Here is a 41013-nt window from a genome sequence, read left to right as displayed (position 1 = left end):
GGGGGCAGGGAGCAGGGGGAAAGAATTAAAAACCATTAATTTGTATCAAGATTTTCGTGAATTGGTATGAGCTCATGCCGAAGTCTACGCGAAGCGTCTCCTTCAGGAGAGGGAGGAGCAACGAAATGAGGGTTTTGCTCTCCTCTCCAATGCCGGCTACTGTGGGCGATCGCATGATTTATAAGGAAATAATCTGGATTTCTGTGACTCGGTGCATTGGTTTGGTTGGCTTTTCAGTGGTGATCAGTTGATCAGCTTTAATTTGTAGAGCAGCTGCCACATGAATTGCGTCCATCGCAGCTAAACCGTAAGTACAGGCAATTTGGTGAGCATTTTGGATAACTTTCTCAAAGTCAGTTGCCCAGTGGATGACAGCACTAAAAAAGGTTTCGTAAAATTCTGTTTCGTCTTGTTGCTTGTTATAGCTGGCTTTAGGCAAGACTTCTAACTGAACGAAGCGACTTGAAGCGAACTCCCGCTGATCATCGTTAAGAATTTGATTTGCTCTGATACTAACTGAATGAATGCCCTGAAAAGCGGTGATGAGTACACCAGAGTCTATGTATGTCTTCTTAAGACTCACAAAGTCCACCTCGACGTGCAGCCAGTTCAAGTGCAATTTCGTCTTCGTTGAGCAGTTGTAATCCAGACGCGATCGCTCGTTGTCGAATTTCCCACAATTTTTTGGCTAAGGGCGTTTGTGGCACAAAATCAGATTCGGGGGATCTTGTTTCTGACTCAGATTTAAGTAGTTCAACAAACTCTAAAACTTTTTGTTGCTTTTCTGGTGTGAGTTCTCGCCAGTGTTCAAGTAGTTCTTCTTCTTTACCCATAAACACCTCACTCTTGAATGATGCTTATATTTTAGTGGCATCAATCCTTATTGCTTGGGTTTCATTACCTCAAACCAACCTACGATATCGGTGATCGCTCTAGTTGACGTAGTGCGCGATCGCCCAGATAGTGCAGTTTCAAAGGCGGATTTTTTAACTTTTTTTTCTCAACAGCAATTTCAGAGTTTATATTCAACAGCAGAGTTTCTAACGGCGATGACGTTTGAATTTGAGCATATTCGCCCCCTTTCGCTTGGTGGGGAGACGGTATTTGAGAATCTTTGTTTTGCCTGTCCGTCTTGTAATCGCTATAAGGGCGATCGCCAGTCTGCTATCGATCTGCAAAGTGGCGAAACGGTTGCGTTATTTCATCCCCAAGAGCAAGTTTGGCAGGAACATTTTGCTTGGAGTGAGAATGGGACGGAAATGAAGGGACTGACAGCATTTGGTCGAGCTACAATCGCAGCATTACAGATGAATCGAAAAGCCTTGGTTCGAGCAAGGGCAATGTGGGTTAAATTGGGTGAACACCCGCCAGAGTTGGATTGACTGGGCGATCGCACTGGCGTTAATTAAGTATGAATTTACCTAAAGAAAGTTGTACATTGCCATCAAGAGCAACTCACAACTAACAGCTAGATATGAACTTCCGTGAAGAGTTTAAATTACTGCTCCGCGCCCGTTACCCTTTAATCTACATCCCCACCTATGAAGAAGAACGGGTAGAAGCAGCCATCCGGGAAGAAGCCACTAACCAAGGTAATCGCCCCGTGTATACTTGGGATTTTGTCGATGGTTATCAAGGAAATCCTAATGATGCGGGATTTGGGCGACGCAATCCTTTGCAAGCTTTGGAATTTCTCGAAAAATTACCAGCTTCAGCGCCAGCCGTAATAATTCTACGAGACTATCACAGATTTTTAGACGATGTGGCGATCGCTCGTAAACTCCGCAATTTTGCCCGACTGTTGAAGTCGCAACCAAAAAATATTGTGTTGTTGTCGCCGCGTATCGCCATTCCTGACGATTTAACCGAAGTTTTAACAGTTGTTGAATTCCCTTTACCCGCTGCGCCAGAAATTAAAACAGAGATAGAACGCTTACTCCAAACTACTGGTAATTCGCTGTCTGGCAAAGTTCTAGATGACTTGGTACGCTCCTGTCAAGGACTTTCTATGGAGAGAATTCGGCGAGTTTTGTCAAGAGCGATCGCAACTCACGGCGAGTTGCAACCAGAAGATGTAGATTTAGTTTTGGAAGAAAAGCGCCAAACTATCCGCCAAACCCAAATTCTCGATTTCTACCCCGCCACCGAGCAAATTTCTGATATTGGTGGATTAGATAACCTCAAGGACTGGCTATTGCGACGTGGTGGTTCATTTACTGAAAGGGCGCGTCAGTATGGTTTACCTCATCCCCGTGGTTTATTGTTGGTGGGAATTCAAGGAACTGGGAAATCTTTAACAGCCAAAGCGATCGCTCATCATTGGCATTTACCTCTGTTACGTTTAGATGTTGGGCGCTTATTCGGTGGTTTGGTGGGTGAATCAGAATCTCGCACTCGCCAAATGATTCAAGTAGCCGAAGCCCTCGCCCCCTGTGTATTGTGGATTGATGAAATAGACAAAGCTTTTTCAGGATTAGGTAGTAAAGGTGATGCAGGAACAACTAGCCGTGTGTTCGGTACATTTATTACTTGGTTAGCCGAAAAAACCTCACCTGTGTTTGTTGTCGCCACCGCCAACGACATCCAAGCCTTACCGCCAGAAATGCTGCGAAAAGGGCGATTTGATGAAATTTTCTTTGTTGGTTTACCTAGCCAAGAAGAGAGAAAAGCCATTTTTAACGTTCATTTATCCCGATTGCGCCCCCATAACTTGAAAAGCTATGACATTGATAGGTTAGCTTACGAAACACCCGATTTTTCTGGGGCGGAGATTGAGCAAACTCTCATTGAAGCCATGCACATTGGATTTAGCCAAAACCGTGATTTCAATACCGATGATATTTTAGAAGCCGCCAGTCAAATTATTCCTTTGGCGCGAACCGCTGTAGAGCAGATTCAAAAACTACAAGAATGGGCTGCGGCTGGGAGAGCGCGTCTAGCCTCAAAACACAGCCCTTTGAGTGATGCTTTCGGCAAGCTACGCTAAGTGATTATGAAGTGTGTACTGCTAAAGCAGAACCCGCAGGGTAGGCTAAAGTATGAAGTATAAATGATCAAGTTTTATCCTAGCTTGTGAGTGATGCCCGTGAGCTTAGTCGCTAACAGCAGTTGCTACCTGTAAGGTAGATTTACATACTTCACACTTCATAATTCATACTTCATACTTCAGTTGACTATTGACCATTGACCGTTGACCATTGACTATTGACTACTGACTGTTAATTTAACTATGCTTTCTGGTTTACTAAAGTTAATACTAGGTTTTGTTTTAGCGATCGCTGTTTTATTAGGTACAGGTCTGACAGTGGCGCTTTATTTCGTTAATCGAACAGCCATACCACCTGCTCGACCTATTTTTGCCAACGATAACCCCTCGTTGAAAAAACAATCCACTAAAGAACCCAAAGTCGAGTCTGTACCTACACCCACAACTGAATCTGCACCAGAAACTTCTCCAACTCCCTCAAAAGCTCCCGAAAAATTGCCACCTAGAGCTTATCAAGGACGTGTTACTTGGTCTCAAGGTTTGAGTTTACGCGCACAACCAAATCAAGAAGCTGAAAAGGTGGGTGGAGTTGCTTTCAATCAAAAAATTACCGTTTTGGAAGAAAGCCCAGATAAAACTTGGGTAAAGATTCGCATCGAAGGTAGCGAACAAGAAGGTTGGGTAAAAATCGGTAATATTGAACGTACCAACTGAAGTATGAAATTACCTGTGCTGGAGAAATTTATTCTTCATCCTTTAATTGTCATATTTCTTTAGTAGAAAGCACAATTAGCACTCAGTAAAGTTGGTATAATAGTATATCTATATTCAACCACTAGCACTCTGGCAAGTCAACTTTGCTCAGGTAATAAACTTTTAAATTTCTCTTTTTTTACTTAAACTTCTTGACTCAGGGAATTGTCATCAGCCAAAAACTCGGTAAACAATCATGGAAGCCATTGGTTATCTTCATGTCGCCTCAGCCTACGAGATATCAGAAAACATCGAGGTCGTTCCGATAAAATTTGAGTTCAAATTTTTGCAGTGGCCTAAGCTGTCTAGTCTGGCTGCAATGCGTCTTTTATCTGTAGCACTGACTATGGGACTTTTGAACGTAGCTGACCAAACTTTAGCACTCCAGCAAGTAGGCAATCGTGGTACAGAAGTAACAAATATTCAGAAGTGCTTAAAAAATTTAGGCTATTTTAATGGCCCAGTGACTGGTAGATTTGCGAGTTTAACTCAGACAGCAGTCATGAATTTCCAAAAAGCTAGAGGACTAGTTGTTGATGGAATGGTGGGTGCTAATACTCAAAAAGCTTTGCAACAATCATGCCAAAATGGAAACTCTAGTAAGAGTACTAATAACCAATTGCGCGTAGGTAGTAGGGGTCAAGCGGTTTCTCAATTACAGCAAAATTTACGCCAGTTAGGTTATTTTAACCGTTCTAGTACTGGCTATTTTGGGTCACAAACTCGGCAGTCGGTCATCCGATTTCAACAAGCTGCTGGAATTCCTGCTAACGGAGTTTTTGATAGTAGAACAGCACAAGCACTACAAAGTAACTTGGGTGTAGGTGGTGAATATCCTACCCTGTCTGAAGGCAGCAATGGCGCATCTGTAACCAAACTGCAACAACGTTTACGGGATTTAGGCTACTTTAAGATGAATCCCACAGGGAATTTCAGAAGCATTACCAAAAATTCTGTAATTGCATTTCAGCGAAAAGCTGGCATACCGGCGACTGGAGTTGCTAATACACAAACTTGGGATGCACTATATAATTCTGATCAGGTTCTTGATAGAACCAACGCCTCGACTCAGCAAGTCAGAGATGTGCAACAACTACTGCGAGATTTAGGATACTACAATGGCACTCCTACTGGTACTGTCGGTACTCTAACGCGAGATGCGATCGCCCAATTTCAGCGAGATAATGGACTCACCGTCGATGGAATTGTTGATGCTCAACTTGTGAGTGCAGTACGTAAAGTTTGGGTAGCCAGATATTCAAATCAACCAACCAGAGTAGTTCTCTCGATGGGTAGCAAAGGAGAGAACGTCAAAACAGTTCAACAGCGTTTGTCGCAATTAGGCTATTTTAACCGCTCTTTGGATGGTAATTTTGGTGAATACACCAAGAACGCTGTGCTGGAATTTCAAAAAGATTATCGCCTAAATCCTACTGGTAAAGTAGATGGACAAACTTGGCAAGTATTAGGATTCGATGGTTCTATGCCAATGAATTCTGTTGTGAGTAATCGCTATTATGTAGCAGCAGTACCGATGCAAAATAGTGACACCCTCGACAAAGTGCGTCGCTTTGTTCCAAACGCTTTCCCTGATGTCTCTATGTCAGGAAATTATGTGAATGCTGGGGCATTTAGCGATCGCTCTGTTGCCGAAAGCTTAACAAAAATGTTACGCTCCAACGGTTTAAATGCAAGAGTGCAATTTCTCTAGTATTCAGATAGTCTAGATACTAAACTGCTATATCAAGCACAGTAAAGAAGATGCCAGACTCAGTATTTACCATCTTTATTGTCTTTGGCTTTATCTGGGTCGTGATGGGAGCTATTGCTGTCACTGCACTATTCAAATCAGATGGTCAAAAAATTCGCTTTGACAAATGGGGACTGCTAGTAGCTGTACCCATTATTGTCCCAATTGTGATTGTCTTGTTATATCAGGTAATTAGACCATTGATTTTGTAGAGACGTTGCACTGCAACGTCTCTCAATTATTTACGATGCCACTTGAGCAGCTGTCCGAGTCCGCCGTCTTCTACCATCGGAAACTTTCACAGGTGGTTCATCAGGGATTTGCATTAACAGCGTCACGGATGGTTGACATTGCAATTCCCGCCGAATCGAACGCGCCAATTCTCGCTCTAAAGTTCCTTGCAGTCCACCCCAATCGACTTCTGGTTGTTCGTTTTCTAAAGAAGTCACAAATTCTGACCAACGCACGTTGAGAATTTCTTCAATGCGCTGTTGTACCCACTTTTGCAACAGCGATCGCTCTACACTGGTGACAACACCCCGCAGGTGAATTTCTGGCTTGGCCATGAGTTTACCAGTCCAATCAATAGCTGCGGCAATAGTAACAATCCCTTCTTCGGCCATGCGTTGCCGTTCTTGCAAGACTTTAGCACTTACCATACCAGAACTGGAAGTATCCACCAGTTCAATACCAGATGGTACTTTACCCGATGCACGGATGGAATTTTCTGTCAATTCTACGATATCCCCATTCTTGATAATCACCATATGTTCGGCGGGGATACCCATATTTTGGGCGGTTTCCGAGTGCTTCACCAACATTCGATGTTCCCCGTGAACTGGCAAGAAGAACTTAGGACGAGTTAGAGCAATCATGAGCTTTTGGTCTTCCTGACAGCCGTGTCCGGAAACGTGAATACCTTTATCCCGTCCATAGACGACTTTTGCCCCCTGAAGCATCAATTTATCGATGGTGTTGACAACTGCAATTGTGTTTCCAGGAATGGGGTTAGCGGAGAATACAACAGTATCTCCTTGACGGATTTTGATGTGGGGATGTTCTTGGTTAGCAATGCGGGTCATTGCTGCCATCGTCTCACCTTGGGAACCTGTGGTGAGAATCAACACGTTTTCGCCTGGAAGATTGCGAACCATATGTAGTGGTTGCAGTAAATTATCTTCACATTTGATATAACCCAAATTACGGGCATGGGCAATCAAATTTAGCATGGAACGTCCAACAACTGTCACCACACGGTTGTGTTTCTGTGCCAGCTGCAAAATCATGTTGATGCGATGGACAGAAGAAGCGAAGGTGGTGACAAACAATCGCCCTGTGGCTTGACTAAATACCCGATCTAAATTGGGGTAAACTGAACGTTCTGAAGGTGTAAAGCCAGGTACTTCTGAGTTAGTGGAATCACTCAGGAGGCAAAGTACACCTTTTTCACCGTGTTGCGCCAAGCGTTGCAGGTCAAAATTTTCGCCATCTACTGGGGTGTGGTCAAATTTAAAATCCCCTGTATGAATTACGACACCCAGGGGAGTATGAATGGCGACTGTGAAGCTATCAGCAATCGAGTGGGTGTTACGGATGTATTCGACAAAAAAATGTTCGCCAATTCTCACGACATCCCGTGGAAGAACTGAGCGCAACTCTGTGCGATCGCGTACTCCTGCTTCTTCTAATTTACCCTCTAGCATGGCCATTGCCAGTCTTGGCCCATGAATTACAGGAATATCAAATTGCTTGAGGTGAAAAGCAATCCCACCGATATGGTCTTCATGACCGTGGGTAACGATCATACCTTTAATTTTGTGGCGATTTTCCCGCAGGTAAGTTGTATCCGGGAGAACAATATTTACCCCGTGCATAGCTTCTGAGGGAAAAGCTAATCCCGCATCTAGCAGAAGAATTTCATCATCATATTCAAAAATGCAGGTATTTTTGCCAATTTCATGTAAACCGCCCAAAGGAATAATTTTTAGGGCGGAGTCAGCTTCGTTTTTAGCCATTTTCTCCTTACTTAAATTGTTGTTTAGTGTGAATAAATTGAAGGTTAGCAAGCTTGTATTAAAGACAACACTGGCTCTCTCTCGGAAAGCAGTCAAATTTCACTTAGATTTTTAACTGTTTGTTCAATAAAATCGACTTTACACTGAAGGATTCATCGTAAATATTTTTCAGCCGTGGTAGTACAGTTTTGACGAGTTCATCCGCTAAATCTGTCTATCAATCATTTGTATATGTATACATTTTCGGCAGCTTACTAAACCTTTACTGCCTAAATTAAACTAAGTTTCTGAAGTGCTGCCTCTAATTTTTGGCTAACTTCTGAGTCAGCTTCAGATAGCGGCAGACGTGTTGAACCAACCTCCCATCCTTGAAGTTTGAGTGCTTTTTTAACGGGAATGGGATTTGTCGTGATAAATAAAGCTTTAAACAACGGGTAAAGTTGAAGATGAATGTCTCTGGCTTCTACAATTTTTCCCGCACTAAAAGCTTGAATCATCTGCTGTAGTTGGTTTCCTACCAGATGAGAAGCTACACTGACAACACCTGTTGCCCCCAGTGCTAACAAGGGCAAGGTTAAAGAATCATCTCCAGCGTAAATCTGAAATTCTGGTGATGTCAAGCGACGGATTTCACTGGCTTGATCTAAATTACCACTAGCTTCTTTGATTCCCACGATATTATCAATTTCTGCTAGTTTGGCAACTGTTTCTGAACTGATATTTTGGCCAGTACGACCAGGAACATTGTATACCAACAAAGGTAAGTTTGGACAAGCTTGGGCAATTGCCTGAAAGTGTTGAAAAAGCCCTGACTGTGGCGGTTTATTGTAGTAAGGTACAACTTGTAATGTACCATGTACTCCTATTTTAGCTGCCTTTTGAGTAGCAGCGATCGCTTCTTGGGTGGAATTAGAACCACATCCTGCTATCACTTTGGCTTTGCCGGACACAGCCTGCAATACTTCTAAAAATAGCTGGTATTCCTCCTCCCAAGATAAGGTGGGTGATTCTCCTGTTGTACCGCATACCACCAATGTATCCGTTCCGTTGTTAGCTAGATATGCTGCTAGTTCTGCCGCTACACCATAGTTAACACTACCGTCTGCTTTAAACGGCGTGATCATAGCGGTTAAAACTCTGCCAAAATCTCCCACCCTTTTTTTACTCCTGATTGCCTGCTTGGTTTTTTGTGTCTTGGTGGTTTTCTATAATGTAATAGCCTATTCGCCAATTACTTTCAAGAGTGATGTACTGATTTGTCATTTGTCATTGATTTTTGACTATATGACGCAAAACTACTGAGAAACGTATGCTACTGCTGGCTTAAGTAGATTTTTTTCTACTAATAATTCAGCAATTTGAACTGCGTTCAAAGCTGCACCCTTGCGAATTTGATCACCACAAAGCCATAGTTCTAAGCCGCAGGGATGAGAAATATCCTGGCGAATTCTACCCACTAAAACTTCATCTTTGCCAGTGGCTTCTATGGGCATCGGAAAATGATTTGCCTGCCAATCTTCTACCAATTTCACTCCAGGGGAGTTACTTAAAATTTCTCTGGCAGTCTCTGGACTAAATGGGGTTTCAAATTCTAGGTTAATGGCTTCTGAATGGGCGCGAAGTACGGGAACCCGTACACAAGTTGCAGTTATTCTGATTTGCTGTGTGCCGAAAATCTTGCGAGTTTCATTAACCATTTTCATTTCTTCCTCACAGTACCCGAAATCGTTGATGGGGGTGTTATGGGGAAATAAATTGAATGCCAATGGGTAAGGTAATATTTCTGCGATTGGTTCTTGTCCTTGCAGAATGGCACTAGCTTGAGTTTTGACTTCTGCCATTGCTTTAGCACCAGCCCCACTAGCCGATTGGTAAGTGGCGGCAATGATGCGTTGTACTGATTTTACTTGATGTAATGGCCATACTGCCACTGTCATCAAAATTGTCGTGCAGTTGGGATTGGCAATAATGCCTTTGTGACTGGCTGCGGCTTGGGGATTCACCTCTGGTACAACTAAGGGAACTTCCGGGTTCATCCGGAAGGCACTGGAGTTATCAATGACGACTGCACCCTTTTCTACGGCAATGGTCGCCCATTTTTTAGATGTGGAACTGCCAGCACTAGCTAATACTATATCTACATTTTCTAAGGCGCGATCGCTGATTGGTTCTACTAATAAATTCTCCCCTTTAAATGATAGCGATCGCCCTACGCTGCGCTCAGATGCCAGTAATTTTAAATCCGAAATCGGAAAGTTTCGGCTTTCTAGTAATTCCAGCAATTCTGTGCCCACAGCACCAGTAGCGCCTAAAATAGCTACACGATATGTTTTTGACAAATGAACTTCCTCCTTAAAATTTAAGAGGTGATAAGTAATGTTTTGGAATTTGAATTTATTTTAAGTAGCAGTAGCAGATTTTGAATAATTTTTGATTTTATCCCAGCTTTTTAATCACCTTAGGTTGATTTTGAGTTACTTATTTTAATAAAAATTTGACAAATTTACAATATCTTAATACTTAACTAGTAAATTTACCAGTGGTCTTAAAAAAGTACATACAATTTTACAACAAATTACTGTTCAAGAAAAAACTGCCAGCAATATTTTCTCAATCATAGCTATTCTGGGGGATTTTTAAGTTAACAAATATTTTGTCGTAATTGTGGTTTGGAATTAGAACGGCGATCAATGTACTATGATCCGAAATGGAATAAAGCTAATACACTAAACTACCGAGATATGCAGGTAAGCATATAGTAAAACTTCGCCTTCTTAGGCAAACAGAACTAAAAAACAATGGGACAAAAAACTGCTGGTAAAACCCCACAATATCACGTTGTCAGTCCTCTGAGATAAAACTCTACCTCCAGCAGTAGGTGATGGGTGAGAAATGCTCGACAGACTATAATCAGAAATCTTTGACAAAGGCGATGCCTCATATCTTGACTCAGTTTAGAGGGTGTACAGATAAGGTTATGGTGGTAAAGTGTCAAGTCCTTTGCCATTGGCAGTAAACTGGATATCTACTGAAGGAACCTGCCATTCCAATCTTGAGATATCGAGCCACAGAAGCGTTAAGTCGCATATTGTGTGTACTTAGAGTTAAAAATACTAAATAGAGACGCAGCATGAAAGTTACCCAGGAGAAACTTCCCGCCAGCCAAATAGGGCTAGAAATAGAGATTACACCAGAAATCACCAAGCAAACCTACGAACAAGTTATTAAAAACTTATCCAGTACTGTAAATATTCCTGGGTTTCGTAAAGGTAAAGTGCCTCGGCAAATATTGCTTCAGAGCTTGGGGACGGCGCGGATCAAAGCAACAGCACTGGAAGAACTAATTCAAGATGGTATAGAGCAAGCAGTCAAACAAGAAGACATCCAGGCAATTGGCCAGCCGCAATTGCGCTCTTCATTTGAAGACTTGATCAATAATTATGAACCAGGGAAACCCCTGACGTTTTCTATTGCCCTTGATGTCGAACCAGAAATAAATCTCACCCAGTACACTGGTTTGCAAGCCCAAGCAGAGGAAGTCAAGTACGACTCAACACAGGTAGATAGTGTTCTGGAAAAAGAACGCCAAGAAATGGCAACATTGATTCCTGTGGAAGGAAGAGCCGCCCAAATTGGTGATGTCGCCGTCGTTGATTTTAAAGGTGTGATCACCAAAGCCGAAGGCGAAGATGCAGACGCAGAACCAACCCCAATTCCTGGCGGCGAAGCCACTGATTTTCAAGTAGAGTTACAGGAAGATAAATTTATTCCCGGTTTTGTCACTGGCATAGTGGAGATGAATCCTGGTGAAACCAAGGAAATTTCAGCCCAGTTTCCAGATCCTTACGTTAACCAAGAGTTAGCTGGCAAACCCGCAATTTTTACTGTCACTCTCAAAGAACTGAAAGAAAAAGAATTGCCAGAACTAGACGATGACTTTGCTCAGGAAGTCAGCGACTTTGACACCTTAGAAGAACTGCGGAAATCTTTAGAAGATCGGTATCAAAAAGAAGCCGAGGACAAAACTAAAACCAACAAGCAAGAAGCATTATTGGCAGAACTAGTCAAGCATGTAGAAATTGACTTGCCAGGAACTCTAATTGATCAAGAAGTAGACGCAATGCTGACGCAAACAGCCATGCGCCTTTCGCAGCAAGGTTTGGATGTCAGAAAGTTGTTTACTCAAGATATTATTCCGCAATTGCGGGAGCGATCGCGCGGTGAGGCGATTGAACGCCTAAAACGTTCTCTGGCGTTGCGGGAAATTGGCAAACGTGAGTCTATCGCAGTCACACCTGAAGAACTGCAAGCGAGAGTCACAGAACTATTGCAGCAGTACTCAGAGGAAGATATCGACGAAGATAAACTGCGTTCTATGGTGGAAAACGAGATGCTGACCGAAAAAATCATCGATTGGCTCTTAGAAAACTCATCAATTGAACTAGTACCGGAAGGAACTTTCAGCGCCGAAGAAGCAGCATCTGAAGACGCAAGTCCAGAAGCAATTGCACCTGAGACTGAGGAAAACATCAGCGAAGCTGAGGCAGAATCAGAAGCAGGGGAATAAAGCCACAAGCAGGCGGAGGAGCAGGGAGTAAAGGGGAAATTTTACTGTAGTTTCTCTTTACTGCCTCTGCACTGCTTGCTCCACGATAGTCTTCGTCTATCTCTACTTCTAGGCGATCGCAAGGCGAATACTCGTAGAGTAGGTTAGGGTAGTAGCTGCCTGTGCTAAGTATGAAAAATTTTTACTCAGCACTCAGTTGTCAATATTTAATGGAGGCTTAATATTTCAGGAAGCTCAAATAAAATCCAATGTCTATAATTACTTGAGCTTGATACTGTGTCACACGAGAAGAATGTGGATGAGGCATAATGGTTAACACATAGCTCAAATAAAAATCCCATTCGTTAAAAAAGCAGCGATCGCTGCTGTAAACTCTGTCCTACTAATTGTCAGATGTTCTCATATGCTTTTATCGCAGTCGGGAAATTACCCCATCACTAGTTCCAGTCACCTCGCTATTAACTCTCATATGAACGGCCCCAGCAGTATTGTGCCAACCGTGGTAGAACAGTCGGGTATGGGAGAAAGGGCTTTTGATATCTACTCCCGCCTGCTGCGAGAGCGGATTATATTTTTGGGAACTCCCATAGATGACACTGTTGCCAATTCAATTGTGGCTCAGTTACTGTTCTTAGATGCTGAAGACTCAGAAAAGGACATTCAACTTTATATAAATTCTCCTGGTGGCTCCGTCTACGCAGGAATGGCAATTTATGATACAATCCAACAAATCCGTCCCGATGTTGTTACCATATGTTTTGGACTAGCCGCGAGCATGGGGGCATTTTTGTTAGCAGCCGGAGCAGCAGGTAAGCGTATGTCTCTACCTGATTCTCGGATTATGATCCATCAACCACTGGGTGGCGCTCAAGGTCAAGCTATTGATATAGAAATCCAAGCAAGAGAGATTCTTTATATCAAGGGTCAGTTGAATCAATTATTGGCTCATCATACTGGTCAACCCCTAGAAAGAATAGAAACAGATACAGACCGCGACTTTTTTATGTCGGCAGAAGAAGCTAAAAATTACGGTTTGATTGATCAGGTCATCTCCCGACAAAATCTTCCCACAGCTGGGGAAAACGTCACCATTCTGAAATAATGAGGCTGGTATGTCTAAGTACGACTCCCATTTAAAATGTTCGTTTTGTGGCAAGTCTCAAGAGCAGGTGCGTAAGTTGATCGCAGGGCCGGGAGTTTACATCTGCGACGAATGCGTTGACTTGTGTAATGAAATACTAGATGAGGAGTTACTAGACACCAACGGTGTAGCCTCACAACCAGCACCAAAGTCTGAACCACCTCAAAAACGTCGTAATCGTTCGGCTAATCTCTCATTCAATCAGATACCAAAGCCGAGAGAGATTAAAAAGTATCTGGATGAACATGTAATTGGCCAAGACGAAGCCAAAAAAGTTTTATCAGTCGCAGTTTACAATCATTACAAGCGGCTGGCAATCTTGCAGTCTAAAGGTAGTAGCAAAAATGGGGCGGATGATGCAGTAGAACTGCAAAAATCTAACATTTTGCTAATTGGCCCAACTGGTTGCGGCAAAACTCTCTTAGCGCAAACTCTAGCCAAAATTTTGGACGTACCCTTTGCTGTCGCTGATGCTACAACACTAACAGAAGCAGGTTATGTCGGCGAAGATGTCGAAAATATCTTGCTGCGACTGTTGCAAGTGGCAGATTTGGATGTAGAAGAAGCACAACGAGGGATTATCTACATCGACGAGATTGACAAAATTGCCCGCAAGAGCGAAAACCCATCAATTACACGCGATGTTTCCGGTGAAGGCGTACAACAAGCCCTGCTAAAAATGCTAGAAGGCACTATCGCTAACGTACCACCCCAAGGGGGACGGAAGCATCCGTATCAAGACTGCATCCAAATCGATACCAGTAACATTCTATTTATCTGTGGTGGAGCTTTTGTTGGCTTAGAAAAGGTTGTAGAGCAAAGAGCAGGCAAAAAGTCAATAGGCTTTGTGCAACCGGGAGAAGGTCAATCAAAAGAAAAACGAGCCGCCGATGTTCTGCACAACATGGAACCGGATGATTTGGTCAAATTTGGCATGATTCCCGAATTTATCGGGCGGATACCAATGGTAGCTGTAGTAGATCCTCTGGATGAAGAAGCGCTGATGGCAATTCTCACCCAACCACGCAGTGCTTTGGTGAAACAGTACCAAAAACTGCTGAAGATGGATAACGTCCAAATAGATTTTAAACAAGATGCCTTACGAGCGATCGCTCAAGAAGCCTACCGCCGCAAAACGGGTGCAAGAGCATTGCGGGGCATCGTGGAAGAACTAATGTTAGATGTAATGTATGAGTTACCATCTCGTAAAGATGTGACTCGCTGCACAGTAACACGAGAAATGGTGGAAAAACGCTCTACTGCCGAACTTATTGTACATCCATCCTCACTACCCAAACCAGAATCAGCGTAAATTAGTGCTAAGTGGTGAGTGTTGAGTGCTGAGTATTGATTAAAGTTAGGAAAGAGGAGTTTTGAGTGAGGAATTAATTCCTCACTCAAAACTCCTGGCTTTAATGTACTAAATGCTAACTCTCAAAAATGGCTTACGTTAATATTCGTGGTGTTGAACATTACTACGAGTGGGTGAAACAACCATCTACTACTTTAATAAAACCTGTGATGGTGTTTGTTCACGGTTGGGCTGGTTCAGCTAGATATTGGAAAAGCACGGCAAATGCTTTATCAGACCAATTTGATTGTTTACTCTATGATTTGCGGGGGTTTGGACGTTCCCGTGGTAAACCAACTATAGTTCAAGCAAGTGAGTCTGTCGCTGCATCTGAAACAAACCAAGAAGCATCAGCAGCCATTCAAGAACTAACTTATGAGTTAGAAGAATACGCTGATGATTTGGCAGTTCTTTTAGATGAGTTGCATCTTGTACCTGTTTACATCCAAGCCCATTCAATGGGTGCGTCTGTGGCGACTTTATTTTTCAACCGCTATCCCCAACGAGTAGAACGAGGGATTTTAACTTGTAGCGGTATTTTTGAATACGACGAGAAAGCTTTTGCGGACTTTCATAAATTTGGTGGTTACGTAGTTAAATTTCGTCCCAAATGGTTAAGTAAAATACCTTTTGTTGATCGAATGTTTATGGCGAGATTCCTGCATAGTTCCATCCCAAAAGCTGAACGCCAGGCTTTTTTAGAAGATTTTCTAGAAGCAGATTATGATGCTGCTTTAGGCACAATTTTTACTTCTGTCAGTAAAGCACAGTCGGAAGTGATGCCGCAAGAGTTTGCTAAGTTAACCATACCGACTCTGCTGGTGGCGGGAGAGTATGACAAGATTATTCCGGCAGCCATGGGAAAACAAGCAGCCGAACTAAACGATAAAATTGAGTTTGCCTTGATTCCTAATACGGGTCATTTCCCGATGTTGGAAGATGCGCCGACTTACTTACAACGGGTGCGGGAGTTTTTGCGAATTCCTTCAGCAGAAAAGATACTGAGTTGATTAAATAGCAAAATCAACAGGAGAAAGCAGTGGTTAGAAGCCTGAAAGAATTGATAGAAGAATCAGAAATAGTCAAGGCAAAAGACCCAGAAAAAAAGTTTACCACCAGTAGCATAAGTTGGGAAATTTATGAGGCGCTGCTAGGCAAACTGGAGGACAATTCCCATTATCGCATTACTTATTTGGATGGGGTATTAGAAATTGTGTCTCCTTCATTCAGACATGAAAAATTAAAAAAACGCTTAGGTGCATTAATAGAAAGTTATTTAGATGAAGAAGGTGTTAAATACACTCCTATGGGGAGTAACACCTTGAAAAATCGGCTGAAAAAAGCAGGAGCATAACCAGATGAATGCTACTGTATCACAGAAGAAAAAGACATCCCAGATTTAGTAATAGAGGTGATTGTTACCAGTGAGAGCATTAACAAGTTAGAAACTTACCGGCGCTTGGGTATTGCGGAGGTTTGGTTTTGGGAAAGCAATAGGCTCAAAATTTATCATCTACGGGAGGAAATACCATCGACATTTAGAGAAACTTAGGGCTATGAAAAAAATTGATACGAGCGAGTTATTGCCAGAACTTAATATTTCTTTACTGGAAGAATGTACACTAATTACCGACCATACAACTGCTAAACGCGAATTTAAACAACGTATTAATAAGAGCAATGAATGACTCAAGCCTCACCTAAAGTAGTAACATTTGAAGAATTTGCTGCGTGGCGACCCGAAGGGGGACGTTATGAATTGCATGATGGAGTGATTGTGGAAATGGCGCAACCCGTTGGAGGCCATGAAGGAGTTGTTGGTTTTTTAGTTGAGGAGGTTGTGCCAGAATACAAACGGTTAAAATTACCGTACTTCTTACCGAAAACTGCGCTAGTCAAACCGCCTGAGAATGAATCAGGCTACTCTCCTGATATTTTGCTGCTAAATCGGAAAAATCTTGTTAACGAACCGCTGTGGAAAAAAGAATCAACCGTTATAGACGGTGCATCAATACCCTTGATTATTGAGATTGTCAGTACTAACTGGCGTGACGATTATCATAAAAAATTTGCGGACTATGAAATCATTGGTGTACCTGAGTACTGGATTGTAGATTATGCTGCGTTGGGGGGACGGGAATTTATCGGTAATCCTAAAGAACCGACGATTTTTATCTGCGAACTGGTTGACGGAGAATATGTAAAAAGAATATTCCGTGGCAATGATGTGATTGTCTCGCCTTCTTTCCCTAATCTTAACTTTACTGCACAGCAGGTTTTTGATGCGGCTCTTACAGAGGAAGAGTAATTATTAATATTTAAATTTACGGGAAAATTAAACGTTCCAAAATTCCTGCGCCATTGCTTCAATTGTTCTGTCTAAATCTGGCAAAGAATTTTCAATCACACTCCAAACAATATCTAAGTCTACACTTAAGTATTCATGAGTTAATCGATTCCTAAAACCAGCTATATTACTCCATGCAATTTCTGGGTAGACATTTTTCCAATCACTAGGTAATTTTTGCACTGATTCGCACATTACCTGAAGATTTCTTAAAACAGCATCTTGAGTTTTGATATCTTGAAAAAATACTTCTTTTCCATCAGCAGTATATTGCTGAATTCTACCGATACAATCTCGAATGTGAATGAGATAAATCCGACTATCCTTCACAAGGATATAGCCTCATGCAGAACTTTATCTCGAATTAAGTAATGCAAAGATTGAATTGTAACAACATCAACTTTACGATTTAACAACGCCTCTAAATCTTGGATTAACCCGCCAGGAAACCAAGCCGATATTTTATTTAAATCGTAGTCAATTAGAAAATCAATATCGCTTACTTCTGTTTCCTCTCCTCTAGCAATGCTACCAAAAACTCGTAGGTTATAGGCTCCATGTTTAGCAGCGATATTAAAGATTTCTTCTCGCTTTTCTTGGAGTAATTGCTTTAAGCCGATTTTGAGGTTTTCTTTCATAAACCTACAACTTGACTTTTCTTTCTGGTATTTCCAAATTAGGTGGTGGACAGCAAATATTTATATATTATATAGTAATTTTAAGTATGTAAGAAAGTTAAAGAGCGATCTCCTAGTGATTTGAGATGGTAAACTACGGGCGATCGCTCTCAACTAATGCGTTTTCCTTAACCTAGCTTACCTACTGAATTAAGAAACTTATTAACCGCATTACAAACTGCAAAGCCAATTCCAAATATCTGATCCAATTTGGATAACAATACCAATTACTTCATATATCAACTGTATTAACCAAGCTGTATCATTGGCATCAAGGGCTGTCTTCACTTGACCAGCAAAACGATCATCAGCGTCAATTCGTTGAGCTATACGACGCTTAATTTCATTTTTATCCATCATTTCTCCTTGTACTTTTCATTGAATCTGAACATTCAAATAAATCAAACTGAACATCACTTATGAATTACTTAATATCACATAACTCAAAGATAAATTTACATTTTTGATAGATCAAAGATAACTTTATCTTTTTGAGCGTCGTATGCCACTATATTTGAAAAAGTTCGTGCTTTATCCCAAGAGACATGGTTCATATCTTTTGATATAAATTTACTAAATCTTAAACTCGCTTCACCACCGATTAGCTTCTGCTAAGGGAAAGCGCTTGACACCAGTGGAAAAGCTGCATTTGCGTGGGTTACTTTGTGGTCACAGTCCGGCGGAAATTGCGGAAAAGCTCAGTAAAAATGGCAAGGGTGTGGAAACTGATCTTTGTGCAACTGTGTATAAATACGTTAAGGGTTTGGTCGATAAGGGTAATGGCAAGGTAGAAAATTGGCGAAATATTTCGGAATGGTTGGAAGAAGCTGGTTATAAAAGTATTTCTTCTGCAAAGGTGCAGGGATTAGAGTTATTACCTGAAAAAAGTATAGTGAATATTACAAATATTAATATCGAGAAAAATCAAATAGTATTTTTAATTAACCTGCGAATTCCAACTCAATTATCTTCAGATTTGCCGATAGAAAACTTAGGCGAAGATACTATTAAAGACTTACAATCGCCATAGTTTTAGTTGAATAATAAAGCTTAAAATTCTACTTATTTCATCAAAAGATTCACTAACCATCTACCTCAAAAGGTTCACCATAGTTTTCGCTGAAGCAAACTTGTTTTGTGAGGAAGCGTCCACCGTAGGGTTTGAAAGGTTCCGTGGCGTAGCCAAGTGCTAGTAAACAGCAAACGTCTACTTCTTGTGGGATTTGAAATGCTTGTTTAACTTGAGTGCTAACAAATCCTTCCATTGGGCAGCTATCTACACCAAAGCTTTTGGCAACAATCATCATGTAAGCGACTGCTAACATGGTGTGGCGATTTGTCCAGGTTTCCATTGTGTCAAAGCTGGGATGATTGGTGAAAAATTCAGGAATGCTGGAACGCAGATAATTGGCATAGCTAGGAGTCATGATGCCTTCATCTTCCCCTAGATGGATGACAGAGGTGATATTTGTCATATCGGCTGCGCGCCTGTCGCCGCAACAAATTAAAACTACTGGTGCTTCGCCTACTTGGCGTTGGTTAAAAGCACAGGCTTGGAGTTTCTCTTTGTTTTGTTGGTTTTGAACAACGATAAATCGCCAAGGTTGGAGGTTAAAGCCTGATGGTGCTTGTGCAGCTAGTTCCAGAATTTCTTGTAAAATGACTTCGGGAATGGCATCGCTCTTAAAAGCTCTGGCTGCTCGACGTTGCTTGATGGCTTCTACTAAACCAATATAGGGGTGCATTTCTACAAACATAATCCTAGGATATTTTTTAGGTGTGTTTGTCTATGCCATTTCCCCCTATCTAAATACTTCTCTCTTCTATCTGCGGGTTAACTTAAACCTAGTTCTCGTTTCAGTAAGTTAATTGAATTCATGCCGATGTAATTTTCTACCTTAATTAGTTTCGGTGGACGGATAATATCTTCAGAAGCAGCGTGTACTGCTGCCTGTACTGCCCTAAAACTTGCTATGTCACTAATTATCACCTCAGCCCGCTTCACGATCGCCTGAAGTTTGTAAGCATCTTTTGGTTGCGCTGTCATCACTAGTAGTTCATCTCCTCGTAAACCGTGGAGAATGACTTCGGCAGCACGGGCAATTCCTGTACTGAGGCTGACTATACCTATACAATTTTCTTTGGGAAGTACCTTTACTAAATTGAGTTCTTTACTGTAGTCATAAATATCTAGCGGAATTACTCTGACAGCTTTTGGGGCAGCAATTTGTTCTACTTCACCAATAAAATAGCGACTGGTGACTACTGTAGCCGAGTTAGTTTTATCCAATACAGCCGCTAATTCTTCCATCCTGATTAACTGCACAGGGATTTTTAACGATTGCTCTAATTCATATACCATCAATTCCCCAGCACCGAGGTCTTGAGAAGGAACTGCAACTAGCACCTGGGAACTACAGCGTAAACGCCAATCCATTTCTGCTAAAAATAGCTCACGCGCTTGATTGAGGGAACAGCCCTGGGTAAGAAGTTGATCGAGTGCTTGTTGCACCACTTTGTATGCTTCAGGGTGTTCTTGAAGAGTGGGTGATTGCAATCTGCTACCGCCCTCATGGCCTTGAGCGCGGACATAAATTCCTGAGCCAGCCAGACTTTCCACCAAGCCTTCATCTTCTAGCTGGCGGTAAACTTTGCTAATGGTATTGCGGTGTAATCCAGTTTGCATAGCTAATGCCCGTGTACTTGGCAATTTGTAAGCTGGTGGATATTGGCGAGACGCGATCGCAAACCGGATTTGATTAAATAACTGGTTAGATGCGGGAATTTCACTGTCTGGCTGAATACGGAATTGAATCATTACCAAAACTCCTGAATCAAGTAACAATCAGCGATTAGCTACACTTGCTACTTATAGTATTTTTATTTGTAACAATATTGTTTATCTAACAAATCTCTAGTAAGTAGAAAGGTGCAAATAAACCGAACTATGTAACGGAAAGTAAAGTAGCTTGAAAACCTCTTCCCTTCTGCCTTCTGCCCTCTGCCTCCTGCCTTGTCATAACGACAATTTTTAACACCTACCTACTTATATGCACCTTTGGTAGTTGATAATTGGCTCAGAAATAGCCTAAACATACTGGCATAGTTATATCAAATAATCACGGAGCATTAGTAGAAATTATTATGACAGAACTAGTATTAGATACCTCATGGGTTAAACTTTTACAAAATAATTTGCAAATCTCAGCTTACTTGGCACAACCAAAAGAACCAGGTTCTTACCCAGGTATTGTTGTTTTGCAAGAAATTTTTGGTGTTAATAGCCACATTCGAGATGTGACAGAACGAATTGCCAAGGAAGGATATGTAGCGATCGCTCCGGCACTTTTTGATCGCTTCGCTCCTGGTTTTGAAACTGGCTACAACCCAGAAGATATCGAAGTTGGCAGAAAATATGCTTGGATGCAAACAACAGCATCAGAATTACTCAGCAATATTCAGTCAGCCATTGATTATCTCAAAACTCTGCCACAAGTTAAACAGGATAGCTTTGGTTGTATTGGCTTTTGCTTTGGTGGTCATGTTGCTTATCTTGCTGCCACTCTCCCAGATATTCAAGCAACTGCCTCTTTCTACGGTGCTAGGATTACTACCAACACACCAGGAGGCAGTGCTGCAACGTTGACACTTACCCCCCAAATTTCAGGTACACTTTATGCTTTCTTTGGGATGGAAGATGCCAGCATTCCCCCAGAACAGATAGACGAGATTGAGGCAGAGTTAGAAAAATACAAAATTCCTCATCGTGTCTTCCGCTACGATGGATCTGACCACGGTTTTTTTTGCGATCGTCGTCCCAGCTATAATCCAAAAGCTGCTGCTGATGCTTGGGAAGAAGTAAAACAATTGTTTATGCAATTGAAATGAGACCTAAAAGAGTCAATAGTCAATAGTGAGTCAGTGGGTCAAAATTAATTACTCTAGACTGTGGACTATTGACTTTGCGTAGCAATCTAAATAACAACTTATTTTCATTAGTCATGAATTCCGAATCAAATCTATCTCAAAAAGCCAATTCGTCTTTTACAATGGACGATTTTGCCAAAGCACTAGAAAAACACGACTATCAGTTTCAAAAGGGACAGGTAGTTCAGGGCAAAGTGTTCCAACTCGATCCGGATGGGGCTTATGTCGATATCGGTGGTAAGGCATCTGCTTATATTCCCCGCGATGAGGCTTCTTTGAGAGCGGTAACTGATTTATCGGAAGTGCTGCCGTTGCAAGAAGAATTAGAGTTTTTGATTATTCGAGAACAGGATGCAGAGGGTCAAGTAACCCTTTCTCGAAAGCAGTTAGAAATTCAGCACATTTGGGAAAAATTAGCGCAAATGCAGGAAAATTCCCAAACAGTGGAAGTTAGGGTGACAGGTGTGAATAAAGGTGGTGTCACCGTCGATTTACAATCTTTGCGGGGATTTATTCCGCGATCGCATTTAGCTGAACGTGATAACTTAGAAGCACTCAAAGGTCACACTTTAACTGCTGGCTTTTTGGAAGTAGACCGCAACAATAAAAAACTCGTACTTTCTCAACGTTTAGCAACTCGTTCGAGTAATTTCAGCTTGTTAGAAATTGGTCAGCTAGTTGAAGGTAAAGTAACTGGCATTAAACCATTTGGGGTGTTTGTTGATTTAAATGGCATGAGTGCTTTGCTACATATTAAGCAAGTCAGCCAAAAATTTATCGAATCTCTAGAAAAAGTCTTTCAAATCGGTCAAACAATTAAGGCTGTAATTATTGATTTAGATGAAGGCAAAGGTAGGGTAGCAATTTCTACTAGAATTTTAGAAAATTTCCCTGGGGAAGTGCTGGAAAATATGGATGAAGTGATGGCTTCTGCTGAAGCACGCGCTCATCGTGCGGCTAACAAGACGGCTGAATAGCTGTACATTAAAGTGCTGAGTCACCGAAGTTTGCCCGGAGGGAGACCCTCCTTGCAACTTCTCGCTGAGTCTCAAGCAAGTTGCAACAGATAACTTTTGTTCCTCAGTCCTAATTTAGCAACGATTTTTCTAGGCGATAGCTCTTTCGCAGTTCCTGTAAAGTGTCTTCGGGAAAAGCAAATTTGATTAAGCCGATTAGTTCGCCCCAGCTTTGCAACATAGGTTCAGAAAGAGCTTGCCAAAACTCATTCGTAAAAAATTCTGCCCACCATTCAGGTGCTTGCTTTCTGTAAGCATATTCATGTTGTTTGCGCCACCGCCTGCGCCATTTGATCAATTCGGTTAGACTGGGTGGCGCTACACCCAAAATCGGTGGAAAATCAGCATAACTAACAAATTTACTAACACCTTTGGCGTGGACGTAAACTACATAGCGCCAGCACTCGATTGTATGTATATCACCGAAGCCAATGCGGAACATCAAACAAATTGCTTCTTCTGTAACAAATCGCGCTAGTGAGTTAAGAAATAACGATTTATGAACAATTTTTGATGCACGGATGACAAGCGCTCTTGGCTTGAGTGATGATACCATGAAAATACCTGTAACTTTGGTAGATATTTGCCCTGTCAGTAGATATAGGTAAGTACCCTATCGGTGTTTACGGGATGCTTATTGTAAACAATGCGATCGCCTTTCAGTTTTCCAGGCCGGAGGGCGATCTTTTTATCTGGTATAATTATTAAAAGACTTATATCAGTCAATTGTCAAGTAAAATATGGGAATGATTCGGCTGAAGATTCGAGAGTTTGCTGCGGAGAAAGGCTGGACATTAAAAGAAGTATCTGACCGTTCTGGTGTAGTTTACAGCACTCTCAGAACTTACGCGCGATCGCCTGGGCTGGCAACTGTAGATTTTACCGCAATTCAAAAGTTGGCAAGAACTTTTGATGTGATGATTGAGGAATTGGTGGAAGTTGTCCAAGAGTAGACTATTTTAGCACTTCTTAGTTGTTATAAATAACGTGACAACACCTCAACCGTCGCGTTACCTGTTTTTTCCCAGCTAAACAAATTTGCTCTAGCGATACCTTGAATAGAAAGATGCGATCGCAATTCCGAATTTGTAGCAATCAGCCGCATCGCTTCGGTAATTTCTGCAATGTTGTTGGGATTAATCAGAATTCCTGTATCACCAGCAACTTCTGGTAGAGAAGAAATATTAGAGGTAATAACTGGTGTACCACAAGCCATTGCTTCTAGAACTGGGAAACCAAAACCTTCCCAAAGGCTAGGAAAGACGAGTGCGATCGCGCCATTAATAATTTTTGGTAATTCCTGATAATCAACATAGTTGAGAAACTTGACTTGATTAGTTATGCCTAATTCCTCTGCTTGCAGTTGTAATACTGGCGTATAACGTCTGTCTATCGGCCCAGCTAACCAAAGTTCATAGTCTTTGGGGAGTGCAGCAAAGGCGCTGATAAGGCGATGCAAATTTTTATAGGGGTCTTGTCTACCGATGTAGAGAAAGTAGTTGCGAGTTGGTAGATTGAGATAGCGGAAATGGTTGCGATCGTGCGCTAGGGGAATAGGAGTAATTTTACTAGCTGGTATTTGGTAAAAATCAATAATGTCGTCAGCCGTAGCTTGGGAATTACAAAGAATGTGCTGTGCTTGTTTTAAAACTTGTGGAATATAGTAACGATGATATGGTGTCAACGGTGAAAAGCGTTTAGGAAAGCGCAGTGGTATCAAATCATGGGACATCACGACAAAACGACAGTTGCTATGTAGAGGCGCTTCTGGTATTGGGGAGAACAAAAGCCGAGATTTCAGTTTTCTATAAATTTTTGGTAATTTAAATTGCGTCCATAATAGGCGTTTAAAATGTCCTCTTGTACCATGAGCAGGTGTAAGATTATTTGGAACTGGAAAGCAATTAAATTCAGAAACAGTTGTGGATGTTAATAAAGTAGGATTGAGGAATTTTAAATAAGGAAAAATATTTTGGGCATAGTTACTGATACCCGTTGGTTTATCTAAAAGTATAGATAGGTTAATAATTAATTGAATTGATGAGTAATTATATACTGTATTCATTAAGTAATTTTCATAGAATTTCTACATGCACTATATATTTTTGTACTCCAATAATTTCAATTTTCTAAACCAAGATAAATTTGGAAAAAACCACCAAAATATTATTTTTATAATAATTTTTAGTGAAATTCCACTTTTTAATTTGATAATTTCTATTAAACTATTCCATATCAATATTTTTACTTGATTGTCATCAAATCTATCAAGTTTTGTCGTTTCTTCAGCTTTCACAAATGCGTATGCCATTGTCCAATTATCTGGTATATTACCAAACTTCTGTTTGTGCATCTGTGTAACTTCATAATGTGCCTGTAATTTTTTACTAACAGTTTTATTGGTTTTATACATCCGAGATCCTGCCATTTTCTGAGGTATATGGTAAAAATCAACATATTTTCCATAACGAAGCCATAACTCATAATCCATGCAATAATCTAAAGACGTATCTAAACTTCCAAATCGCTCAATTAGACTACGCTTAAAAAATACTGCTGGCTGACAAATATAACAAGTTTCAATCAAGCGTTTATAATTCCAATCCTCTGTAGGATAAGGATAAATAATATCATCTAGTTCATTGATCCAATCAGCATCACCATAAACAACTTCTATTTCAGGTTTTGATTCAAATACTTGCTTAACAGTTTGAAATGCTTCTGGATAATAAATATCATCTGAGTTAATCCAGGCAATAATATCACCTGTTGTCATAGATATTCCCTTATTGACAGCATCAGACTGTCCCTTATCTGCTTCTGATATCCAACGTAATTTTTGATGATATTTTTTTAGGATTTCTACCGTTTCGTCATCACTTCCTCCGTCGCAGATTATATACTCCATATCTTCTATGTTTTGAGATAAGACACTTTGTATAGTCCTTTCAATGAAACAACCTTGACGAAAAGAAGGTGTAATTACACTAAATTTTAAACTCATACAGGATTCTTATTTTGTCAAACTTTGTAAACTATAGTTTTAGACAATGCAGATTATTGCTTGCATTTTCTTAGCAAAATTTCAGCAATATGACCTGACTATAACATTATTTTTTCTCCGAGCAATTCAAATATATTCAGATACTGTTTAGCCATTTCTTGCCCATCAAATAGTTTCAGTCTTTCCCTACCTTTACAAACCAATTCAGCAACTAGATCAGTATCATAACTAATCTTGAGTAAACAATTTGCCAAATCTTCAGGATTTTTAGGATCAAAATAGATAACTGCGTCTCCCCCAACTTCTGGTAGACTTCCCGCATTGCTGCACAAAACTGGTTTATCAAAATACATTGCTTCCAATACCGGAATACCAAAACCTTCGTACAGAGATGGAAAAACTAAGCATTCACAACTGCGCCAAACTGCTTCTAAGTGTTTTTCATCAAGAAAACCTAAAAAATGAATACAATCATTGAGATTAGCTGCTGCAACCTCTTGACGCAGTTGATTTTCTTGTTCTTTTAAATCTCCTGTGAAAACTAAATTTAAAGATGAATCTGGAGACTTTTGTTTATAAATTTTGTAAGCTTTTAAAAGTAGACGATGATTTTTATGTGGCCAGTAATTTGCTGGATAGAAAGCATAACGGTAATGAGATAATCCTAATTCTAACAAATATTGATTAGTTATTTCCTCACTTAATCCAGTCCAACGCTCTTGAATTGAAACAGGAATAACAATAAGCTGATCAGCTGATGCGTTGAAATGTTTAATCAATGACTGACGACAAAATTCAGATATGCAAATAATTTTTTGAGCTTTATGAATAAGATCATTGAGAAAATTTGTACGAAGTTGTTGTTCTTTAATGTCAAAAAAATCTGGATAATCAAGATGCTGCGTATCATAGACGATAGCCACAACTGGAATACCATTTTCGGCAAATCTAGGAGCAGAAAATGGGCAGAACAATAAATCAATTTGGTGAGTTTTAAGAAAATTTTTTAAGTAAGTTAATCTAGCTAATTTAAATTTAATTCTTTTGAATAAATGTTTTACTTGTTGAATACTAAATTTAGATTCACTATCTGCAATTAATTCGGTCAGTAAAATTCGCTGAGTATTTTCTGTTTCATACTCAGCCAATTCTAAGTGATTCCAAGGTGCAGTTAGTAATAAGAACTGGTAATTGGGAACTATCTGCTGAATTTTTTTTAAGAGTGTTAATGTTAATATTTTAGCTCCCCCATTTTTACCGTCAGGTAATAATGGAGTTAAATCTATTGCAATTCGTATTTGAAACATCAATACTTTTTTATTAGTTATTAGTCTGCTGGTAATCCAACTAATTTTTTAAATCGGAACCATAGCATTCGCAACTTCCAAAATTTACTGCTTTTCATGGCGACGATTTCAGATTCAGTATTTTGAAGTATCAACTTCAATTTTTCTAATTGTTCTTCTAGTGATGGTTCAGTCGCTATTTTTCTAGCAATAAACGTGTGAGTCAAAGCTAAAAGTTCGGTTCGGGAATATCCTTTTTTTGAAAGCTCTTCACTAATGTCTGGGGTTAAAAAATCTTCATTTTCCAAATCTAAATCATTACGAATTATTTTAATATTTTCAATGCTGCTACAAATTTCTATATATTTCTGAGCTGGTTGAAAGTTAAAATATCTTCCATCAAACATATGCTCAATGTGAGCATTTATATCACTGACCGAATTTGAAACTAAAATTTCACCGTTTCGGCATTTATTTTTAATTTCATCTTTATCCAACCGAATATGTATCCAAGGATACTTATCAACGTCAAATATATGTTGCTTATGGTGTCCCTGTCTAGAATTCCATAAAGGTGCAGCAATACAATAAATTATACCATTGGGTTTAGTTACACGAACCATTTCTAAGAATGCAGCTTCAATGTTAGAAACATGCTCCATTGTGGCAAAACAAAAAGTCAAATCAAATGAATTATCATCAATGGACATATTTTCAACAGACATTTGAAAATATTTAATTCTACTATGTACATAATCCTTTCCTACTTCAGGTAGTAAATCTATTCCCCATACTTCTTTCGCGCCTAATTCTACAAAATAATTACACTCTTTGCCTGTATTACAACCGGCAACTAATACTTTTTTATAATTTACATTAAGTTGTTCATTAGCCCAATCTACATGAAGTTTATTGTAATTCATATTAGTAATTTGATGAAAATTTTTAAGAATCAGTTTTTAGTCCAACATGTCTCTTTACACGAAACCAAGCAGTTCTTAACTTCCAAAATTTGCTACTTTGCATTGCTGCAATTGTCGCTTTAGCCTGTTCGATTTGAATCTCAATATTCTGATTTTTATCTATGTTTGGCTCAAACATCTCGACTGGTAAGCCAATTGACTTTTTTAATCTGAACCAAGTAGTTCTTAACTTCCAAAACTTGCTGGTTTCCATAGCAGATATCAATTCTAGGAAATTTTTTAGCTGTGCTGGAACTGGACTGACTAGTTGTGAGTTTATATTTTTATCTGGTTGAGATTGTAATTTTTGCAGTTCTCCTTGTATCTTACGAAATTCTGCCCAGATTTTACCAACAGGTACAGTGTTTTCATTTTTGGCTGTTTTCACAGTTTGTATCAAAACTTCGGCAACAGTTTCTGCCATTTTTGACCAAGAAAACTTCTTTGCTTGCTCTAAGCCAGCAGCAATTAATGAGTTCCTGGTGTCAGCATTTTGTATTTTAGATAATGCACCTGACAGTTCATCTACATTGTATTCATCAACATAAATGGCTGCGTCTCCAGCAACTTCAGGAATCGATGAATTGTGACAAGTAATTACTGGACACCCGCAAGCCATAGCTTCTACAATTGGCAGCCCAAATCCTTCATATAAAGAAGGATACACTAAAGCGATCGCTCCTGAATAAGCTGTTTTTAAGTCAGTGTCATTAAGATGAAGTATATAAGTATAATTTGCCGAAACTAAAGCTGCTATTTCTGGTTCTAGCTCTGGACGACCACCAATACAAACTATAGCTAAATCATTTTTATTAGGTAGTTGATAAAATGCTCTAAAAAACTGAATGATATTTTTATAATTATTCAAACCAAGCCTTTCACCCACAACTATGAAATAAGGCTTACAAATATTATTGATTGCTTTGAATTTACTAATTTCTTCAGCAGTTGCTGGGGCAAAGATTTTGTCTAATCCACAATAAGCTACTGTAACTAAATCTGGTGAAATTTCAGGGAAAAATTTAACTAAATCACGAGCCGTATTTTGAGAAATTGTTATATATCTACTAGCGTGTAAAATGCCGTAGTGTTTTTCTTTCCATCCAGCATCATTGATATTCACATAACCAAGTACCTCTGGAATCATGTCATATCCCATGAATACAGATGGGGTGAATATAGGTGTTGTGTAATAGGTTGAGATAAATAAATCAGCGCCTTCCTGCTCGCAGATTTTTTGTAGTCTTTGGCTATCAGCACCTGTTTCATTATATTTATACTCTGAGGTGGAGTGATAGCGAATACCACGGATTTTCGGTGCTGTTCCTGCTCGATCAATAACAATAATATGTTTGCTAAAGCCGCTTTTTACCCACTCTTCAAGCAGCGATCGCCACACTCTAGCAATACCTGTATTGAACATCTGAAAAAATACCCCATCAACTGCAATTTTTGGGTATATTTTTTCAATTTTAGCTGAAGCTTTTTGTACATCTTCTGATGATAGAAAATACCATGTATTACTGAGAGAATCTTTTTGAGCGATCGGTATTACACTGCATGATTCAGCAATATCTACCATTGTTTCATCTTTAACCCAAGGAAAATAATCCCGCAGAAACAATGGAAACTGCTCTTGTTTTTGCAAGGCTATCCACTGCAATTCAGCATTTTTATAGCCGTAATATATTTCCTTAAATTGCAATTGTTGGGGAGTTACATAAGCATAATGATGAAATACTAGCCCATGTTTTTCTGTTTCTTCATGCAGAAAAGGGTTGATTTGAGCAATATCTTGTTGTTGATGATTTTTAAAATTTTCAACTAATCTAGGAGGTTCGTGCGCAGCCCAGACATATCCAGGCTTATATCTCCAAGTTCTTAGCCATTCTTGTTGAGGATTTTGACTGTAGCAATTACGACTACTAACAACAATTTTTTCGCCTACAAAATACCAACACCAGTAAAATGCTGCTGTCTTTTCTGGATGCTCAATGAACATTTTTCTAACTGTGCATATTTGCTCCAGCGTCCACAATTCATCAACATCTACCTGCCATAATAAACACTCTTCTTGAATATTCTCAAGAGGAGCGTTAACCATTTCTCGTTTGCCATCCCAAAATATGCCTTTGGGTTTACGATAAATAGTGATGTTTTCTGGATACTGTTTTGATATGTTATCTAAATACTCTGTTGTGCCGTCGTTGCTAAGTCCTTGTTCGTGAATCGTGTCAATAATTTGTCCACCTAATGCTAAACTCCATGCAGTGTCATGTTGCAGATTGGCTACACCTTCAACAATATGCCAGTGCCATTTGCATGATAGTTGTTTAAAAACTTCAATATGGTAACGGATGAAAGGTTCACCGTTTAAAATAATTGTAAAGAAATGAATAGGCAACGCAGACAATATATTATGTGATTCATCCCTTTTGAGTTTAGGAACAATTAAGGAATTAACTTGTGAATCACTAGAGGCATTACTACTATACATTTTTATTATCTTAATTAAAATGTGAAGTCAAGAAATTATTTATATTAAACCACTTCCTGATCTTTAAAATTTACCTTGAGGAAAACTGACAATTTTCTCATAGTTTAAAGCATTAAAGAAACGTTCAGACAAGAAAGGAGACGAAAAGGTTTCATTGATTAAATCTTTACGTACATAAAAACCATTAGCGGAATACAATCCACAACCCACTAAAACCATATCTTTACTTCTCGCTAGTTTTTCCAGTGAAGCTATAGAAGCACCAAAAAATTTACTTCCAGCTACCCAACGGTAGTTAGGATTGTAGGGCATAATCCATTCTTCTGGCGGTGGATAGCAATGGTTATGCTCTAAACATACTACCCTTGGTTGTATAACAGAAATCGCATCGTAAACATGATAATCATTACTGTCAATATCTACCGACAGAAAATCAATTTCTCCGCTAATACCCGCACTTTCTATTAAATTATTAATGTTTTCTGCTGTAACAATTGCTTCGATAAACTTCAACCGACCTTCATTAATTGCATTTTTTTGATTGTATCGAATTGCTTGAGCATATTCGGGTAATGATTCTATCCATAATCCTGTCCATCCATTTTCTAAGAGATAACGGCTATTATTTTCTTCTCCTGTTTCTGCTCCAAACTCTACGAAAATTTTTGATTTTACGCCAATTCTATTAAATATTTCTTCTATAATACCGTCTTCATCTGATTGAGAATAAATTTTAAATCCAAAATGTTCTAGTCGTTGAAGATCATCACCTGCACGTAATTGTCTATCCCTCTTTATTCGTTCTCTTATTTCATTTTGCGGATTGCTTGGTGTTACTAGTTCATTAGATGTTAAACCAAAAATTTTCTTTAGTTTAAACCAAGCTGTTCGGAGTTTCCAAAATTTACTGCTTTCCATTGCTTGTATTTCGGATTGGTATTTATATAGTTGCGCTTGTAACTGATTTATTTTTTGCTCTAAAGTATCACTTTGATTGTTTGCTATTTCTGTTCTGTTTAATCCCCAATGTCCATTAGGCTTAATCAATATTTGTTGATATTTATTAATTCGGCGTTTTAACCAATATTCACTTTGGTAAATTTCTCTATTATTTTGAACTTCAAACATTTCTGTTAAAACATTTTCCAGATTATTTATATTACAGGAAATGCCTTCTGAATTATAGGAAGCAATCACCCGATCATAATATCCTAATTGCTCTTTGTTTTTAGCCGTAAATTCAGCAAGTTTAACAAACCATTCATAATCAGATGCTGTTTTATATTTTTCACTAAATAGACCAACCTTTGTATTTTGAAATAAGCTAGACTGAGCAAAACTAGCTTGATGTGGTAAACATCCACAAATCAGTTCTTCTAATATGTAGTTAGGTTTCGGTGGCTTATGAATGTAAGGAGAATTATTTGTGCTAGATCGAACTTCGATATTTCCATAAATAAATTCATATTTATGATTTTTCTTTATGAAACTTGCAACATCATCTATAACATTTTCATCTATTAAATAGTCATCTGCGCCCAGAAAATATATAAAATCTCCAGAAGCAAGATTTATACCTTTATTCATTGCTGCATAAATTCCGTTATCTGGTTCAGTAACAAATTTACTAATATAGTTGGAATTTTGCGAAACTATATCTTTTGTTCTATCCTGAGAATCGCCATCAATAATGATATATTCAATATTTTCGTAAGTCTGACAAGCTACGGATTTAATAGCTTTTTCGATATATTTATCTGCATTTTTACATACCGTGATGATTGATACTTTCATTAATTTATAACTCTTAGTTTGTTGTAATTCTGAAAAAAGAATACTATAAACTGAAACAAAATATTGATTTAAGTTACAAGCAATTTGATTATTACAATTATTAATTATAAACTCCTTTTATTTTCATGATTTATGGGCAAAGATATCATGACAAGAGTTGGAAACAAATTTTCATACTTTAATTACTAATCCAACCAATAGTTTCCTTTAATTTGAACCATTGTGTTCGCAACTTCCAAAATTTGCTAGATTTTACTCCTTCAAGTTCTGCTTGAAGCTGTTGTACTTGCCACTTTGTTCCGTTAAGTTCTACTTGAGTTTGTTGCATTTGTGTTTTACTTTTCTCCAACGCGGCTTGACTTTTCTCCAACGCGGCTTGGTTTTGTTGTAATAGCAATTGATACTGCTGTAAATCTGCTAATACAGCTTTCTTTTTATCTATTAATTTCAAAATTTGCTCTGAAAATAAGTTCATAACAAAAGATTCTGAAATATCACTGAAGTCTGTCTGCGAATTTAGTGGCTTGTATCCTAAATTCTCCATAAGGTGAGAATGTTTGTTCCAAAATAACTGTTCAATAAGTTGTGTCCAATGTATATCTGGATTCCAGTCTTTATTTCCTCTTCTAAAGAATGATGGTTCGAGTTCATTTAACTTATCAAAAGGATTCTCCCATTGTTTAGTTGGATTTTCAATCGAAATAAAATTAGATATTTTTTTTATTTCTAATTCGGAATTATTTAATAAGTCTTCGTATCTAATTACTAAAGTGCTATTTCGATGAAAAGGATTCCATTTAAAAAAATGACTAGACCAATCACCGAAAATATCATCGCCTAAAATCAACTCTAAAAGGCTGCTATCAGATTGTCTAAAATTTTTAACGTAGTAAAAATACGATAATGTAGCCATTCTTCCATCACGGACGACATAAATACAAGGTTGGTTATCTGATGGGGCTAAATGAGTTTTTACAAAAAAAATTTTATTAGAAGAAGAGGCCTTTTCATAAAACTCTTCCCAGCTATTTTCGTATTCTACATGTCCAGTAATTTCTCCTACTTGTCCAGAATGTTCCTTTTCATGATTAAAAATAGAGTAGGTTTTAAATCCAAAATTTTGGTATATTATGGTTCTTAAAAATGTATTTCCACTGCGAGGATAAGAAGCTAACCAAACAATCATAATATTTTATTGCTATTTAATAAAGTTTAGTTTTCTAGATACTTACTAATATAATTACTATTGAATTTAATGTTTAATGTAATCCTTTTAAATAACAATCCACTGTTTCGGTTGGATTTCCCATAAATCTTAATTTTCCCTTGTCAAGCCAAATAACTCTTTTACAAGATTGCTGCACAAATTTCAAATCGTGAGAAACTACCAGAACTGTAGCGTTATTATCCCAGAATCTATCAATTCTTTGTTTACATTTGTTCTTAAAACTCTCATCTCCAACGGATAAAACCTCATCCAAAATTAAAATATCTGGTTGTACATCTGTGGCGATCGCAAATCCTAATCTAGCTATCATACCTGATGATAAACCCTTCACAGGAACTAACGCATAGTCTTGCAGTTCCGCGAACTCTAAAATTGTATGTGCTTGTGCTTTCATTTCGATTCTAGAAAAACCAAGCAATACCCCATAAAAAATTATATTATCCATTACAGAAATGTCTGGATCAAATCCTGCGCCTAGTTCAATTAAAGGTGCAATTCTACCTCGCACTCTCAAAGAACCGCTGGTTGGACGAAGAATACCAGAAATTATTTTTAAAAGAGTTGATTTACCAGAGCCATTTGCACCGATAATACCTATTTTTTCTCCTTTCTCTACTACTAAATCGATTTTGTCTAACACCAATTTTTTTGCTGGCTCGCGATATTTTCCCTCCAAAATCGATAAAAGAGTTTTCTTTAAGTCATAGGAAAATTCTTCTTGTGTACGTCGCCACAGTGAAATTTGATCTAGACGAATTACTTCCATTTACTTACAGCAAGTCCATAAATTGATGCCGCCACAACTGAAAACAAGTCCACCCCAGTACAAAAATAATTACACTACTGAGTATGGTACTTAATAACAAACTTAAATCTGGTGGATTTGATGATAATGTAATTTGACGCAGACTTTCAATAATTGGTGATAAGGGATTCAAACCTAAAAAAGGCTTTACTTGTTTTGGGACGATCGCAGCTGGATAAAAAACTGGACTACTCAACCAAAGCACAAATATAACTAACTCATAAAAATAAGGTAAATCTCGAAAAAATACGTATAAAGCACTAACAAAAAATCCGACACCACTACAAACTAAAATCAGTGACAAAAACGGAAATATGAGTGCGAATACGTTAAGTAGACTTTTAGAATTAACCAAAGTCATCACTACTAGTAAAGGTAACGCCCCGACCGTAAACTGAAATACATTGGCAGTAATCATAGATACGGGAAAAATGCTGATTGGTAAACGAATTTTATTCAACAAAGCACCGTTTCCCACAACACTAGCCAAGGCTTGAGATGTCGATGCTGAAAAAAAGTTGACTATAACCAGTCCTGTAAATGCTGCCAAAACATAGTTGATTATTGAATTACCATAATAAGATGCAAAAGCAGCTCCAAAAATAGCCGTATACAATCCTGTCATAATCAGCGGGTTCAATAGCGACCAATACACTCCCAGGAAAGAACCTCGATAGCGGACTTTCAGATTCCGCTGCACCAAGACATAGATCAATTCCCAGTAGCGTTGCGCTTGTAACCACTTTGCATCATCTTTCAATAAAATTGTCATCCTCAAAAGCCACCACACACTATGGGCGAGTTATTCGCGCATTTTATACTATAAAAGGTACAAACCAACAATTAGCTGCATAATTTTAGTTGCTCATTGAAAACTTTTCAACAGTTTTGTAAACAAACCATTGCTACAAGAGTCATGTTGCAACTTCTAAAGATATATTACATCTGCAAGGCTGGCTAACTAATCAATTTGTTGCCATCGCTGCTGACGATATTAAAGGCAGTTGTGAAGAGCTTAACTCAAATTATCTGGGTCAATGCCTTGCGATCGCAAATACTCTGCCAGTCTATCAGCCCGTTGACGCTCTTGTCGGGCTTGCTCTTTCAGTGTTGGTATCCAACCTCTGGTGTCATACCAGCGTAACCATAACCCAGTTGTCTGCTGATAAGTTCCCTGCCAAAGACCTAAACCTAATTCTATTTCTTCTAACCAAAATCGCTGATCTGGTAAAGCTATTGCTTCATAACGAGTGCCATTAAGTCGAAAAGCCCGCAAATTATTTTCGTAGCGGTCATAGACAACATAATAGGGAACACGCAAAATACGTTCATAAACTTCCCATTTTGTTGGGGGCTTGTTTACTTCACGTAGTGTTTGCCCCAAGTCTTCTTGTTCTGTACCTGGTGAAAGTAATTCCACTACTAAAAATGGCACAACTCCCTCTTGCCAGATGACGTAACTTAAACGCAAGTCTTGTTGTTGAGTAGCCCCGGTTACGCCCAAAACCATATACCAGTCAGGACGTTTATACCACAGTGTATGGCGGGGGTCATAATAAAGGTTTAAGTCACTAGCAAGTAAAATTTCTGCCGATGAATAGTTAGGAGGTTGACAAGTTTCAGTGAGTAAATCTGCTTGAATACAATGAAATTCATCTGGCAACCCTGATTCCCCTATCAATTCACTGGGTAAATCATACATTGTCGGCATGGTTTCTTGTGGTGGGCGGGGTGGATCAGTTTGATACATAGCTGCTACCTCAACTCATACTATCTGGGTCAAGACCTAGAGAACGCAAATATTCTGCCAACCGTTGCGATCGCTCCTGTTCTTGTTGCAATCTTAATTCAGCATCAGACAACTGTTGCTGTACCTCAACTACCTGTTGTTGGGCTGCAATTGCTGACTGTTGTGAGGACAAAGCCGCTTCTTCTGGTGTTGGTACTAAGTCACCTTCAGGAGTGAAGTAACGAAGTTTACCATTTTCTACACCTAAATATAGACCAAGTACCTCACTCCAACACCAGCCACGAGCATCAGGTGTGATTTGTTGATACTTATTGCCTATCAACTCAAAACCAGCAAATTCCAAACTTTCTGGTGAAAACCAAAAATATTCAGGTGTATGAAATCTGTTTTCATACAGACTTTTCTTTAAATTCCGATCAATGTTAGCCGTACTTTCTGAAAGTAGTTCAATAATCAAATCTGGATAACGACCATCTTCTTCCCAAACTACCCAAGAATTACGAGGGCGCTTTTCAGTATCCTTCACTAAAAAAAAGTCTGGGCCACGAAAATCTCGATTCCGTAACTGTTGACGGCTAAAGTATATTGTCAGGTTTGCGCCAATGAAATAGTCATTTTGATCACGCCACAGCCATTCTAAGCAAGTTACTAAAAGCAATAACTGCATATAATGCAACGAAGTTTCCATTTCCGGCTCATCACTCAAAAGTCGAGTTGCATCGGGCATTTGTTGTTCTAGCTGTTGTGCTGTGACAAACATGGTTCTATACCTGATTGCGTGTTGATTTAATTTTAATTTGGAGTGGAACGAAGTGATAGATGAGTACCGGATTCCGCTAAACTGAGACTTGGTTTATTGCATTGTAATCAGGCAGCATGGAAATCGGACAGAAGGTTAAGGTGTTTCGTCTACGCGATCGCGTATCTAACTCAATCGCTCAAAAACTAGGCAAAATAGGTATTATTGAAGGTTATAAAGTTACTGATGGTTGTGGCATTGGCGTAGTCGTGAAGTTCGACGATAACACTGCCACTTGGTTTTTTGAAGATGAAATCAAACTAGTGTAGTAAGGCTCACTCAAGGTGGAAGCTAAGAGTATTTGCCTAGTGCTAAGTTGGAATGGAAAACATCGGCGGTAATTGGAAATCAAGAAATGTCCCTAATATTGACATTTTTGGGCGAAAGCGGCATTGCTCGCAGCAAAATTGCGATCGCCGCTGCTAAACTACTGGCAAGCCAAGGCAAGCGTGTACTACTAGCAGGACTGGCAGAACCAGTTTTACCCATCTTGTTAGAGCAAACACTGACTCCCGACCCCCAAGAAATTGCTCCCAATTTGCAAGCAGTACAGTTGCAAGCATCTGTGCTGCTAGAACGCAACTGGGAAGAAGCGAAAAAACTTGAGGCGCAATACCTCCGCACGCCCATTTTTAAAGAAGTTTATGGTCAAGAACTGGTAGCATTACCAGGAATGGACAGCGCCCTCGCCTTAAATGCTATCCGCGAATATGATGCCAGTGGCAAATATGACGCAATTATTTACGATGGCACAGGCGACTCTTACACTCTGCGGCTGTTGGGTTTGCCCGAATCTCTGAGTTGGTATGTCCGGCGATTTCGTCAGTTATTTGTCAATTCCGATTTAGGCAAGACAATTACAGAATCGCCCTTAATTCAACCTTTGATTACTAGTTTTTTCAACGTCAACTGGACAGAAAATAACTTTGCTCAACCGACTAACCAAGTCAACGATTTCTTAGACAAGGGAAAAGCTGCTTTAGCTGACCCCAATAGAGTTGCAGCCTTTTTAGTAACCACCTCTCACCCAATTGAAGTAGCAGTTGCTCGCTATTTGTGGGGTAGCGCCCAACAAGTTGGTCTAACAGTTGGTGGTGTAGTCCAAATTTCTGACCAGACTACAGTTAGTTTGACAGAGGAATTTTCACCTCTAAGTGTGAGTGTAGTTCCCAATGCTCCTCAAAATGACTGGCAACCGCTAATCGATGCTCTACCCAACTTTGTTGAGCAAGCACGTCAGGTTCCCATACCAATGGAAATCGATGTCCACAACCGCCAAGTACGCTTATTCTTACCTGGATTTGACAAAAAACAGGTGAAACTCACCCAAGTCGGGCCAGAGGTGACGGTAGAAGCCGGAGATCAACGACGTAACATCTTCCTCCCGCCAGCCTTAAGTGGTAGACCCGTAACGGGTGCAAAATTCCAAAATAACTATTTGATTATTTCTTTTTAAATCAGGATGAAGGATGAAGTTTGAACCATAAAATTTCATACTTCATACTTCATACTTCATACTTCATAATTATGTCTGAATCAACTCCCATACCCCCCAATTCCAACCCGGCTGAGGCAGTAGACTCAGCAATAGATAATTCTAGTGAAGCAGGAACAGTAGCCGCAAGCAATCGCACCGCCAAAACTCGCCAGCTACTAGGGATGAAAGGTGCAGCACCAGGAGAAACCTCTATTTGGAAAATCCGGCTACAACTGATGAAGCCAATCACCTGGATTCCCTTAATTTGGGGCGTAGTCTGCGGTGCGGCTTCTTCGGGTAACTATACCTGGACACTAGAAAATGTCTTGAAAGCCGCAGCTTGTATGTTACTGTCCGGGCCGTTGCTGGCTGGTTATACCCAGACAATGAATGATTTTTATGACCGCGAAATTGATGCCATTAACGAACCTTACCGTCCGATTCCTTCTGGCGCAATTTCTGTACCCCAGGTAGTCACCCAAATTTTAATATTATTAGTCTCAGGCATTGGTTTAGCATTTGTGTTAGATGTCTGGGCTGGTCATGAATTTCCCAGCGTCGCAGTTCTAGCTATTTTCGGCTCGTTTATCTCCTACATCTACTCTGCTCCTCCCTTAAAACTCAAGCAAAACGGCTGGTTAGGCAACTATGCACTAGGCGCAAGTTATATTGCCTTACCTTGGTGGGCTGGTCATGCTTTGTTTGGTGAACTAAATTGGCAAGTTTTGATTCTCACCCTAATTTACAGTTTGGCCGGATTAGGGATTGCCATTGTTAACGACTTCAAGAGTGTCGAAGGCGATCGCCAATTAGGATTAAAATCATTACCAGTAATGTTTGGTGTCACCACCGCCGCTTGGATTTGTGTACTGATGATTGATGTATTTCAAGGATTGATGGCTGCTTATCTCGTCAGCATCCACGAGAACTTATACGCCGCCATATTAGTACTACTACTTATCCCGCAAATCACCTTCCAGGATATGTATTTTTTGCGTGACCCCTTGAAAAATGACGTGAAATATCAAGCCAGCGCTCAACCGTTCCTCGTTCTCGGAATGCTGGTTGTCGGTTTGGCATTAGGTCATGCTGGAGTTTAACAAGTGCTGAGTGCTGAGTTGGAGAAAATTCTTCTTTTGCCTCCTGCCCTCTGAAGAAGTCACGAGTCTTACGGCTTTTCTCTGTATGCCTACTGCATCCTACATCACAGGACAATGTATTGCTGTTGATGGAGGATTTCTCGCATTTGGTTTTTAAGCCAGCCGAAGGTCACGTTAAAATAAGCTAAATGACAGTACTTAAAGTAGATTGAATAATACTTAGGACTCAGAACTCAGCACTCCACACTGCGATAACATAACTTTTATCTGTTCACTTTTAACAGGACTGACAGTGTTAGAAGCAATTTTATTTCTTATTCAGGGAATTCAAAAGTTTTTAGTACCGATTTGTTTTGTCGGTGCATGGGGTTTGATGATTCTCGTTGCTTGGAGTTTGTGGACTGCTGCACGAGATAGCGTCAAGACAGCCCAGCAGATGCACCAAATTCCCTGTTCTGGCTGCCAATTTTTTACCGACAACTACCGCCTTAAATGTACTGTACATCCATCTGTCGCCAACACAGAAGAAGCGATCGACTGTACTGACTATCAACCCAAAACAAATCCTTATTTGTATTAGGGTATGGGGGTGTAAAAGATAATCGTGAAGTATAAATTTCACACTTCAGACTTCACTAACGTCCAATAATACCTTTAACACACCGCGACGCTGTGCTTCCGCAAAAGCCGCAAGACCTTCTGTAAGAGGATAGTGTGCTTGAATTAGAGGTTTCACATCTACTTTTTCTGCGGCTAAAAGTTCAAGTGCAGCCGGGAAAGGGCCACAACGAGAACCGATGAGAGTGATTTCGTCCACAACTAAAGAAGACACATCTAAGCTGAGATTGCCAGCGTAAGTACTTTTCAGCACTAGCGTACCACGGGGACGTAAAGCACGACGAGCGATCGCAAATCCTTCAGGATTACCAGTACAATCGACGGAAATATCAAAAGTTCTATCTCTAACCGCATCGACCAAACCAGTTTGAATCCCTCTAGCCTCTAAGTTCGCCAGTTTATCTCGATGACGACCAACAACTAAAAGTTCGCAACCAGTTAAAGCTAGTGTCTGTGCTATCAACTGTCCTAGCTTACCATCTCCCACAACTAACACCCGGTCATCTGCACACAAAGTCACCTGCTGCTGAATTTCCAACGCGGCTGCTAAAGGTTCAGTAAAAGTTGCCACATCTGTAGAAACATTCTCAGGTACAGGATGTAAGTTTTCTACGGGTAAACACAGATAATCTGCAAAAGCCCCGTGACGGTTGACAATACCCAAAACTGTGCGGTTTTCGCAGTGAGTTGGTTGTCCTCGGCGACAAAAACGACAATAGCCGCAGACAGCATTGATTTCTCCCACTACCCGCTTATTCAGCAAATTGTCTGACCCTTGTTCCACAACCCCCACAAATTCGTGTCCTAAAATACCAGTGTAAGGATAATAGCCTCTTTTTAACTCTAGGTCAGTATTACAAATCCCAGCACGTAAAACACGCACCAAAGCTTCTCCTGGCTGTGGTACTGGAACTGGAATATCTGTGCGTAGTTGCAGTTGATTATTTTCAAGCCAGAGTCCTTTCATCACTATTTCACTGGTATATACTGCTCTAACAGGTGAACAGTATAACAATTTTTTAGTAAGGATTCAGGTCTAATATTGAGGAAGTAAAGAAGGGCGAAACTGAGAATTATTAGAGTCAGCAATTAGAGCTTGTGCAAAAAAATCAACAACAGACTTACCTTGACGGCGACAAGTCTGCACCACCGTCAATAAATTG

Annotated in this window: 43 protein-coding genes and 2 pseudogenes; 21 read left to right on the top strand and 24 right to left on the bottom strand. The window is 39.7% G+C overall.

Translation table 11 applies throughout. The features are described 5' to 3' along the window. Nucleotides 1-178: 178 nt before the first annotated feature. From IQ259_RS19090 to IQ259_RS27250, 3 genes and pseudogenes are all read right to left on the bottom strand, one after another. The gene (locus tag IQ259_RS19090) at nt 179-583 is read right to left on the bottom strand and encodes a PIN domain-containing protein (RefSeq protein ID WP_193887574.1); all 405 of its coding nucleotides are present in this window, start codon (nt 581-583) and stop codon (nt 179-181) included. Beyond that, entirely contained in the window at nt 573-833 is a 261-nt protein-coding gene (locus IQ259_RS19085) for a hypothetical protein (RefSeq protein WP_193887573.1), read from the bottom strand. Before IQ259_RS19085 ends, IQ259_RS19090 begins: the two co-directional genes overlap by 11 nt. 103 nt (nt 834-936) lie before the next feature. Continuing rightward, nucleotides 937-1023, bottom strand: a pseudogene (locus tag IQ259_RS27250) (peptide deformylase); the annotation flags it as partial. 26 nt (nt 1024-1049) lie between these two features. On the opposite strand from IQ259_RS27250, the gene IQ259_RS19080 reads away from it, so the two are divergent. The 5 genes from IQ259_RS19080 to IQ259_RS19060 all read left to right on the top strand — a co-directional run bounded on the left by IQ259_RS19080 (nt 1050) and on the right by IQ259_RS19060 (nt 5701). After that, nucleotides 1050-1382 carry an HNH endonuclease gene (locus IQ259_RS19080; RefSeq protein ID WP_193887578.1) on the top strand — a complete coding sequence of 111 codons (333 nt, stop codon included), beginning with the start codon at nt 1050-1052 and terminating at the stop codon, nt 1380-1382. Between the two features lie 92 nt (nt 1383-1474). Next, nucleotides 1475-2986 carry an AAA family ATPase gene (locus IQ259_RS19075; protein ID WP_193887572.1) on the top strand — a complete coding sequence of 504 codons (1512 nt, stop codon included), beginning with the start codon at nt 1475-1477 and terminating at the stop codon, nt 2984-2986. Nucleotides 2987-3229: 243 nt separating this feature from the next. Continuing rightward, a complete protein-coding gene (locus IQ259_RS19070) occupies nt 3230-3700 on the top strand; it encodes an SH3 domain-containing protein (RefSeq protein WP_193887571.1) in 471 nt (156 codons plus the stop codon). A 235-nt stretch (nt 3701-3935) separates the two neighbouring features. Continuing rightward, nucleotides 3936-5450, top strand: coding sequence for a peptidoglycan-binding protein (locus IQ259_RS19065; protein ID WP_193887570.1), 1515 nt, complete (start codon nt 3936-3938; stop codon nt 5448-5450). A 50-nt stretch (nt 5451-5500) separates the two neighbouring features. Next, entirely contained in the window at nt 5501-5701 is a 201-nt protein-coding gene (locus tag IQ259_RS19060; protein WP_193887569.1) for a hypothetical protein, read from the top strand. A 30-nt stretch (nt 5702-5731) separates the two neighbouring features. Here IQ259_RS19060 and IQ259_RS19055 read toward each other — a convergent pair whose 3' ends face one another. The 3 genes from IQ259_RS19055 to IQ259_RS19045 all read right to left on the bottom strand — a co-directional run bounded on the left by IQ259_RS19055 (nt 5732) and on the right by IQ259_RS19045 (nt 9843). Continuing rightward, nucleotides 5732-7504, bottom strand: a complete 1773-nt coding sequence (locus tag IQ259_RS19055; protein WP_193887568.1) for a ribonuclease J — start codon at nt 7502-7504, stop codon at nt 5732-5734. Nucleotides 7505-7773: 269 nt separating this feature from the next. Further along, nucleotides 7774-8658 carry a 4-hydroxy-tetrahydrodipicolinate synthase gene (gene dapA / locus IQ259_RS19050; RefSeq protein WP_193887567.1) on the bottom strand — a complete coding sequence of 295 codons (885 nt, stop codon included), beginning with the start codon at nt 8656-8658 and terminating at the stop codon, nt 7774-7776. Between the two features lie 141 nt (nt 8659-8799). Then, nucleotides 8800-9843, bottom strand: coding sequence for an aspartate-semialdehyde dehydrogenase (locus tag IQ259_RS19045; protein ID WP_193887566.1), 1044 nt, complete (start codon nt 9841-9843; stop codon nt 8800-8802). A gap of 791 nt (nt 9844-10634) precedes the next feature. Here IQ259_RS19045 and tig point away from each other — a divergent pair. From tig to IQ259_RS19015, 7 genes are all read left to right on the top strand, one after another. Then, on the top strand, nt 10635-12071 hold the full coding sequence (gene tig, locus IQ259_RS19040) for a trigger factor (RefSeq protein WP_193887565.1): 1437 nt from the start codon (nt 10635-10637) through the stop codon (nt 12069-12071). A gap of 403 nt (nt 12072-12474) precedes the next feature. Beyond that, nucleotides 12475-13173 carry an ATP-dependent Clp endopeptidase proteolytic subunit ClpP gene (gene clpP, locus IQ259_RS19035; protein ID WP_193887564.1) on the top strand — a complete coding sequence of 233 codons (699 nt, stop codon included), beginning with the start codon at nt 12475-12477 and terminating at the stop codon, nt 13171-13173. A gap of 10 nt (nt 13174-13183) precedes the next feature. Next, complete coding sequence (gene clpX / locus IQ259_RS19030; protein WP_193887563.1) at nt 13184-14524, top strand: ATP-dependent protease ATP-binding subunit ClpX; 1341 nt, start codon at nt 13184-13186, stop codon at nt 14522-14524. Nucleotides 14525-14652: 128 nt separating this feature from the next. Then, nucleotides 14653-15573, top strand: a complete 921-nt coding sequence (locus tag IQ259_RS19025; RefSeq protein WP_193887562.1) for an alpha/beta fold hydrolase — start codon at nt 14653-14655, stop codon at nt 15571-15573. Nucleotides 15574-15602: 29 nt separating this feature from the next. Continuing rightward, a complete protein-coding gene (locus IQ259_RS27790; RefSeq protein ID WP_339383942.1) occupies nt 15603-15917 on the top strand; it encodes a hypothetical protein in 315 nt (104 codons plus the stop codon). Nucleotides 15918-15974: 57 nt separating this feature from the next. Beyond that, on the top strand, nt 15975-16115 hold the full coding sequence (locus tag IQ259_RS27785) for a hypothetical protein (RefSeq protein ID WP_339383941.1): 141 nt from the start codon (nt 15975-15977) through the stop codon (nt 16113-16115). Between the two features lie 132 nt (nt 16116-16247). Further along, a complete protein-coding gene (locus tag IQ259_RS19015) occupies nt 16248-16871 on the top strand; it encodes a Uma2 family endonuclease (protein WP_193887561.1) in 624 nt (207 codons plus the stop codon). Nucleotides 16872-16898: 27 nt separating this feature from the next. Here the strand turns inward: IQ259_RS19015 and IQ259_RS19010 are convergent, their stop codons facing one another. The 3 genes from IQ259_RS19010 to IQ259_RS19000 form a co-directional block, all read right to left on the bottom strand. Continuing rightward, on the bottom strand, nt 16899-17240 hold the full coding sequence (locus tag IQ259_RS19010) for a DUF86 domain-containing protein (protein ID WP_193887560.1): 342 nt from the start codon (nt 17238-17240) through the stop codon (nt 16899-16901). Next, the gene (locus tag IQ259_RS19005) at nt 17237-17548 is read right to left on the bottom strand and encodes a nucleotidyltransferase family protein (protein ID WP_228014640.1); all 312 of its coding nucleotides are present in this window, start codon (nt 17546-17548) and stop codon (nt 17237-17239) included. The genes IQ259_RS19010 and IQ259_RS19005 overlap by 4 nt, the downstream gene beginning before the upstream one ends. A gap of 210 nt (nt 17549-17758) precedes the next feature. After that, nucleotides 17759-17947, bottom strand: a complete 189-nt coding sequence (locus IQ259_RS19000) for a hypothetical protein (RefSeq protein ID WP_193887559.1) — start codon at nt 17945-17947, stop codon at nt 17759-17761. Between the two features lie 265 nt (nt 17948-18212). Between IQ259_RS19000 and IQ259_RS18995 the strand changes: the two genes are divergently transcribed. After that, nucleotides 18213-18617 (top strand): helix-turn-helix domain-containing protein, encoded by a 405-nt coding sequence (locus tag IQ259_RS18995; protein ID WP_228014639.1) that lies wholly within the window; start codon nt 18213-18215, stop codon nt 18615-18617. Between the two features lie 52 nt (nt 18618-18669). On the opposite strand, the gene IQ259_RS18990 is transcribed toward IQ259_RS18995, so the two are convergent. Both IQ259_RS18990 and IQ259_RS18985 read right to left on the bottom strand, forming a co-directional pair. Beyond that, a complete protein-coding gene (locus tag IQ259_RS18990) occupies nt 18670-19332 on the bottom strand; it encodes a nitroreductase family protein (RefSeq protein WP_228014638.1) in 663 nt (220 codons plus the stop codon). An 89-nt stretch (nt 19333-19421) separates the two neighbouring features. Further along, a complete protein-coding gene (locus IQ259_RS18985) occupies nt 19422-20405 on the bottom strand; it encodes a GntR family transcriptional regulator (protein ID WP_193887557.1) in 984 nt (327 codons plus the stop codon). A gap of 326 nt (nt 20406-20731) precedes the next feature. Between IQ259_RS18985 and IQ259_RS18980 the strand changes: the two genes are divergently transcribed. Together IQ259_RS18980 and IQ259_RS18975 are read left to right on the top strand one after the other, a co-directional pair. After that, complete coding sequence (locus IQ259_RS18980) at nt 20732-21475, top strand: dienelactone hydrolase family protein (RefSeq protein ID WP_193887556.1); 744 nt, start codon at nt 20732-20734, stop codon at nt 21473-21475. A gap of 113 nt (nt 21476-21588) precedes the next feature. After that, nucleotides 21589-22491, top strand: coding sequence for a S1 RNA-binding domain-containing protein (locus IQ259_RS18975; RefSeq protein WP_193887555.1), 903 nt, complete (start codon nt 21589-21591; stop codon nt 22489-22491). Nucleotides 22492-22600: 109 nt separating this feature from the next. Here IQ259_RS18975 and IQ259_RS18970 read toward each other — a convergent pair whose 3' ends face one another. Then, nucleotides 22601-23086, bottom strand: a complete 486-nt coding sequence (locus IQ259_RS18970) for a hypothetical protein (protein WP_193887554.1) — start codon at nt 23084-23086, stop codon at nt 22601-22603. 184 nt (nt 23087-23270) lie between these two features. Between IQ259_RS18970 and IQ259_RS18965 the strand changes: the two genes are divergently transcribed. Next, nucleotides 23271-23483 carry a helix-turn-helix domain-containing protein gene (locus IQ259_RS18965; protein ID WP_062293164.1) on the top strand — a complete coding sequence of 71 codons (213 nt, stop codon included), beginning with the start codon at nt 23271-23273 and terminating at the stop codon, nt 23481-23483. A gap of 23 nt (nt 23484-23506) precedes the next feature. Here IQ259_RS18965 and IQ259_RS18960 read toward each other — a convergent pair whose 3' ends face one another. The 11 genes from IQ259_RS18960 to IQ259_RS18910 all read right to left on the bottom strand — a co-directional run bounded on the left by IQ259_RS18960 (nt 23507) and on the right by IQ259_RS18910 (nt 36616). After that, nucleotides 23507-24595 (bottom strand): glycosyltransferase family 1 protein, encoded by a 1089-nt coding sequence (locus IQ259_RS18960; RefSeq protein WP_193887553.1) that lies wholly within the window; start codon nt 24593-24595, stop codon nt 23507-23509. Nucleotides 24596-24625: 30 nt separating this feature from the next. Next, the gene (locus IQ259_RS18955) at nt 24626-25534 is read right to left on the bottom strand and encodes a glycosyltransferase family 2 protein (protein ID WP_193887552.1); all 909 of its coding nucleotides are present in this window, start codon (nt 25532-25534) and stop codon (nt 24626-24628) included. Between the two features lie 98 nt (nt 25535-25632). Beyond that, nucleotides 25633-26841 carry a glycosyltransferase family 1 protein gene (locus tag IQ259_RS18950; RefSeq protein WP_193887551.1) on the bottom strand — a complete coding sequence of 403 codons (1209 nt, stop codon included), beginning with the start codon at nt 26839-26841 and terminating at the stop codon, nt 25633-25635. A gap of 20 nt (nt 26842-26861) precedes the next feature. Further along, complete coding sequence (locus IQ259_RS18945) at nt 26862-27743, bottom strand: class I SAM-dependent methyltransferase (protein ID WP_193887550.1); 882 nt, start codon at nt 27741-27743, stop codon at nt 26862-26864. Nucleotides 27744-27765: 22 nt separating this feature from the next. Beyond that, entirely contained in the window at nt 27766-30279 is a 2514-nt protein-coding gene (locus tag IQ259_RS18940; protein WP_193887549.1) for a glycosyltransferase family 1 protein, read from the bottom strand. A 63-nt stretch (nt 30280-30342) separates the two neighbouring features. After that, nucleotides 30343-32073 carry a glycosyltransferase family 2 protein gene (locus IQ259_RS18935; RefSeq protein ID WP_193887548.1) on the bottom strand — a complete coding sequence of 577 codons (1731 nt, stop codon included), beginning with the start codon at nt 32071-32073 and terminating at the stop codon, nt 30343-30345. Between the two features lie 178 nt (nt 32074-32251). Further along, entirely contained in the window at nt 32252-33259 is a 1008-nt protein-coding gene (locus IQ259_RS18930; RefSeq protein WP_193887547.1) for a sulfotransferase domain-containing protein, read from the bottom strand. Nucleotides 33260-33332: 73 nt separating this feature from the next. Next, nucleotides 33333-34067, bottom strand: coding sequence for an ABC transporter ATP-binding protein (locus tag IQ259_RS18925; RefSeq protein WP_193887546.1), 735 nt, complete (start codon nt 34065-34067; stop codon nt 33333-33335). Nucleotides 34068-34071: 4 nt separating this feature from the next. Beyond that, nucleotides 34072-34878 (bottom strand): ABC transporter permease, encoded by an 807-nt coding sequence (locus IQ259_RS18920; RefSeq protein WP_193887545.1) that lies wholly within the window; start codon nt 34876-34878, stop codon nt 34072-34074. A 243-nt stretch (nt 34879-35121) separates the two neighbouring features. Beyond that, nucleotides 35122-35856, bottom strand: a complete 735-nt coding sequence (locus IQ259_RS18915) for a Uma2 family endonuclease (protein ID WP_193887544.1) — start codon at nt 35854-35856, stop codon at nt 35122-35124. A 10-nt stretch (nt 35857-35866) separates the two neighbouring features. Beyond that, nucleotides 35867-36616: a Uma2 family endonuclease gene (locus IQ259_RS18910; protein ID WP_193887543.1), complete on the bottom strand. Its 750-nt coding sequence runs from the start codon at nt 36614-36616 to the stop codon at nt 35867-35869. Between the two features lie 116 nt (nt 36617-36732). Between IQ259_RS18910 and IQ259_RS18905 the strand changes: the two genes are divergently transcribed. The 5 genes and pseudogenes from IQ259_RS18905 (at nt 36733) to IQ259_RS18885 (ending at nt 39812) form a co-directional block, all read left to right on the top strand. After that, entirely contained in the window at nt 36733-36924 is a 192-nt protein-coding gene (locus IQ259_RS18905) for a DUF2862 domain-containing protein (protein WP_193887542.1), read from the top strand. 86 nt (nt 36925-37010) lie between these two features. Next, nucleotides 37011-38111, top strand: coding sequence for an ArsA family ATPase (locus IQ259_RS18900; RefSeq protein ID WP_193887575.1), 1101 nt, complete (start codon nt 37011-37013; stop codon nt 38109-38111). Nucleotides 38112-38182: 71 nt separating this feature from the next. Continuing rightward, nucleotides 38183-39232 carry a chlorophyll synthase ChlG gene (gene chlG, locus IQ259_RS18895; protein ID WP_193887541.1) on the top strand — a complete coding sequence of 350 codons (1050 nt, stop codon included), beginning with the start codon at nt 38183-38185 and terminating at the stop codon, nt 39230-39232. 52 nt (nt 39233-39284) lie between these two features. Beyond that, a pseudogene (locus IQ259_RS18890) lies at nt 39285-39389 on the top strand (SDR family oxidoreductase); the annotation flags it as partial. Between the two features lie 135 nt (nt 39390-39524). Further along, entirely contained in the window at nt 39525-39812 is a 288-nt protein-coding gene (locus IQ259_RS18885; protein WP_193887540.1) for a hypothetical protein, read from the top strand. A 45-nt stretch (nt 39813-39857) separates the two neighbouring features. Here IQ259_RS18885 and IQ259_RS18880 read toward each other — a convergent pair whose 3' ends face one another. Further along, on the bottom strand, nt 39858-40817 hold the full coding sequence (locus IQ259_RS18880) for an alcohol dehydrogenase catalytic domain-containing protein (RefSeq protein ID WP_193887539.1): 960 nt from the start codon (nt 40815-40817) through the stop codon (nt 39858-39860). Nucleotides 40818-41013 lie beyond the last annotated feature (196 nt).

The sequence above is a fragment of the Fortiea sp. LEGE XX443 genome, from assembly GCF_015206815.1.
In the GTDB taxonomy this organism is placed as follows: Bacteria; Cyanobacteriota; Cyanobacteriia; order Cyanobacteriales; family Nostocaceae; genus Nostoc_B.
This window is presented reverse-complemented; position numbering and strand designations above follow the sequence as displayed.

Coding starts and splice junctions, on each gene's coding strand:
- IQ259_RS19085 (WP_193887573.1), bottom strand. CDS start 833: ATGGGTAAAGAAGAAGAACTACTTGAACACTGGCGAGAACTCACACCA.
- IQ259_RS19080 (WP_193887578.1), top strand. CDS start 1,050: ATGACGTTTGAATTTGAGCATATTCGCCCCCTTTCGCTTGGTGGGGAG.
- IQ259_RS19075 (WP_193887572.1), top strand. CDS start 1,475: ATGAACTTCCGTGAAGAGTTTAAATTACTGCTCCGCGCCCGTTACCCT.
- IQ259_RS19070 (WP_193887571.1), top strand. CDS start 3,230: ATGCTTTCTGGTTTACTAAAGTTAATACTAGGTTTTGTTTTAGCGATC.
- IQ259_RS19065 (WP_193887570.1), top strand. CDS start 3,936: ATGGAAGCCATTGGTTATCTTCATGTCGCCTCAGCCTACGAGATATCA.
- IQ259_RS19060 (WP_193887569.1), top strand. CDS start 5,501: ATGCCAGACTCAGTATTTACCATCTTTATTGTCTTTGGCTTTATCTGG.
- IQ259_RS19055 (WP_193887568.1), bottom strand. CDS start 7,504: ATGGCTAAAAACGAAGCTGACTCCGCCCTAAAAATTATTCCTTTGGGC.
- tig (WP_193887565.1), top strand. CDS start 10,635: ATGAAAGTTACCCAGGAGAAACTTCCCGCCAGCCAAATAGGGCTAGAA.
- clpP (WP_193887564.1), top strand. CDS start 12,475: ATGCTTTTATCGCAGTCGGGAAATTACCCCATCACTAGTTCCAGTCAC.
- clpX (WP_193887563.1), top strand. CDS start 13,184: ATGTCTAAGTACGACTCCCATTTAAAATGTTCGTTTTGTGGCAAGTCT.
- IQ259_RS19025 (WP_193887562.1), top strand. CDS start 14,653: ATGGCTTACGTTAATATTCGTGGTGTTGAACATTACTACGAGTGGGTG.
- IQ259_RS19015 (WP_193887561.1), top strand. CDS start 16,248: ATGACTCAAGCCTCACCTAAAGTAGTAACATTTGAAGAATTTGCTGCG.
- IQ259_RS19005 (WP_228014640.1), bottom strand. CDS start 17,548: ATGAAAGAAAACCTCAAAATCGGCTTAAAGCAATTACTCCAAGAAAAG.
- IQ259_RS19000 (WP_193887559.1), bottom strand. CDS start 17,947: ATGATGGATAAAAATGAAATTAAGCGTCGTATAGCTCAACGAATTGAC.
- IQ259_RS18990 (WP_228014638.1), bottom strand. CDS start 19,332: ATGCACCCCTATATTGGTTTAGTAGAAGCCATCAAGCAACGTCGAGCA.
- IQ259_RS18985 (WP_193887557.1), bottom strand. CDS start 20,405: ATGATTCAATTCCGTATTCAGCCAGACAGTGAAATTCCCGCATCTAAC.
- IQ259_RS18980 (WP_193887556.1), top strand. CDS start 20,732: ATGACAGAACTAGTATTAGATACCTCATGGGTTAAACTTTTACAAAAT.
- IQ259_RS18975 (WP_193887555.1), top strand. CDS start 21,589: ATGAATTCCGAATCAAATCTATCTCAAAAAGCCAATTCGTCTTTTACA.
- IQ259_RS18970 (WP_193887554.1), bottom strand. CDS start 23,086: ATGGTATCATCACTCAAGCCAAGAGCGCTTGTCATCCGTGCATCAAAA.
- IQ259_RS18965 (WP_062293164.1), top strand. CDS start 23,271: ATGGGAATGATTCGGCTGAAGATTCGAGAGTTTGCTGCGGAGAAAGGC.
- IQ259_RS18960 (WP_193887553.1), bottom strand. CDS start 24,595: ATGAATACAGTATATAATTACTCATCAATTCAATTAATTATTAACCTA.
- IQ259_RS18955 (WP_193887552.1), bottom strand. CDS start 25,534: ATGAGTTTAAAATTTAGTGTAATTACACCTTCTTTTCGTCAAGGTTGT.
- IQ259_RS18950 (WP_193887551.1), bottom strand. CDS start 26,841: ATGTTTCAAATACGAATTGCAATAGATTTAACTCCATTATTACCTGAC.
- IQ259_RS18945 (WP_193887550.1), bottom strand. CDS start 27,743: ATGAATTACAATAAACTTCATGTAGATTGGGCTAATGAACAACTTAAT.
- IQ259_RS18940 (WP_193887549.1), bottom strand. CDS start 30,279: ATGTATAGTAGTAATGCCTCTAGTGATTCACAAGTTAATTCCTTAATT.
- IQ259_RS18935 (WP_193887548.1), bottom strand. CDS start 32,073: ATGAAAGTATCAATCATCACGGTATGTAAAAATGCAGATAAATATATC.
- IQ259_RS18930 (WP_193887547.1), bottom strand. CDS start 33,259: ATGATTGTTTGGTTAGCTTCTTATCCTCGCAGTGGAAATACATTTTTA.
- IQ259_RS18925 (WP_193887546.1), bottom strand. CDS start 34,067: ATGGAAGTAATTCGTCTAGATCAAATTTCACTGTGGCGACGTACACAA.
- IQ259_RS18920 (WP_193887545.1), bottom strand. CDS start 34,878: ATGACAATTTTATTGAAAGATGATGCAAAGTGGTTACAAGCGCAACGC.
- IQ259_RS18915 (WP_193887544.1), bottom strand. CDS start 35,856: ATGTATCAAACTGATCCACCCCGCCCACCACAAGAAACCATGCCGACA.
- IQ259_RS18910 (WP_193887543.1), bottom strand. CDS start 36,616: ATGTTTGTCACAGCACAACAGCTAGAACAACAAATGCCCGATGCAACT.
- IQ259_RS18905 (WP_193887542.1), top strand. CDS start 36,733: ATGGAAATCGGACAGAAGGTTAAGGTGTTTCGTCTACGCGATCGCGTA.
- IQ259_RS18900 (WP_193887575.1), top strand. CDS start 37,011: ATGTCCCTAATATTGACATTTTTGGGCGAAAGCGGCATTGCTCGCAGC.
- chlG (WP_193887541.1), top strand. CDS start 38,183: ATGTCTGAATCAACTCCCATACCCCCCAATTCCAACCCGGCTGAGGCA.
- IQ259_RS18880 (WP_193887539.1), bottom strand. CDS start 40,817: ATGAAAGGACTCTGGCTTGAAAATAATCAACTGCAACTACGCACAGAT.